Below are 47,961 nucleotides of genomic sequence, written 5' to 3' on the forward strand. Positions count from 1 at the left end.
ACATATAACCATATGAATACTAAACAAGCTAGCAGTATTCCGTATATTATAGCTACACTAATACCTCTATTTAGCTTAAACTTATTTTGTAAAAAAGTCATAGGTTTATTAAGTATATAAGCAATTAAGAAACCTATTATAAAAGGAGTTAACACACCTGAGATTATTGTAATATTAGTTTTTGTAAATGTTATAATGTGATCAAAATTTTTGTAAAGTATAACTCCTATAAAAAATACTACAATAGGAATTATATACCGTACCGAATTTGAAATTTCGTCAAGTAATTTTTTCATATGTCCCCCTAAAAATAAATTTTGAAAATTAATATTCTATGTAGTATAACATTTTTTTTATTAACTTTAAACCACAAAAATATAACAAAAGTTTAAATGTATTTTTATTTATTTGAAAGATATAGGCCAGTTATAGTAAAATTAAGAAGTAATATAAACAATTATGATAAGGGTTGAGGATATTGAATAGTACTTTAAATAAAAGGCAAAGTAAAATTATTGATATATTAAAAAATAGTAAACAACCTATAAGTAGTAAGGCATTAGCGGAAGATATAGGTTGTTCTACAAAGACAATTCAAGTAGAAGTTAAAAATATAAACTCTATAATGGATAGTGTAAAAATAGAATCCGCAAGAGGGGTAGGATATAACTTAGTTGGAGATATAGGTAGTTTAAAGGATATAAAAGATGAATCTATAAAGGATGATTTTGATAGAATTAGTTATATACTTAAGAAAATAATCTTACTCTATAATGGAGATACATTAAAAATAGAAAGTTTAGCGGATGAAATGTATGTTAGCCTATCGACTATAAAAAATGACTTAAAAGAAGTAAAAAAAATTCTTAAAATGTATAATTTAAAAGTAATATCAAAGCATAAACTAGGTATTGGAATAGATGGAGATAAAAATAACTTAATTAGATGTATAATAGAAAGCAGCTTAAAGTATGAAGATTTACATATTGAAGATTTTTTTAGTGAATTTGTAAGTCTAAATATGATATCAATCCGAAATGAAATTTTAAATAAGCTTGAAAATGAAAATATTATTTTTACTGATTATGAGTTTAATAACATGTTTAATTACATACTTTTGTATTTATCTTTAGAAAACAAGATTGATTATAAAGATTATATAGATAAATATATAATTACTTATAAAGAAAAGGTACAAAATAAAAATACTGAAAGTACTAAAAATAAGGTGCTAAACTCTATAGATAAGTTTATTAAAAACTTAAAGCTTGCAACATCTATTGATTTAAGTGATGATGATGTTTTTAAGGATTATCTATGCAGACATATAATTAACTTTTGTATAAAAAATGATTTGAATATAAACAATCAAAGCATTATATCTAATGATATTAAACTTAAGTATCCATTTGCATTTGAACTAGCTAATATAGCTAAAACTACATTAGAAGAAGATTTAAATATAGATATAAATGAAAATGAAGTAGCAAACATTGCTATTCATATAGGAGGAGCACTTCAAAGAAGCTCAAATAATGAAAATCATAAAGTTTTAAAAACTATAATAGTGTGTGCATCAGGTATAGGAACATCAATGCTTATAAAGGCTAGGTTAGAAGCAAAGTTTGAAAAACGACTTGAAGTTTTAAAAGTTATTCCATCATATTTAATACATTATGTAGGTGTTATGGATGTAGATTTTATAATAGCTACAGTTCCTGTAGAAGTTAAAAATATTCCAGTGATTAAAATATCACCTTTTTTAGATGATAAAGAGGTAACTATAATTGAAAAATTCCTAGATACGGGAAACATATATTATAATGTTAATTTATCAGATATATTTAGCGAAGACTTATTTTTTATAGATTTAGATTTTGATAATAAGTATGATGTAATAAGTTATATGTCAGATAAACTATTAGAAAACAATTATATAGATGAAGAAATGAAAAATTCTTATATAGAAAGAGAAAAAATTGCTACTACGGAAATCGGAAATATGGTAGCTATACCTCACGGAGCACATGGTAAGGTTTTTAAAAATGCTATAGCTATAGGTATTTTAAAAAGAAGTATACCTTGGGATGTTGGACAAGTAAGACTTGTTGTAATGTTGTCTCTTCAAAAAGAAAGTATATTAAACTATGAAGATTTATTTTCTAACATATATAAAAGAATAGATTCTATTGCCAAGGTAATAAGTATATGTGAATCTAAGAAGTATGAAAAATTTATATCTATGTTTAAATAAAAGTAAATATATCTATTTCGACAAATTTCTCTTTTGATTAAGAGAAATTTTTTGTCTTTTAGGAAAATGTATTCAAGGTTATTATAAGTATATAAGATAACACTAGCGAGGTGATAATATGATTTACACAGTAACACTTAATCCATCTATAGATTATGTAGTAAAACTAGATGATTTAAAAACTGGAGAAGTAAATAGAACAAATGAAGAATATGTATACCCAGGTGGTAAAGGAATAAATGTATCTTTAATATTAAATGAGCTTGGATATAATAACAAGGCATTAGGATTTGTAAGCGGATTTACAGGAGCATATATAAAAGATACTTTAAGACATAAAGGTTTAGAAGAAGATTTTATAAATTTAGAAAATGGATTTACAAGAATAAATGTAAAAGTAAAAAGTAGCAATGAAACTGAAATAAATGGACAAGGTCCAATAATTAATGAGATGGCTCTAAATGAATTATATACAAGGCTAGATAAGCTTGAGGAAAACGATGTATTGGTTTTGGCAGGAAGCATACCAAACACATTAGATTCTTCTCTTTATGAAAACATAATGAAGAGATTAGAAAATAAAAATATAAAAATTGTAGTAGATGCAACTAAAGATTTATTGATGAATGTTTTAAAACATAAACCATTTTTAATAAAACCAAATAACCATGAATTAGAAGATTTATTTAATGTTAAATTAGAAAATATTGATGACATAATAGTTTATGCAAATAAGTTAAAAGAAATGGGTGCTAAAAATGTATTAGTATCTATGGGAAAAGATGGTGCACTTTTAATTAGTGAAAATGGAGAGATTTTTATAAGCAATGTTGCAAATGGAGAAGTTAAAAATTCTGTAGGAGCAGGAGATTCTATGGTAGCAGGATTTATTGCGGGATATTTAGAATCGAACTCTTACGAAAAAGCACTACAATTAGGAGCAGCTAGTGGAGGTGCAACAGCATTTTCGAATGATTTAGCAAATAAAGAATATATATACAAATTAATAGATGAAATCAAAATTGAAAGGAGATAAATTTTATGAGAATAGTCGATTTAATAGACAAAAGATCTATAAGCCTTGCTTTAAAAGCAAAAAATAAAAAAGATGCAATAGATAAATTAGTAGATTTAGTAAATAACAGTGGAAATTTAAATGATAGATTAGAGTATAAAGATGCCATAATAGCTCGTGAAAATCAAAGCACAACAGGTATTGGAGAAGGAATAGCTATACCACATGCTAAAACTAAAGCAGTTAAACATGCGTGTTTAGCAGCAGCAGTTTGCAAAAACGGTATAGACTACGAATCTTTTGACGGAAGTTTGTCTCATTTATTCTTTATGATTGCAGCTCCAGAAGGTGCAAATAATACTCACCTAGAGGTATTATCTAGATTATCTACAATACTTATGGATGAAGAATTTAGATCAAAGTTAATAAATGCACAAAATGAAGATGAGTTTTTAAATTTAATAGATTATAAAGAAAAAGAAAAATTTCCAGAAGAAGAAAAAGAAGAAGTTTTAGAACAAAGAGAAGTTAAAAATTCAAAATATCCTCAAGTTTTAGCAGTTACAGCATGTCCAACAGGTATAGCTCATACTTTTATGGCAGCTGAAAGCTTAAATAAGCAAGCTGAAAAGATGGGAGTTAGTATAAAAGTGGAAACTAACGGCTCATCAGGGGCTAAGAATATTTTAACTAAAGAAGAAATTGAAAATGCAAATGCTATAATAGTTGCAGCTGATAAAAAAGTAGATATGGCAAGATTTAATGGCAAAAAAGTTATAATAACTAAAGTTGCTAATGGAATTCATAAAGCAGAGGAATTAATAACTAAAGCTGTAAATGGAGATGCTCCTATATATAATCATGGAGGAAATGTAGAATCATCAGAAGAAAAAGAGGATGAAACTGCATTTAGAAAAGTATATAAGCACTTAATGAATGGAGTATCTAATATGTTACCGTTTGTTGTAAGTGGTGGTATATTAATTGCACTAGCATTTTTATTAGATAAGTATGCTATAGATCCAGCAAACTTTGGATCAAATACACCAATTGCTGCATTCTTTAAATCTATAGGAGATGTTGCCTTTGGATTTATGTTACCTGTACTTGCAGGGTATATAGCATATAGTATAGCTGATAGACCGGCATTAGTTGTAGGTTTTGTTGGTGGAGCACTTGCAAATGCAGGTGGGTCAGGATTCTTAGGCGCGTTACTTGCAGGATTTTTAGCAGGATATTTAGTTGTTGGTCTTAAAAAAGTATTTAGTGTATTACCAGATTCATTAGATGGTATAAAACCTGTATTACTATATCCACTATTTGGGACACTTTTAATGGGAGTTATAATGACTTTTGTAATAGTACCTCCAGTTGCAGCATTAAATGCTGGGATAACTAATTTATTAAATGGACTTGGAACAAGTTCAAAGTTAGTTCTTGGATTAGTACTAGGCGGAATGATGGCTATAGACATGGGTGGACCTATAAACAAGGCAGCTTATGTATTTGGGGTAGCATCACTTCAATCAGGTCAATATGAGATAATGGCAGCGGTTATGGCAGGCGGAATGGTACCACCATTATCAATAGCTCTTGCTACAACTTTCTTTAAAAATAGATTTACAAAAGAGCAACAAGAATCAGGAAAAGTTAACTATGTAATGGGATTATCATTTATAACAGAAGGAGCTATACCATTTGCAGCGGCAGATCCTTTAAAAGTTATACCAGCTTGTGTTTTAGGATCAGCTACAGCAGGAGCTCTTAGTATGATGTTTAATGCAACACTTAGAGCACCTCATGGAGGAATCTTCGTAGTTCCAGTTGTAGGTCATCCTATAGCTTACTTAGGAGCTATAATAGCAGGATCTTTAGTAGGTATGTTTGCACTAGCATTATTAAAAAAACCTATAGAAAATTAGTATAAATTAGAATAATAATTAATAAAAATATAAGAATAGACTATGGAGAGCATTTTATCCATAGTCTATTTTGCGTTTGCCTTAAAAAAATAATTTTATATAAAATTATATTAAAAAGACCAAGTGTAACAAATTACGACAACATGGTTTTTGTATAATATTATCAATGAATTAATACGTGGAGGAAAAAATATGAAACAGAAAAAATCTATAGGAATAATTATAAGTAGTTTACTATGTGCATTCATGTTAACAGGATGTACAAATAGCAATCAAAGTGTAGATAAAAGAGTAAATATAAATAACAATGCAGAAAAATCACCTATAGAGGTTGACGATATAGAATTTGTTGGGTTAGAAATATCACAGCCAGATTCAATCGGTCAGAGATATATAAAAACAAAGGTAAAAAATAATTCAAACTTAACAATAACCAGTATAAGGGTTGAACTTAAAATAGGAGATAAAGAAACTACTTATATAGCATCAAACAAAACACTTAATCCAGGACAGACAAGTGATGATATAAAATGTTTTGGTCCAAAAAGTGGGGATATAAGTGATATAGAAGCTAAAAGTATAAATATTAAAGTAAACGAAGATGGTAAAATGGTGTTTGTAGACTATGATACAAAATTAGGCGAGTATAATGTTTTAGAAGCTAATATAGAAAAGGAAGAAGAGTAATTACTACTTCTTCCTAATATAGTAAATAACCATTAAAAATGCTCCGGTCATTGCATATATCATATCTTGCATAGTGTCTTTTAATCCACCAGCTTGAGTTGTCATATTAAAGAACTTGTCAAGTAAATATTCTACTATTTCGCAAAGTCCAGACACTCCTAATGAAAAGAAAAAAATGACTATGAAAAATAATATTTTGTCTATTAAAGTTGGGGTGTTATAGTATTTTAAAATATTCCAACCTATTTTTAAACTTATAAAACCTGACCAAAAATGAAGAAAGCTATCATAAGGTTTAAATATATCGTACATTCTATAACATGAACCTATTAAAAATGAAAAAAGTACAAATAGATTTCCGGCTACATACAATGGTGTATCTATTACGTAAAAGTTTTTCATGTAAGCTTTTGTAAGTATAAATAGTATGATTAAACATAAAAAACTAATAGAACTTTTCCCATACTCTTTAGTAAATAAAAAGTAACCTATAGAAAAAATGTATATAGCGTAAAGTAAATATCTAAATATTTTCAAACTATTTTTATTCATAAGCATACCTTCCTATATAAAAAATATTTATAACTAGTATGTGTACGTTATCTAAATTTATTACATATGTAAAACACATGAAATGTTAAATGAATGTTAAAAAATAAAAACATGTTACAGATCTGTTGCAAAAACAAAAAAAAAGTATATAATAATTTATATAAATAATTTAGTACTCCTTGAAGGGGAGTAGCTTTCGTTAAAAAACGATAATCAATCGCCAATTTCGGATTTAAAGATCCCGGTTGATTAGCAAGATAAACCTTGTTAGCGAGACCTTCAAGTAAACTTTATTTTGATTTTAAAATAGAGTTTGCTTGGAGGTCTTTATTATTTAAATAAATTAGGTGGAGGCAAATTATGTTTTACAAAAAAAGTATCGATGAAATATTAAGTCAATTAAACTCAAGTTTAAATGGTTTAAGTTCAGACAAAGCACATGACATACTATTAGAGCATGGATACAACGAGTTAAAAGAAAAAGAAAAAACTCCTACATGGAAGTTATTTTTAGAAACTTTTAAGGATCCACTAGTTATCATATTATTAATAGCGGCATTGGTTCAAGCGTTCTTAGGAGAAGCGGTAGAGTGTGGAATAATATTTGCGGTTTTAATTTTAAACTCTATATTATCTGTAGTTCAAACGAAAAAAGCAGAAGGATCTTTAGCAAGTCTTAAAAAATTATCAGTTCCAAATGCAAAAATTATAAGAGATGGTATAAAAGTTACAGTTCCATCAAGAAATGTAGTACCGGGGGATATAATAATTTTAGAAGCTGGTGATTATGTACCAGCAGATGGTAGAATTTTAGAATCTCAAAACTTAAAAGTTGTAGAGGGAATGCTTACAGGAGAAGCAGAACCTGTGTTAAAGCATGAAGAAGTAATAAGCGAAGATGTAGCATTAGGAGATCAAAAGAATATGGTCTTTAGCGGATCTATGGTAGTTTACGGTAGAGGGACATATTTAGTAACTCAAACTGCTATGGACACAGAAATGGGTAAAATTGCAGATTTACTAGAAAATGCAGAAAACAAGCAAACACCACTTCAGATAAAACTAGATGAGTTTAGTAAAAAATTAGGTGTAGGTATAGTAATATTAGCAGCTTTAATATTTGGAATAGAAGTATTTAGAGGTGGGGCAGTAGTAGATTCGTTTATGTTTGCAATAGCTATAGCAGTTGCAGCTATACCAGAGGCGTTATCTTCTATAGTAACTATAGTCTTAGCAGTTGGAACTAATAATATGGCAAAGAAACAAGCTATAGTTAGAAAATTACCAGCAGTTGAAACATTAGGATCAACAAGTGTTATATGTACAGATAAAACAGGAACATTAACTCAAAATAAGATGACAGTTGTAGATGACTTTACTTACAACCCAGAAAAAGCACTAGTAAATGATGAGTGTTTTGAAACAGCAGCAACAAAAGAATTAACTAAACAAAAGAGTTTCCTTATATTAAGCTCAGCACTTTGTAATGATTCAGATAAAACTAATGAAGGCGCTGAAATAGGGGATCCTACAGAAATAGCACTTATGAATTACACTAACAAAAGTGGATTTGATTATAAAGAAATAAGAGAAATAAATACTAGATTAAGTGAATTACCATTTGATAGTGATAGAAAACTTATGACTACTGTTAATAAGGTTGATGGAGAAGTAGTTATGTTTACAAAAGGGGCTCCGGATGTAATCTTTAATAGATGTAAGTATGCATTAGTAGGAGACGAAGTTGTAAAGGCTAGTGATGAGATAATTGATGAATACAAGAAAATGAACGAAGAGTTTTCTAATAAAGCATTAAGAGTTTTAGCATTTGCAACAAAGAGAGTAGAAAATGAAAGTTTTGTACCAACAATTGAAGATGAAAACAACTTAACTTTAATCGGACTTACTGCAATGATAGATCCTCCTAGAGAAGAAGTTTATGAAGCAGTAGAAAATGCTAGAAAATCTGGTATAAAAACTGTCATGATAACAGGAGATCACAAAACAACTGCAAAAGCAATAGCTGTAGATATCGGAATATTTGAAGATGGAGATATGGCTTTAACAGGTAGTGAATTAGATGCATTAACTGATGAAGAGTTAGATAGAGATTTAGATCATATATCAGTATATGCAAGAGTTTCACCAGAAAATAAAATAAGAATAGTAAAAGCATGGCAAAGAAAAGGAAGAGTTTGTGCAATGACAGGAGATGGAGTAAATGATGCTCCAGCTTTAAAACAAGCAGACATAGGTATAGGAATGGGAAGTGGAACAGAAGTTGCAAAAGATGCATCGGATATGGTTTTAGTAGACGATAACTTTGCAACAATAGTAAATGCTGTAGAAGTTGGTAGAACAGTTTATACAAATATTAAAAAATCTATAATGTATTTATTCTCAGGAAACTTAGCGGGAATAATAGCTATATTATTTGCAGTATTTGCAAACTTACCAAATCCATTTACTACAATACAATTATTATTTATAAACTTAGTAACAGATTCATTACCAGCAATAGCACTAGGTCTTGAAAAACCAGAAAAAGGAGTTATGAAGGATGCTCCTAGAGATCCAAATGAAAGTATCTTATCAAAAGGTTCTTTAGGATTTGTTGCAACTAGAGGGATTATAATAGGTGCTGTCACAATAGCTGCACAATTTATAGGAATGAAACATTCACCTGAATTAGGAGTATCAATGGCATTTGCAACTCTTACATTATCAAGAATAATGCAGACATTTGCATCAAGATCAAATACAGAAACAATATTTGAACTTGGAATTAAAAGTAATAAATATGTATTAGGTGCAGTTGGAGTTTGTTTAATAATGTTCTCTTTAACATTACTACCATTTATGAGAGAAATATTTACAATGCCAAGTAGCTTTAACTTCACAACTTTAATGACTTGTTTTGGTCTTTCAGTACTTGCAACTTTAGCAATGGAAGTTAGTAAAGTTATAAAAAGAAAATAAATTCATATACTTTATAAATAAAAAATTTGGAGGTATATATATGTATGAGTTTATAGTAATGACAATAACGACTCTTATATTAACTTCTCCAACCATTTTTATAAAGTATATAATAAACCATATGATGAGTATAATTAAATTTTATATTTGTTTAGAACAAATAATAAAATTACAATTAGAAGTTTAATAAAAAGAGTATCGAAAATTTCGATACTCTTTTTTACGCTTAAACAAATTATATCTAATAAAAAATTATGAATAATCTATGAAACTTAGTTATATCAATACACTGTGTTTTAGCGTGAAAAAGTTTTTGAGCAACGGACGAAGTCGTTGGCGACATGATCGAAGAGAATTTTTGAAACAACGTATTGCAAAAATAAATTAAACGTATATAATGTTTATATAAATATATATTAAAAAGAGATTATAGACCCCTAAGTGAATTTTAAAGAACATAAAATTTTGCTTGGGGTTTTTTTATATTTTAGCAAATTTAGCTAATAATTTTATTTAAATTAATGTAGGTGGAGGAAGTATATGTTTTATAAAAAAAGTGTAGAGGAGACTTTAAGCCAGGTAAATTCTAGCTTAAAAGGATTAAGCTCATCTAAAGCAAGTGAATTGCTAAAAAAGTATGGGCCAAATGAATTAAAAGAAAAATCCAAGGTGCCTATTTGGATGTTATTCCTAGAAACATTTAAAGATCCATTGGTTATTATTTTATTAATAGCAGCACTTGTGCAAATATTTTTAGGTGAAGGTATGGAATCTTTAATTATATTTGCAGTACTAATCTTAAATTCAATATTATCTGTAGTACAAACTAAAAAAGCAGAAAGTTCACTTCAAAGTTTAAAAAAACTATCAGTTCCAAATGCAAAAGTCATAAGAGATAATAAAAAAGTTACAGTTAATTCAAAAGATATAGTGCCAGGAGACATAATAATTTTAGAAGCTGGAGATTATGTTCCTGCTGATGGAAGAATTATAGAATCTCAAACGCTTAAAGTTGTAGAAGGAATGCTTACAGGAGAAGCAGAACCAGTTTTAAAACACAACAAACCAATATTAAAGGATGTAGCATTAGGGGATCAAAAAAATATGGTTTTTAGTGGCTCTATGGTCGTTTATGGAAGAGGGGAGTATGTAGTAACACAAACTTCTATGAATACTGAAATGGGAAAAATAGCAGATCTACTTGAAAATGCAGAAAGTAAGCAAACACCACTTCAAATAAAATTAGACGAGTTTAGTAAAAAACTTGGTGTAGGTATAGTAATATTAGCAGCTTTTATATTTTTAATAGATATATTAAGGGGAGCTAAACTAATTGATTCATTCATGTTTGCAGTTGCTATAGCAGTTGCTGCAATACCTGAAGCATTATCATCTATAGTAACGATTGTTCTTGCAGTTGGGACAAACGTTATGGCTAAAAAACAATCAATAGTCAGAAAACTACCAGCAGTTGAAACACTAGGATCAACAAGTGTAATATGTACAGATAAAACAGGAACTTTAACTCAAAACAAGATGACAGTTGTAGATACATATGTATACAATCCAGAAAGAGCATTAGCATACAATACTAGCTTAGAGGTTGCAGCAGCAAAAGCATTATCAAAACAAGATGAGCTTATAATAATGTGCTCAAGTTTATGTAATGATTCAGATATAACTAGTGAAGGTGTTGAAATAGGTGATCCAACAGAAATTGCTCTTATAAATTATGCAAATAAAAAAGGTTTTGATTATAAACAAATAAGAAATGAAAATATTAGGATAAGTGAATTACCGTTTGATAGTGAAAGAAAGAGAATGTCTACGGTACATAAGTTAGATGAAGATGTAGTTATGTTTACAAAAGGAGCTCCGGATGTAATATTTAGTAGATGTAAATATGCATTAGTAGGAGATGAAGTAGTTAAAGTAAATGATAAAATTTTAAATAGATACAAGCGTATGAATGAAGAATTTTCTAATAAAGCATTAAGAGTTTTAGCTTTTGCTAGCAAAAGTGTTAAAGATGAAGGTTTTATTCCAACACCAAATGATGAAGAAAATCTAACTTTAATAGGACTTACAGCAATGATAGATCCACCAAGAAAAGAAGTTTATCCAGCTGTTAAAAATGCTAAAAAATCTGGTATAAAAACTGTTATGATAACAGGGGATCATAAGACAACAGCAAAAGCTATTGCTAAAGATATAGGGCTGTTTACAAGTGGAGATATGGCATTAACAGGGCATGAATTAGATGCATTAACTGATGAAGAGTTAGATAAGGATTTAGAAAAAATATCAGTGTTTGCAAGGGTTTCACCAGAAAATAAAATAAGAATAGTAAAAGCATGGCAAAGAAAAGGAAAAGTTTGTGCAATGACAGGAGATGGAGTAAATGATGCTCCAGCTTTAAAACAAGCGGACATAGGTATAGGAATGGGAAGTGGAACAGAAGTAGCAAAAGATGCATCAGATATGATTTTAGTAGACGATAACTTTGCAACTATAGTAAATGCAATAGAAGTAGGGAGAACTGTTTATACAAATATTAAAAAATCTATAGCGTATTTATTCTCAGGAAATTTAGGAGGAATAATAGCTATATTATTTGCTGTAATTGCAGGATTACCAAATCCATTTACTACAATTCAGTTACTATTTATAAACCTTGTAACAGATTCATTGCCAGCGATAGCACTAGGACTTGAAGAGCCTGAAAAAGGTGTTATGGATAATCCGCCAAGAGATAAAGATGAAAAGATATTAACTAAAGATACAATTGGATTTGTTTTAACTAGAGGATATATTATTGGGGCAGTTACAATAATGGCTCAATTAATAGGGCTTAGATATTCTCATGAATTAGGTGTTGCAATGGCATTTTCAACACTTACACTTTCTAGAATAATGCAGACATTTGCTTCTAGATCTAATACTCAATCAATACTTGAATTAGGATTTACTAGCAATAAATATGTGTTAGGTGCAGTTTGTATTTGTTTGACAATGTTTATGTCAACGCAGCTTCCTTTTATGAGAGAAATATTCAATATTCCTTATAGCTTTAACTTTAATATACTATTAATTTGTTTTGGTCTTGCAGTTTTATCCACATGTTCTATGGAGATAAGTGAGTTTTTAAAAAGAAAATAAAAATGATTTTAAATAAAAATAAGGCTGAATAATAGAAGTTAAAATATCTATATTCGGCCATTTTATTTTTTGGCTATGTTATACAATTGTGTGATTAATATACAGAAAATAGGTTATAATATAGGTATTAACTATACTTCACCATATTATATAGAAAGGATTACTTATATTATGCAAAAAGTAGATATAAAAGCCATAGTTAAAAATTTGAATAAAGAAGAACTTAGAGATTTAATTTCTGTAGCACAAGGAGTTTTAAGTGCTTTATTTAGCTCTGATGAAATCAAGGATAATATTAAGGAAAGTAGATTTTCTAAGGGATATGAATGTCCTAAATGTCAATGTAAGGATGTTAATAAAAATGGAAAGACTAGAGGTAGACAAAGATATATTTGTAAAAGATGTCGTTGTTCTTTTGATGAGTTTACTATGTCTCCTTTCTCTAGCACTAACTTAGGATTAGATAAATGGCTTAAATACTGCGAATTAATGATATTAGGACTTTCTATAAGACAATGTGCAACTGAAATTGGAGTTGGAGTTAAAACATCTTTTTATATGAGACATAGGATTTTAGATGTTATTAATCTATCATTAAAAAATGATATGGTTGAAGGTATTGTAGAAGTAGACGAAGTTTTTATTCGAGAATCATATAAAGGTAATCATTCAAAGAGTACTACTTTTAAGATGCCTAGAGAACCTAGAAAAAGAGGTAAAGGAAAAAAAGATAAGAAAAAAAGAGGTATTTCTAATGACCAAATTTGCATTGAAACTGGTATTGACCGTAAAGGAAATATAGTAATGGGAGCAGTTTGTAATGGTAGAATTACAACTAATGATATCGTTAGATTTTTTGATGGAAAAATAGGAGAAGATGTTACTTTCGTAGTTGATAGCCACAAATCTTATTTTAGTATAAATAAAGACCTAAATGTTGAATTAAAACGAGTTCCTAGAGGTAAATCTATGCTAGATAGTGTTTACCATCTACAACATGTAAATTCTCTTCATAGTAGCTTTAAGAGATGGTTAATGCCCTTTAATGGCGTTTCTACTAAATATATTTCTAATTACTTGGCTTGGTTTAAATTCTTACAATTAAGCAAGAAGAACAAAAAGAATGATAGAATCAAGGATATGTTGGTTAATGTAGCAACTAAAGAAACTTGTATAACTATAAATACTATTAGGAATAGATATATTGAATTAGCTTAAAGCTAAGAAACCCTTAATAAGACGGTTTATTGATTGAAATATTATTTAACAAGTTATATAATACAAGTAATATAAGATAGTTCGCAATTGTTATATAAATTTGAAAGGGAGGAAGGCATGAAATCTAAATATGAGAAAAAATCATATATACAGGTAATATGTTTTGGTGCAATTATTGGTCTGATTACTGAGTTATTGAATTTTTATCCTAATGATGATTTGTGGGGTTGGAGTTCTATTGCAGGCTCTTTTGGATTTTGGATATTCTCAACAACGTTTGTGATTTACTTTAGTTCTTCTAATAAAAATGCAATGATAAATACCTTCTCATATTTATCGAGTATGTGTATCAGTTATTATTTGTTACAAAGTATCATTGATTTTTTTACCCCAAATGTAACAGTTGATAAGTTTCTCCAATGGAATCATCTATTCCACTGGATTGGTATAGCTGTTCTTTGCGGACTTGTAGCTTATGTCTTGTTCTATTGGAACAAAAAGACAGTTTGGGGTAGTGTGTTGTATGCACTTCCTGTTGCGGGTATGTTAGTTGATACGATTAACAACTGCATGAAGTTCTACTATTCGCATACAAATTTAGCAAACAGCATTTTGGGTATTATATTTCTTCTCATTATGTTCGTGGTGCTATTTAAGAAAGTAGATAAGAAAGGGATATTTGTGTTTGTCTTAATCGTTGTTGCGTTAATCGGCTTCATACTGTTCCCAACGACTTCTCAGAGTATTACAATGGAATCTACTATCACTTGCGAATTAGGCGGTGAAACTGAGGTGTTTTACATAAAAATGAGGGATGACGGTAAAATATTAGAAATTGAGGGTGATGAAACAGTTTATGAGGAAATAGATATTCATTCCTTAAAAACTATTCCAGAGGTAGTCCATGCATTGCAAGACTATTACGAGAGCAAAGGCGGAGCATGGAAGATGGAATAAATTCCAATATGCCGAACAGAGTAGGACTTTGGTCCTGCTTTTTTCGTGCCTGAAAATAAGCTCAAAACACCCTGAGGTTATTTCTGTTTGGGATTCAAAATGGAACAATTCTCAAAAAGTGCTTATATTACCGAGAAAATCGCCATCCCTCGAATTTAGAAAAAGTCATAAATTATGAGGAATAATATTAATTTATTTATCACATAATTGTCTAACATAGCCTATTTTTTTATATTAAAATAAATAGTATGTATTATTTATAGAAATTAAAATATAAATTGATATAATTATAGTTGAGAGTAGATTTTGAATAAGGGGGTATGTGATATGAGAGATAAAATTATAAAAAGCGTTGAAAATATTAAAGATGAAATGGTTAATTCAATTATTGAAAGTGTACAAATACCAAGTGTAATTGGTGAAGAAAGTAAACAGTATCCATTTGGAAAAGATATAGATGATGTACTAAACCATATGTTAGATTTGTGTGATAAATTAGGATTTAAAACTTATAAAGATAAAGAAGGATATTATGGCTATGCAGAAATAGGAGAAGGAGAAGAACTAGTAGGAATTTTAGGGCATTTAGATGTAGTTCCAGCTGGAGATTTAAGTGCATGGAATGTAGAACCTTTTAAGGGAACTATAATAGATGGTAAGCTTTATGGAAGAGGAACTCAAGATGATAAAGGACCTACTATTGCGGCTATATATGCAACAAAGGCAATAATAGATTCAGGCTTTAAATTAAATAAAAGAGTTAGATTTATTTTTGGAACAGATGAAGAAACTTTATGGAGAGACATGGCTAAGTACAATGAAAATAAAGAAGAGATACCTAGTTTTGGATTTACGCCAGATAGTGCATTTCCTTGTATAAATGCTGAAAAAGGATTATTACAATGTATATTATCATCAAATAAAGCATCAAAAGTAAACTTAAAAGCAGGAGATGCTTTTAATGCAGTTCCAAGTAAAGCTACATATAACAGTATAAATTTAGTTGAATTAGAAAGTGAATTAAAAAAATTAGGATTTGAATATAAGAAAGAAGAAAATGCTATAACAGTTGTAGGAAAAAGTGTACATTCGCAAAAATGTAATGAAGGTATAAATTCTATATCTAGGTTGTGTATAGGTCTTAAAAATATCGGAATAAACACTCCAGCTATAGATTTTATATCTGAAGTAATAAAAGAAGATGCACATGCAAATTGTATATTGCCAAATTGTGAAGATGTATCAGGTAAGTTAACTCTTAATTTAGGAAAAATTGATTTAAATGAATATGGTGAAAAAATTTACTTAGATGTTAGAATACCTGTTACAGTTGAAAAAGATGAATTTGTAAGTTCATTAAGAGAAAAAGCGAATAATTATGGATTAGATTATATTGAATATGATTGGCTTAAATCAATATACATACCTAGTGACCATTTTTTAATAAAAACCTTGAGAAAAGTATACGAACAAGAAACAAATTGTGATTCAACACCTATGGCATCTGGAGGAGCTACTTACGCAAGAGCTATAGATAACTGTGTTGCATTTGGAGCAATATTCCCTTGGGGCAAAAAGACAGAACACCAACCAAATGAATATGTTGAAATAAAAGATATAATAAAAGCTACTGAAATTTATGCGCTTACATTATATGAACTAACTAGATAATTTGATGTATAATAAATAAGGGACCTTTCTAGAAGTGAAAGGTTCCTTGTTTGTAATAAAAATAAAAAATAATTAATAATAGTTAAAAGGAAGGGGATGATTAGATGTTAAAAAATGGAGCAGTTGTGTTTTTTTCAGGAACAGGAAACTCTAAATACATAGCTAAGATTTTCAAACAAGAATTTGAAAAACTAAATATAAACTTGGATGTCATAAATATAGAAAAAGAAAGTGGATTAAAAAAAGAATATGATTTCTATGTGTTTGGAGGTCCTATACATGCAGAGATGTTACCAAGAATACTTACTGATTGGATAAATAAAAATATACCTAATGAGCCTAAAAAATGTATAGTATATCACACACTAGCAGGAGATAAACATAGTGAAGGTAGAGTTTATTTAGCAAAACTATTAAATAAAAAAGGGTTGGATGTAGTTATAAATACATCTATACAAATGCCTAATAACTATTATCATAAATTTTTCAAAAGAGATACAGATGAGGAGATAAAAAAAGTTTTAGATTTAGCACCAAACAAGGTAAAAGCTATTGTTAAAGATTTCATAAATGATAAAAGAAGTGATATAAATTATAAAAAAATAACTGTTGGAACAAAATTAGTTTATGATAGTTTTTTAGTTTACGCTAAAAAATATGCAAAAAGAAATTTTTCTGTAGATACAAGTAAATGCATAAATTGTAAGATATGCGAAAAAGAGTGTCCTACTAATAATATATCTATGAATGAAAAAAATATAGAATTTTATAACAAGTGTATAGGATGTGAAAAATGTATTCACAGATGTCCGACAAATGCTATTTTATTTAAAAATGAGCCTTTTATACCATATAAAATTGAAGATTATATATAAAAAGGAAAATGAAAGGAAAATTGCAAAATATTACAGAAATGGAACAAAAACGACAAAAATGTAGAAAAATATTGTAAAAATGTGTACTATAAATATCTAAAGGGTATAAAACCCTTATAAAAGATATTAGGTGGTGCAAAAATGAACAAGAAGATAAAAATAGTTATTTGTATGATGATTATTTTAATAATAGGATTAGGTGCTAAGTTTGTATATGGAGAAGCTGAAGATCCAATGCATAAGAATTTTAAGGATCATGTAGTTTTTTATCCTCAGCATCAAGATGATGAAACTCTATGGGGATCAAGTGCAATTATAGAAGCTATAAGAGAGTGTGGAGCAGATAATGTATATGTTGTATTAGTTTCAGATGGTTCAGGTGTAAATGTATTTAATCAACTTGAGCAATTTAAAGGGATAAGTAGAAAAGAAAAAGAAATTTTAAGAAATAATGAATTTAAGGCAGCATTAAATAGCTTAGGAGTTAAAAATAGTAATATAAGAATTTTAGCAGATGAAACAGAAAAAACAGGAACTCACTATGATTTAATGGAAAAAACTATATTAGATTTTGAAAATAAGTTTGGTAGTGTTACTCAAGTTTCACAGCATTATCAGTATGATAATCATCCAATGCATAGAAAAAATGGAGTGGTTTTAAAAAGACTTAGTGATGAAGGAAAAGTAAAAGATGCTAGATATTTTGTAAAACCAGCATATGTAAAAGATATACCAGAAGATCAAAGGGATATATACACAGCAAATAATGAAGAAGATAAAGCAAAAGTAAAAGGTGCTTTAGATGCATACAAAACAAAAAATGAAAAAGAACAACTTTATGGAATTGGATATATGTCAACTCATAAATATTTTGATCATTTATACAATGATCCTCAATATACATCAGTATTAAGTAGATACTAATAAAAAACTATCTAAAATTATTTAATTTTAGATAGTTTTTTTTATTAGTTTAATGTGGCAATTAAATAAGAAATGAATATTTATAAATAAGAGTGAAAAAATAAGTACACTTAGTAGTAAATCATAAATTTTTTAACAACGACACTAGGTGGTGGATAATATGAAAAAAACAAATATTAGAATAGGTGTTCTAATATTAATTATTTTTATAATTGGGCTTGGAGTTAAGTTTCAAGGGTTTAAAAGTGAAAAACTTGAACATAAGAAACTTGGTAGTCATGTAGTTTTTTATCCTCAACATCAAGATGATGAAGTGCTTTGGGGAGGAAGTGCAATACGTAAAGCTATAAATACTTGTGGAGAAGACAATGTATATATTGTATTAGTTTCAGATGGGTCAGGAGTTAATGCATTTGATCAAATGCCAGAATTTAAAGGTATAAATAGAAGAGAAAAGTGTTGTTTAAGAAATAATGAATTTAAATGTGCTTTAAAAAGTTTAGGAGTAAAAAGTAGCAATATAATAATTTTAGCTGATAAAACAAAAGAAGAGAAGCCACACTTCGATCTTATGGAAAATACGATATTAGATTTTGAAAATAAATTTGGCAGCGTTACTCATATAGCTCAACACTATAAATATGACAATCATCCAATGCACAGAAAAAACGGAGAAGTTTTAAAGAAACTTAGTGATGAAGGAAAAGTAAAAGATGCTAGATACTTCCTTAAACCTTCGTATGTTAAATATATTCCCCAAAGCCAAAGAGACGTGTACTTATCAGAAACTATAGAAGATAAAGCTAAAATAAAAGGTGCACTTAATTCATATAGAATAAGAAATGAAAAAGAAAAGCTTTATGGAATCGGATATATATCAGCTCACACGTACTTTGATCATTTATATAATGATCCTCAATATAAATCGGTGCTAAGCATTTACTAGAAAAGATGCATATAAGTAAATTTAAAAATTTACTTATATGCATCTTTTGATTTATACAAATTTGCAAAAGAAACAACTTTGTGTTAAAATTAAGTTGTTTCAAGAAAAAACTTGTCTGGGAATTCAAGTTGTTACTTTTGACATAAAAATATATCGGAGGTTGAGTATGAAAAAAAATAATATTGTATTTAATATATCTTTATTACTGACCAGTGTAGTTGTAATATTAGGCCTTGTATCGCCTACAATGTTTAAGAATATATCTAATAAAGGATTTAATATAGTGGTAAATAATTTTAACTGGGTATATCTAATTGTTATGTTAGCATTAGTTATATTTGCAGGTTTTTTAATTTTTAGTAAATATGGAAATATAAGATTAGGAAAAGATACGGATAGACCGGAATTTAGTAACTTATCTTGGTTTTCTATGCTATTTGGAGCAGGAATGGGAATAGGATTAGTATTTTTCGGAGCAGTAGAACCTATGAAGCATTTTGTAAATCCAATAGGTGTAGAATCAGGAAGCTTAGCTGCTACAAACTTTGCAATGCAACAATCGTTTATACACTGGGGAGTAACTCCATGGGCGGCTTATGCAATAATGGGATTATCATTAGCATATTTTCAATTTAGAAAAGATGCACCGGGGTTAATAAGTAGTGTATTTTTACCTATCTTAGGAGAAGAAGGGGTAAAGGGGCCTATAGGAAAAACTATAGATATTTTAGCTGTATTTACAACAGTAACAGGGATAGCTACATCTTTAGGTATGGGAACAATGCAAATTGCAGGTGGACTTGAATATATGTTTGGAATAAAAAATACTATATATTTACAAATAGTTATAATAGCAATAGCAACAGTTTTATATATTAAAAGTTCTACTAGTGGATTAGATAAAGGTATAAAATTATTATCAAACATAAACTTAGCTTTAGCGGCTTTATTATTATTCGGAGCAGCTATTATTGGACCTACTACAAACATGATTTCAAACTTTTCAAATGGAATGGGATTATATGTAGAACAATTTATATCTCAAAGTTTATATATGGATCCTAGTGGTGAATGGATTGCTCAGTGGAGAGTATTTTATTGGGCGATGTGGATAGCTTGGATACCTTTTGTAGGAATATTTATAGCAAGAATATCTAAAGGAAGAACTATAAGAGAATTTATAATTGGAGTAACTTTGGTACCAGCATTAGCATGTATAGTTTGGTTTTCTGTATTTGGGACATTAGGTACTAATTTAGGGTTAGACTTTGCAAAAGATGCAACTATGGTAACTGAAACGGCACTTTTTAAAGTGTTTTCAAATTATCAATTTGGAAATATACTATCATTAGTAGCTATGGTACTATTATGTACATTCTTTATATCATCAGCAGATTCAGCTACTTATGTACTTGGAATGTTTACATCTAATGGAGATTTAAATCCAAGTAATAAAAAGAAAATTACTTGGGGTATAATACAAGCTCTATTAGCTTTAGCATTATTAATGTCTGGAGGATTAGAAACATTACAAACTGTGTCTATAGTTTCTGCATTCCCGTTTGCTATAATAATGATAGTGAGTATAGTATCGATAACAAAAGCGTTAAAAACAGAATTTAAAGTAGAAAATGAAGTAAAAAAAGAATTTGTAAGTAAAAAGGAATATAATAAGCCTGTAGTTAAAATAAAAAAAGAAGCCTATTAAATATAAAAAGGAGTATCTTAAAATGATTATATAATCAGCTTAAGATACTCCTTTTTTGTAATTACTTTTCATAAAGAAACATAGGTACAGATGTATTGACGTGAGTATCTCCAATAACCATAAGTATATCATTTTCTAAAAATTCAATATAAGGTCCAGGAGATATTATAAGTTCTTCACCTCTTTTAATCGCAACAATAGTTCCACCAGTATTTTGCCAAAAGTTAGTTTGGCCTGGTGTTTGACCTATTAATTTACAATTAGATTTTATTAGAAACTCAAAAGGAACAAGCGGATTTATTGTAGATAGTCTACTAGAGTAGTCTACTATTTTATTCATAGTTTCTAGAATTTGAGATTCTAATTGACTTCTTGAACTAAGAAGTTCTGACAATTGTGATTTATATGAAGAAACATTTGTTATATTTTGATATTTTTTTAAAAAAGATTCAGCTTTACTGCGAGATAGGACAATAATTCCTTTACCTTTTATACTTTCAACAACTTTTAAATCTTCAAGTATTTTTACAGATCTTCTAATTGTTTCAGGAGATACATTGTATTTTCCAGCAAGTGCAGACCTTCCATGAAGAGTAGTCCCTTCAGCTATATAACCATTACATATATTATTTGCTATATCTATAGCAATTTTTTGATATATAGGCATAGTATACGATTTTTCCATGATTCCTCCAAAATTATATAAATATATTCTAACACTTAAATATTGTATACCTCATGTAAATGGATGTCTATAGACATTTTATATATATAAAATAATAATTTTTTATTGTTGGCATTTGACAATAATAAAAAGAGGTGTTAAGATTTAATTAGCAAATGCCAAAAATGAAAAGGAGTAAAATTTATGAAATTATCAGTTGCATGTGAAGGTAAGGCAGTGAGTGGACATTTTGGTCATTGTGAAGTATTTTATACTTGTGAAGTAGTAGTTGGAGCTCAAGAAAATTTTATAGATGCTATAGAAAAATATATAAATGTAAGTTTAAAATCAACAGGGTTTGTATGTACACGAAGTATACTGTAATGAGTAAAATAAAAGGGATTAATTATGGATTGTAATTTAGAATATTTAAAAAGGTTAATAAGCAAAAGTGGACATAAAGTAACACCCCAAAAGGTATTAATATTAGAAGTTATGATAAGTAGTAGACATCACTTAAGTGCAAAAGACATATATGACAAGTTAAAACAAAAAAATATAGGATTTGCTACTATTTATAGATCCTTGAATTTATTTATAGAATTAAACATAATAAAAAAGATAGATATAGACAATACAACTTATTATGAAATGAAGATTTTTAGCAAAAACCCATTTCATATACACTTTAAGTGTTCTAAATGTGATAGTATAATTGATATAAACAATAAAGATATAAATATTGATTATATTGCTATAATAAGAAAAGTTGAATTTGAAGAAAATTTCCAAATATATGATTCTGATATTATGTTTACAGGTATATGTGATAAATGCAAGGAGGATATTAAATGGCAAGACCAACAAAATTTAGACGGGTAGAATTTTTTCCCGAAGATACATATTTTACACCATTAGATAAGAAAGGGTGCAAAGTAGATGAAATAACTTTAAAGCTAGAAGAACTAGAGGCTATGAGACTTAAAGATATAGAAGATTTAAATCAAGAAGAGTGTGCTAAAAGAATGCAAGTATCTAGGCAAACTTTTCAAAATATAATAGATAGTGCTAGAAAAAAAGTTGCTATAGCATTAACTGATGGAAAAGCTATAAAAATTGATGGTGGTAACTATAGAGCAAGCTTTTGTAAGTTTAAGTGCTTTAATTGCGGAGAATTATATGAAATAAATTATGAACAAGATAAACATAAGTGTCCATCTTGCGGATCTGATGAGGTTATATGTAGCAAAAAAGCTGGAATTTGTAAAAAGTGGTGTGATAAGAATAAATAAAACTATCTCTATATATTGAGATAGTTCTATTTATATAAATCTAGTCGGCGGTGATTAAGAACAGGAAGCTCATTTCTGACTTTATCAACATAATCAAAATCTATATCACAAATAAAGAAGCCTTCTTTTTCATCTAACTTATTCACAATATCACCCCAAGGAGAAACAACCATAGAGTTTCCAAATGAAATGTATGCATCATCATAATTTCTAGCAGGAGCGCATCCTATTGTATAAACTTGGTTATCAACAGATCTAGCTTTAAACAATAATTCCCAATGACAAGGCCCTGTCTTCATATTAAAAGCAGCTGGTGTTATAATTGCTTTAGCACCTTCATTGACCATTGTTCTAAATATTTCAGGAAATCTTAAATCATAACAAATGCAAAGTCCAAATTTACCAAACTCAGTATTAAAAACAGTTACATTATTACCGGGGGTTATAGTTTTAGATTCATGCACAAATTTATCACCTAGTTGCATATCAAATAAATGAATTTTTCTATGCTTAGCTATCCTTACACCCTCTCTATTAAACACGTAAGACGTATTATAAATATTATTTTTCTTATCTAACTCCGGCATAGATCCAGCAACTAAATATATATTATTTTCTTTTGCTAAATTAGATAAATATGTAAAAGTATCTCCATTTTCATACTCTGCATATAAAGGAAACTTATGTGTTTCATAAGGGCAACAAAACATTTCAGGAAGTATAACCATATCAACAATATCTTTTGAAATTTCATTTAATATAGATTTTAGATTTTTAAGATTTGTAGATTTATTTTCATGTACACTCATTTGTACGATGGCTATTTTACATTTACTCATATGTGTTTAAACATCCTTTCATATATTCTATAATATTATCTTAATATAATTTTATATGATATGGCATCTTAATGATATAATATTAATTATATTTAAGTTAGGAAGGAGAATAAAACTATTGAATGATTTTTTAGTTAATATAAATTCAGATATAAAAAGGTGTGAAGAAACACTAAGCGATAATAATTACTTAGAAATTGTTATAGCTATAGAAGAACTTACAGATAAATATAAAGATAGTATTGATGATATAGAACTATCAAATGGTAGGGTATGGAATTTTACAAAAAAAGATCTTGAGGTTTTAATGAGAAATCTTGAACATAAAAGAGATGAAATATTAAATAAATATATAGATAAGTATATAAATGTAGATAAGTTAATAAGTAGTGTACAGGAAAATATAGAAAGCAATAGTAGTTTAAATAATGAAGAAAAATTTGAGGCAGTCAAAGCAATATATGAAATTAAAAAAATACATAGTGAAAATTTAAATAAATATCTGACTTGGGAGAAATTGAAAAAGTATATAAAGTGGAGTTTGACGCAAGATGAAACTATAGGAATGAGTATATTTAATTTAATTAATGTAATAATAAATAATAAAAAGGACAGTTAACTGTCCTTTTTATTTTATCTACACAGATAAGTATTTACATCCACTGATTGTATTAATCCTAAATTTGGAGGATTACCTATTGCAAATATAGTATATATTCTGTTAGCTTTAAGGTTTACTTTACTTGAAAGTGCAGTATCTCCATTTTCAGATAAAGCTACCTTTATGTCATACATACCAGCAGGTACTTTAATATAGTCAGTGTTCTCTTTAAAATTAAGATCCTCAAATAGAGTAGTGTTATTAGCAAGAATATTAACACTAGGTGCATCAGGAGATAGATGAACAACCCTAAGAGTGGCCTCCTTAGTTGAAGGCACTTCATTTATATCATCTTCTATTAATAGTAGTTCTATATTTTCTAAATTTCCAACGGCTGCTATAGTAAAAATTCTATCATCAGGAACATCCACCATTTTATTTATAACAACAGTTGATGAATCATTTGTAGGTGTTACTTGTATTGTATGCATTCCTTCTTCTAAATAAGAGTAATCAGAAAAATTAGTAAAAGACAAGTCCTCAACTACTAATTGCCCATCTATATAAACATCAACTTCTGGTGCATTAGGTGATGCATGAAGAACTCTTACAATAGAAGTTCCTTCTTGAGTTTTAAAACAATCCATTTATATAATTCCCCCTTTATAAAATTTACCTCACTTATATAGAGTATGAAAAAGTTTATATATTTGTTCTTATCACAAAAAATATTATAAAATTAAAAATAGTAGTTAGTATTATTATTATATGGGTATAATAATAATATAAGAAATTAATATAAAATGTATTAGGAGGATTTAAAATGTCAGAAAAAGTATGCTTATGCAAAGGAATAACAAAAGAAACTATAGTAGATGCAATGAAAAATGGGGCTAATACTGTTGAAGCAGTGAAGGATGCAACCGGAGCTACAACTGGATTTTGCCATGGTGGAAGATGTAAGGCTACTATTGAAAAATTAATAGAAGAAAATAAATAAAAAATGAAATTGAGATATCGTTTATTCCAAAATGTTTAGGGATAGACGGTATTTTTTTACTAAATTATAATAAAAAATATGATAGAAGTTAATTTTTTTGGGTATAAACTCTAGTAACTGTTTAATTGTCGAAATATGCAATTAAGTTAAAGTTAATTTAATATTTTACTTTATGAATCAAACAAACACTAAAGGAGATTTAATATGAAACACTTATTTACAGAAAAGGTAGTTCCAATAGAAGTAGACAACCCATCTATACAAATTGACTTTGATAAATGTATAAAATGTGGATTATGCAAAAGAGTATGTGAAAATGAAATTGGAGTTAATGGATATTTTGATTTAGAAAAGACTGGTGACATAGCTATATGTATAAACTGTGGTCAGTGTGTGCAAGCTTGTCCTAAAAAAGCCATAACTCAAGTTATTGATGTAGATAGAGTTAAAGAAGCTATAAATGATCCTGAAAAAATTGTTATATTCAGTACAGCTCCAGCTGTTAGAGTTGCACTTGGAGAAGAATTTAATTTAGAAGAAGGCGCTTATGTAGAAGATAAAATGGTTGATGCCTTAAGAAAATTAGGTGGAGACTATGTATTTGACGTAACATTTGGTGCAGATATGACTATAATGGAAGAGGCTAATGAGTTAGTAAGCCGTATAAAAAATGGAAAAGGTAAAACTCCACAATTTACAAGTTGCTGTCCATCATGGGTTAAATTTGCAGAAACTTTTTACCCAGAATTAATACCTAATTTATCAACAACAAAGAGTCCAATAGGGATACAAGGAGCTGTTATAAAAACTTACTTTGCACAAAAAGCTAATATAGACCCAGAAAAAATAGTAAATGTTACTATAACTCCTTGTACTGCTAAAAAATATGAAATTGATAGACCTGAGATGAATGCTTCAGCTAAGTACAATAAGTCTGAAAATATGCGAGATAATGATATAATATTAACAACTAAGGAACTTGCACAATTGTTAAGAGATGAAGAAATAGATTTTAATGCTTTAGAAGGATCTAAATTTGATAATATATTAGGTCTTGGTAGTGGAGCTGGTATAATCTTTGGTAATAGTGGAGGAGTTATGGAAGCTGCGGTCAGAACTGTATACAATATACTTACTGATGAGAATCCGCATAAAGAATTATTACATTTTAATCCAGTTAGAGGGCTTGAAGATGTAAAAGAAGCAACACTTACTATAGGAGATACTACTTTAAGATTAGCTGCTGTTCAAGGTACTGCAAATGTTAGAACTTTAATAGAAAAATTAAAATCAGGTGAAGTTGAATATGATTTTATAGAAGTTATGACTTGTAAAGGTGGATGTATCGGTGGAGCTGGTCAACCTAAAATGAAAGCTAGAATATCAAATGAAATGAGATTAAAACGTATAGAGGGATTATACGACAAAGATAAGCATATAGCTGTAAAATGTAGTTATGAAAATCCAGATGTAATAAATGTATATAAGGAATTCTTTAAGCAACCTTTATCACATTTATCACATGAACTTTTACACACTACTTTTGAATCTAAACATGATATGCTAGGATTAAAAGAAGATAACAATGTAAGTGATATAGGATAAGAGAGTCGTTGTAATATTACTTGTCTAAGTGCACATAAGTAATATTACAACTTTGCCTTATAAAATAGAAGAACAATAAAGTGAAAATTGTGGTATTATTTGGTTATAAGTAAAAATTTAATCAGATAATATCACAACATTATAAATAGTTTTAATATTAGAGGAATTGATGTTTAAATATAGTATTTAAGATAAAACACTCATCTTAAATATTATGTTTGGATATTGATTTTATAATAATTAAAATTGAGGTGAATTTATGGATGTTAAAGCGATTATAGAAAAACTATATGAAACTAATGATGCGACTAAAGAAGAATTATTGTATTTATTAGATAATATAGATAATGAATCAAAGAAGCTGCTAATGAAAAGAGCTCATGAAACTAGAATGAAATACTATGGAAATAAAGTTTACATGAGAGGTCTTATAGAGCTAACAAGTTTCTGTCAAAAAGATTGCCTATATTGCGGACTAAGAAGACACAACAAAAAAGCGCAAAGATATAGATTAAACTTAGATGAAGTGCTTGAATGTGTGCGAAAAGGTGATAAATTAGGGTATAAAACATTTGTATTACAAGGTGGAGAAGATGCATATTTTACAGATGAAAAAATTATAGAAATTATTAAGGCTATAAAAAGTGAATTTCCACATAATGCAATAACTTTATCATTAGGAGAAAGAAGCTATGAATCGTATAAAAAACTATATGATGCAGGTGCTGATAGATACCTATTAAGACATGAAAGTGCTAGTAAAGATCTATATGAAAGCATACATCCAGGAGAACCTTTTGAAAAACGTAGAAATTGTTTGAAGAGTTTAAAGGAAATAGGGTATCAATCTGGAGCAGGATTTATGGTTGGGATTCCAAATCAGACTAATTCAGATTTAGTAAATGATTTGAGATTTGTAAAAGAATTTGAACCAGCAATGTGTGGAATAGGACCTTTTATACCACATAAAGATACACCTCTTAAAGATTATGAACATGGCAGTTTAGAAACAACAGTTATATGTTTAAGTATAGTAAGATTATTACTACCAAATGTACTATTACCAGCAACTACTGCACTTTCTAGCATTGATAAACATGGTAGAGAAGAAGGATTAAAGGCTGGTGGAAATGTAATAATGCCAAATTTATCGCCTATGTCTGTAAGAGAAAAATACTCTTTATATGATAATAAAGCATATATATTAGATGAAGATGCAGAATATCGCGTTATGATAGAAAAAAAGATAAATGAAGCTGGATTTGAGATAGAAGTGAGTAGAGGAGATAATCCTGAATTTATTAAAGAATAAAGGAGATTGTATTATGTTTATAAATCATGAAGAAATATATAATATATTAGAAGAAACTAAAAATCCATCAAATGAAGAAATTAAAGACGTTTTAAGTAGAGCAAAAAAAAGAGAAGGATTATCATATAAAGATATAGCTATTTTATTACAAGCAGAAGATGAAAAAGATTTATCAGAAATATATTCTTTAGCAGGTGAGATAAAAAGAGATATATATGGGAAACGAATAGTTGTATTTGCACCTCTTTATGTAAGTGATTACTGTGTAAATAACTGCGTTTACTGTGGATATAGAAGAGACAATGAGTTCTGTAGAAGAAGATTAACTATGGATGAAGTTGCAGAAGAAGTTAGAATTTTAGAACAAATGGGACATAAAAGATTAGCACTTGAATTAGGGGAAGATCCAGTAAATGCTCCTATTGATTATGTTTTGGAATGTCTAGATACTATATATAAAACTCAAAATGCAAATGGGGAAATAAGAAGAGTTAATGTAAATATAGCAGCTACAACTGTAGAAAATTATAAAGCATTACATGAAAAAGGGATAGGAACATATATATTATTCCAAGAAACATATCATAAGCCGACTTATGATAATATGCACCCGAAATCATTAAAGGGGGATTATAACTATCATTTAACTTCATTTGATAGAGCTATGGAAGCAGGAATTGATGATGTAGGAGCAGGGGTACTATTTGGACTAGCAGATCCAAGATTTGAAGTCTTAGCACTTATGATGCATAATGCTCACTTAGAAGAAAAATTTGGAGTTGGATTCCACACAATATCAGTTCCAAGACTTCAAGAAGCAACAGGGGTTACTCTTGAAAATTACCCAAACTTATTAGATGATAATATGTTTAAAAAGATTGTTGCAATACTTAGAATAGCAGTACCATTTACAGGTCTTATATTATCAACTAGAGAAACTGCAGCTATGAGAAAAGAGTTATTACGTTATGGAGTTAGTCAAATTTCAGCAGGATCATCAACTGGAGTTGGAGGATATAAGGATAGAGAAGAAGGAAAAGAGAGTAAACAATTTAAAACAAACGATGAGAGAAGTCCAATAGAGATATTAAAAGAACTTTTAAGTGATGGATACATACCAAGCTACTGTACTGCTTGTTATAGAAAGGGAAGAACTGGAGATAGATTTATGCAACTTGCTAAATCAGGAAACATTAAATATGTTTGTGAGCCTAATGCATTAATGACATTGCTTGAATTTACATTAGATTATGGAGACAAAGAGCTATATGATAAAGCGCAAGCAATTATAAGCACGGAAGTAGAAAATATTGAAAGAGAAGATATAAAAGAAAGAACTAAAGAGAGTATGGAAAAAATGAAAAAAGGAGAAAGAGATTTCTACTTATAGGAGGTATATATGAACATTACTCCAAATGCAAATAGAAAACATATAGGAATATATGGAAACACTAATAGTGGAAAATCTTCACTTATGAATAAACTTTTAGGTCAAGAGGTATCATTAGTATCTAGTGTAGAAGGAACAACTACAGACCCAGTTCAAAAAGCTATGGAATTAATACCATTTGGGCCTATACTTTTGATAGATACAGCAGGACTTGAAGATAAAAGTGAACTTGGATCAGTTAGAATTAAAAAAAGCTATGAATATTTAAAAAGATTAGATTTTGCTATATATGTAGTAGATGGAAAGCATATAGATTTTGACACTTATAAAGTTTGGAAAAAAGAATCTACTAAATATAATGTAAAACATATAGTTGTTGTAAATAAAATAGATTTATTAACTGAAGAAGAAATAAGTATTATTAAAAAATTGTTCAATGCTGTTATTTTTACTTCTGTAAAAAACAATGAAGGTATAGAAACTTTAAAAGAAGAACTTATAAAAAACTTAGAGCAAGAAGAAGAGGATAAACCTATAGTTGGAGACTTACTTCCATATGGATCTAAAGTAGTTTTAGTAGTACCTATAGATTCTGAGGCTCCAAAGGGAAGGATAATTCTTCCTCAAGTTCAAGTTATAAGGGATTGTTTAGATCATGGTATAAAAACTTATGTAGTAAGAGATACAGAACTAAATGATGCTATTAATGAATTACATGATATAGATCTTGTTATAACAGATTCTCAAGCTTTTAAAGAAGTTGAATCCATAATTCCTAAAGAAATGAACTTAACTAGCTTTTCGATATTATTTGCAAGACAAAAAGGTGAGTTGAGTGAGTTTTTAGAAGGTACAAAAAAACTAGATACGTTAAAGCCAAACGATAAAGTTCTTATATGTGAAAGCTGTACACATAATGTATCTCATGAAGATATAGGAAGAGTAAAAATACCTAGAATGCTTAAAAAAATAGCTGGCGGAGATATTAATATAGAATATAAAGTTGGATATGATTTTGATGAAAGTATAGAAGAGTATGACCTAATAATTCATTGTGGAGCATGCATGGTAAATAGGAAGAGTGTAGTAAATAAAATAAATACTTGCAAAGAAAAAAATATACCTATAACTAATTATGGTATGGTTATAGCTTATTTTACCGGGATATTAGATAGATCTGTAAGTATATTTAAATAAAAAAATGGTGAGCTTATATAAAATAATGCTCACCATTTTTTACGCTTAAATATATTAATCTTGTATATACTGTCTAATTACACCATAAGAAGTTATTTTATTAAAATCTGGATATGTGGATATAAATCTTACAAAAATAGGTGTATTTTTAAGTATAGGTCTATTATTTAAAAATTCAATATCTCCATTAACAATTGAACTAATTGTTAGAGGCATTTTAGCTAAAAATTGGTCATATCTTTCTTTAGAAGTCGAAAAGTCATAATCACCAATAAAGGCAAATAAGTTCAGTTGATATATATCCTGAACGAACCAAAACCATTGACCATAGATTATATCAGTACTTACTGTACTAAGGTCAAGGTCTTCAAACTCAGGACCTATAATTACATCAATTACTTTAGAATTATCGTTGTGTTCTACTGTGTATTTTCTAAAGCGAATTGGTTCGGTACTTGTATAAGGTTCTCTGATTATAACATTAACATTTGCATAATTAAAATCAACCATTAAAATCACATCCTCAAATATTTATGTAATTTATTATATTTAGAAAGATAAAAAATGTGATAAAAGTATGAATATGAAAGGAAAAGATAAAAATTAATATATATTAAAAAATTAAAAATTATATATTAATACTTAATAATAATATACATACATATATAAGGTTAAGTAATATATTATTAGTGAATAAAAATTTTTAGCATATGGTTAGGAGGGATTAATATAGAATATGAAGTTATAGTTAAATATAACTCAGATGTAAAGCGACTAGAAAATGAATTAAATGTATTTATAGAAATTTTAAGCCCAACATACGCTATAATAACGTCAACTAGCCAAGCAGATTTAGATAGATTAATTGATTATCCTGAAATTGAATATATAGAAAAACCATTTATACTAGAAGCTCAAGATATACAAAGTTTTTCAAGTACAGGCATAACTTCATTTAAAAATAATAATAATTTAAATGGAGATGGTACCATTTTAGGAATCATAGATTCTGGTATAGATCACACTCTTCCAATATTTAAATTTGAAGATGGAAGATCAAAAATATTATATTATTGGGATCAGTCAATCGATGGGAAACCGCCTAATGGATTTAACCATGGAACTGTATATACATCTGAAAATATAAATGAAGCTCCTGTACAAACTACGAGCGTGCATGGAACTCACGTTGCAGGAATTGCAGCAAGTATTGCAAATAAAGCAAGTATAATTGCGGTTAGAGTTGGGAGGAGACAAGTAGATACATTTTCAAAAAGTACTGAATTTATGAGAGCTATAAAATTTATACTGGATATATCTTTAGAATTGAAAATGCCTGTTGCTATTAATATTAGTTATGGAAGTAATGAAGGATCTCATAAGGGATTATCATTATTTGAAAGATATATTGATGATATGAGTTTGTTTTGGAAAAACAATATAGTTGTAGCTGCAGGCAATAATGCATCAAAAGGAAGTCATAAAAGGATTCAATTAAAAAATGGAGAATCACAAGAGGTTGAGTTTGTTGTAGGTGAAAACGAAAAAATTTTGAATTTAAATATTTGGCCAAATTATGTGGATGAATTTTCTGTATTATTGAGAAATCCATCAAATAGAAATTCACAGGAGCTTTCTCAACAAAATCCCAACATAAATAATAGATTAGGAACAACTACTATAAATGGAGTGTTCTATGAAATACCACCCTATTCACTATTAAGAAGAGTTACAATACAAATGAGTTCTGCTCTTCAAATTACTCCGGGAATATGGACTCTAGTTTTTAGACCGAAAGATATAGTGGAAGGAACTATAGATATATATTTACCTACAGCTGAAGGGTTATCAAAGGATACTAGGTTTTTAGAGCCTAGTGAAATTTTAACAGTAACTGTACCAGGTACAGCAAGTCAAGTTATAACAGTGGGAAGTTTCAATTCTAGAACTGATGTAAGATCATCATTTTCTGGAGAAGGAGATTTTGCAAATGGAGTATATAAACCGGATGTACTTGCTCCAGGGGAGGATATACTTTCATACCTTCCAGGAGGAAGCATAGGCGCTTTAACAGGAACTAGCATGGCTACACCTCATGTAACAGGAGTATGTTGTCTTTTGATGCAATGGGGCATAGTAGAAGGTAATGACCCATTTTTATATTCTCAAAAAACTAAATCAATGATAAATAGGAGTGCAAAAAGGAGTGATAATAGAGTGTACCCAAATTCTTCTTATGGGTATGGGCTTTTGAATTTAAATAATTTAGATTTACAATATTTATCTAGAAGTTTAGATGAAAATGGAAACTATAGATTAGAAGATAATATATCAGAAGCTATATTAGTTACACATTCACCTGAATTTAATAGAGAAATAGCTAATTTTCCATATCCATATAGCTTAATTAATTTAAGTGAGACATACACATTAATGTTCTTTGACAGTTTAAAGAGAGAATATATAGAAGCTATATTAAGGTTCGCATCTGTATATATAATAGAAAATGTTGTACCTATAACTCCACTAGGACAAATAACTAGAGGAACTGAAAATGGGGTAACAGCTAAAGAAGATATAGGTGTTAACTTTTTTAAAACAAACCCAAATTTAACATTACTTGGATCGGGAACTTTAATAGGAATAATAGATACTGGTATAGATTATCTACATAAAGATTTCATTTACCCAGATGGTACGAGTAAAATAAGATATTTATGGGATCAAAGTAAAGATGGAAAACCTCCAAATGGATTTTTCATAGGAACTGAGTATACTAGAGAAGATATTAATAAAGCTATAAATGAAAATGACAGTAGCTTATCTCAAGATGAAGAAGGACACGGGACTATGATTAGCGGAATATGTGCAGGGCTTGGAAGTATAAAGAAAGAATATGAAGGTATTGCACCAGAAGCAGAGCTTGTGGTTGTTAAATTAGCTAAAGTGAATGGATTTTATACAAGTGCTATGTTAGAAACTGCAATTTCATATGTATATGAGATTGCAAAGAACACGCAAACTCCAACTATAATAAATGTATCTATGGGAAGTAATTTACTAGCTGGTTATGCAAGCAATACAAAACCTAAAAAAACATATTTTTCTAATGGAATATCTATAGTAGCGGCAGCAGGAAATGAAGGAAATACACAAACTCATATCTCAGGTCATATTAATAGATCAGGAGAGATAGTAGATATAGAATTAGAGATAGTAGAAGATGAAAAAAATCTAATCGTGGAAATTTGGATGAGTAGACCAGACAGGATAAATCTAATAGTTATATCTCCAAGTGGAGAGGAAAGTAAAATTGTTGATTTATCAAATTATGACGAGGTTAAAGGCATATTTGATTTAGAAAATACTCAATATCTTATAAGATATTCATATCCAACTAGCTACTCAGGGCAAGAACATACTACGGTAACATTAAAAAATGCTAAAAAAGGGATTTGGAAGTTAAGGTTAGAAGGAGCTTATATATCTAGTGGACTATATAATATATATTTACCGAATAGGGTTTTTTTAAATCCTGGAACTAAATTTAAAGAATCAAATCCAGCATACACTATAAATTATTTAGCTGTCAGAGATGATGTAATAACTATTGGGACGTATGATTCCACTAACAAAAGTATATGGCCAGCATCATCAAGAGGACCTAATATTACAGATACAATGAAGCCTGATGTAGTTGCTCCTGGAGTAAATATAATAGCTCCATATCCTAAAAATACATATGCTACTGTTACTGGAAGTTCGGCTGCTGGGGCACATGCTTCTGGAGTGGTATCACTATTTTACCAGTATACTATAGCTGAAGATTTTTACAGAAATAAAGGCTTTATGCAAAAAGTTAGGACTTATATGCAAGGTGGTGCAACTAGGCTTAAAAGTGTTGAATATCCAAATACTACGTCTGGATATGGTATTTTGGATTTTAGAGGTATGTTTGAGCAATTAAAGTAGGAGGGGTTATGTGATTGATGAAAAGTCTTTTTTTATACTTTATACTGGTGATATAAAAAAATCATTTGAAGAAAATAATATAGATAAATATGTAATTTTAAATGATGAATTAGCAGCTATATATGTTCCATTGGATTTTCAGGCAGAAATTCTTGATACTATTAGAAATATAGAATGGTGGCAAAAATCACAACCAATGACATCGCTAATAGAAGTAAATAACAATTTAAGTAATGGAGAATCGGTACTTTCAGCAGTTGGAGGTGATTATGTAGAAAGTAATCCATATTTAAATGTTTCAGGAGAAAATATTTTGGTTGCAGTAATAGATTCTGGAGTGGATTATTTACACAAAGATCTAATAGACGATAATAATAGCAGTAAAATATTATATTTATGGGATCAAGAAAATAATAGTAAAAAACCTCCAGAAGGAATGATATTTGGTAGTGAATTCAATAGAGAAGAAATAAATAAAGCTATACAAAATCAAGATAACAGTTTGAGTAAGGATAATATGGGAACAGGTACTATGGCTTGTGGAATCATAGCCGGTCAAGGGAATATAAACAGAGAATATAGAGGAATTGCAAGAGGTGTAGATTTAATAGTTGTAAAATTAAGAGAATATAAAGATGTATATTATAAAGGAAAAATAAGTTATGAAATGTCTGATTTTGTCGCGGCATTAACTTATGCTTTTAATATATCAATTAAAGAAAATAAGCCTTTAATAGTAAATTTTACAGTAGGAACAATAGCATCTATAAATATAGAAGCTGCTATAATTGAGAGTTATGGAATACTAGAGAAATCAGGTATTGTTTTGGTTAGTGGAGCTGGGAATGAAGGAAACACAGATATACACTTTGCTGGAACATTAAAAGATGTAGATTCATATAAAGATGTATTAATACAAAATGGGAATAATACCAATTTAGATATAGTAATAAGAGGCAAGGGACCAGATAAGTTTTATTTACAATTAATATCTCCATCAGGTGATATTAGCCAAATAATAAGATATGCACCAGATGATAGGATTTATAGAGGCAGATTTTATATAGAAAAAACATCTTATATTGTTTTAAATAAATTTCCTTGGTTAGAATCAGGAGACCAAAGAATTGAAATTAACTTAATGGATATAAAGCCTGGGATTTGGACCTTAAGGTTAAGCCCTGAATTTATTATCCATGGAGATTTTGATGTATATTTACCGAATAAAGCATTAATAGATAAAACTACTAGATTTACAGATTCAAAGTCTAACGCAACTATAACTAAATTAGGGCTTGCAAGTTCAGTTATAACTATTGGGACGTATAATGATAAAACTAATAGTTTATGGATAGGATCATCAAAGGGAAATTTAAGTGGAAGTAGAGTTAGACCGGATATAATAGCACCGGGTGTTGATATAATATCAACATTTAACTACAATGAATATAACACAGCTACTGGAACTGGAGTAAGTAGTTCAATTGTATGTGGAGCATTAGCACTTATAATGCAATATTTAGAAGAAGAGAGCAGAGTACCTAAACTATCTCTTTTTACAGAGCCTTTAAGAACTTATTTAATGATAGGCGCAACTAGACAAGAAATATACACATACCCAAATATTTCACAGGGTTATGGAATTTTTAATCTCAGAGATACTTTTAGACAAATTGCTAGGAATTTATAAAGAAAGGTGTATACGAGCGAACGTTCACCTTTCTTATTTTTATTGTAATAAAAAAATTTAGATAAAAGTAAAAAAAATGTGGAAAATGTTATCCTAGATGTGTTATAATCTGACAGGTCATAATAAATTTTTATAAAAAGGGAGAAAAAAGATGTTAAATGCAATTTTAGGATTACTAGCAGTTATAACAGCTGGGTTTTCAACAGTCTATGTAAAAGACTTTAAACAACATAGGGATAAAAGTAAAAATAAAATATTTAAGACAGGTATATTTATAGGATTTATAACTGACTTTTTAGATGCTATAGGGGTAGGATCTTTTGCAACAACTACAGGAATATTAAAGTTAAATAAACACATTAACATTCCAGACAAACTATTACCAGGAACGTTAAATGTTGCACATGCACTGCCTATGATAGTACAAGCTTTTATGTCGTTAAATTCGATAAGTGTTGATTTAGTTACATTAGTTAGTATGATTATAGCAGCGGTAGCAGGATCTTGGATTGGAGCTGGAATTATATCCAAATTACCAGAAAAAAAGGTACAATTAACTATGGGGGTAGCATTAGTTGGAACTGCTATACTGATAATACTAGGACAAGTTGGATTAATGCCAGCTGGAGGAGATGCTATGAGTCTTAGTGGATCAAAATTAGTTATAGGTATAGTAGGAAACTTTATTTTAGGAGCTCTTATGACAGCAGGTATAGGATTATATGCACCATGTATGGCAATGGTTGCATTACTTGGTATGAACCCTAAGGCTGCATTCCCTATAATGATGGGAGCCTGTGCATTTGTAGGACCAATAGCTAGTACAAAGTTTGTAAAAGAACAAGCTTATGAGAGAGAAATATCTATGGGGATAACTATAGGGGGAGTAGTTGGATCTATATTAGCATTGCTATTTGTTACAAATATGCCAGTATATTGGTTAAAATGGTTAGTAGTAGCTGTTGTAAGTTATACTGCTGTAACTATGTTTAAAGCAGGGCTTAGTAAAGATGAAACTTTAGAACTTGAACAAGTAAGTTAATATAAATTTGAATTTTAAAATCATAAAACTTAAGTAACTTAAGTTTTATGATTTTTTTATTTAAAAAATTAAAATAGTGGGTATTAGTTATATATATTAATAATATGAGCAGAATAATTAACAACAAACTTTAAGCAAGAAAGAGGAAAAACTATGAAAAGAGAAGACAAAGAACGTGTACCATTTGAAGGTAATTTATATGAAAATTTATTTATACCTAAAAAAACTCCATATGAAGATTTATTTACAGGTGGAGTGATAGAGGAACTATCAGATGATACTCCATATTCATTTGTGCACCCAAATAGTGATGAAGTAAAAGAATTATTACGAAAAAACAGGGGCGAAAAATAGATTATAAATTTATATAAATAGACAAAATTTAAAATAGGGGGATAAATAATTTATTTAAAGAGGCAGGCTGTTATGTAATAGTCTGTCTTTTATTGTCGAAATGATAGACCTCACTATGAAAACATGTTATAGTGTGTATTGATTAAAATTAGGGGAGAGAAATATGTTAGGAATTAGTAAAAGTAAAAAGTTTGAGGCTAGTAATAAATTAGCCACCATATTGACAATCGGCATATCAGCTTTTTTAGTTGTATTTTATATATTAAGTTTAATATACATATTCAAATATAATTTAATTTTGATGATAAAGCCAGAAGACTTTATAAGAATCTTTAATATAGTCTTAGCTTTTTTGGCTACAGTAAGTTGCATACTATGTTATAATAGTACAAAAAAAGAAGAGCTATTTATAGTTTCTCTGATGTATATGATATTTGTAATAGATATAACTTTAGGGGTATTTGATAATTTAACTTTACAAAATACTATTATAAGCATGAAGGGGTATATAGCTATATCTACTTCATTAATGAGAATATCTATAATTTTAATAGCAACATTACCTTTAAAAAAGGTAAGAAAGTTTATTATAGAAAATAAGATTTATTCTATATTGATAGTTGTTTTAAGTGCAACAATATTTGGATATTTAGAAAGCAAAAGTATTATATTTCCAATAAGGAAAGAAACAGATTTTTTTATTCTTTATAATCTTATGTTAATTTTTGTTTATAGTATAACCAGTACTATTTTATTCAAAAAGAGTATAAAAGAAAGAGACTATACATATTCCGTTATTGGAGCGAGTATATTGATGTTTTTAGTTAAGGCATTCTATGCTATAGTGGGAGCAAGAATACCTATAATAGAAATTAAATTTATATCAATATCAATATCATATATGGCTTTTATAGTACTTATAGTAGGCTTGTTCTTAGAAACAACTATAAGTATAAAGAAAAAGAAAGAATTAGAAGAAGAGAAAAAAATATTTTATAATCTTGTAGAAGAAAATAAAGCGAGCTGTATATTTATAAGTAATATGGATGGAAATATAATTTATTCTAATAAAAAAACAAAAAACTATTTCTTTGGAAATGATGATTATAAAAACTCTGCATTAACCCAAAGAATTGAACTTGTTATGTCTACTATAGATAAAGACATTATGAAAACTATAGAAGATAGTGTCAAAGAAGATGGATGCTGGAGTGGAAAAATTGAAATAAATGATGGTAGAAATATTATTGATTGTGGAATTCAAAAAATTATAGATTCAAGTTTAAAAGGAATTGATGAACATGGAGAAACTGCTAAATTAGTAGTTACATTTAATGATATAACCGAAGAACATAGAATGGAAAAATACATATCAGAATATGAAAAAATCAAAGATCATGAGAAGTTAAAAAATGAATTTTTTGCTAATATAAGTCATGAATTAAGAACTCCTTTAAATATATTTTATTCAACAACTCAATTGCTAGATGTTAAATCATATGATGATGAAGCTGATTTTAGAAAAGTCTATTCTACATATAGACAAAGTTTAAAGACTAATTGTCAGAGAATGTTAAGACTTATAAATAATATGGTTGACATAACCAAAATTGATGTTGGATACACAAAGCCAAATATGAAAAATTGTGATATAGTAAGGTTAATTGAAGAAATAACTATGTCAGTTGTAATATATGCTAAACAAAAGGGAATAAATATAGTCTTTGACACAGATGAAGAAGAAAATATTATAAAATGTGATCCAGAAATGATAGAAAGAGCAATTTTAAATTTAGTATCTAATGCTATAAAGTTTACAAAGCCAAATGGCAATATATTTGTGAATATACATATAAATAAGGAATGGGTTCAAATAATTGTAAAAGATGATGGTGTTGGAATACCTATACATATGCAAGATTTAATATTTGAAAGATTTGTACAAGCAGACAAATCTTTGACAAGAATGAATGAAGGAAGCGGAATTGGATTAAGTATTGTAAAAGCTATGGTTGAGCTAAACGAAGGTGAGATATACTTAGAAAGTGATGGAAAAAATGGAGCAGAATTTGAAATTTTATTACCTAATAAAAAGTTATTAGGAGATATTATTGAAGATGAGACAAAAGATTACAAGGTAGATGTTCAAAAGATTGAATTAGAACTTTCTGATATATATGAGTTATATTAAAATTTTGGTGAATATTGTTAAAATAAGGGGCTTAGTATATAATATTAAATATAAATTCTATTAACGGCTTTGAAAGGAAAGTATATGGGGAAAATTAGTTTATTTAATAAATTTAATATATTTGTATTACTTAATATGTTACTATTTGTATATTCAACATTAAATATAAATGCAAATAGTAATAATATAACATTTAATGATTTTAATATAGATCAAGGCATAAGCCAAACAACCATAGAATCTATTTTTCAAGATAGTAAAGGGTATGTGTGGTTAGGTACAAATGATGGATTAAATAAATTTAATGGATATGATTTTAAAGTTTATAATTATGAAGAAGATGAAAATAGTATTAGCAATAACTTTATAACAGATATAAATGAAGATAAAGATGAAAATATATGGATAGCTACTATAGATGGTGTAAATAAATTAGATCAAAAAAATGGAAAGTTTACAAATTATTTAAAGGAAAATAATTTGATTTCAAGTGGAAACGCAACGGATATACTAATTACAAAAGATAATAAAATATTAGTTACAACAGATGATGGATTAAACATATACAATTCTAAAAAAGACAGATTTGATAGAGTTTTGTCTAAAAAAAATGATTTAATAAGTCAGTTTATATATTGTATTGATGAAGATAAAGAAGGTAACTTTTGGTTAGGAACGAAGTTAGGAGTTAGTAAAATATCTAAAGATTTTAAAGTTATTAAAAATTTTAATATAGATAAGAATGATATGAGCAAAAACGAAATTTATAATGTTTTTTGTGATTATGAAGCTGGATATACATGGGTTGGAAGTGCAAACTCAGGTCTATACAAGGTAAATATTAAAACAAATGAAATAACCAACTATAAATGTGATCCTTTTGATGAAAATTCAATTCCTTGCTACTCAATTGGAGCAATAAAAAAAGATAGCAAAGGTAACTTGTGGATTGGAACATCTAAGGGACTTGCACTTTATAACGAGAAAGACGATAATTTTGAGGTATACACTCATAAAATATATGATAAAAATAGTTTAGTTAACAATGATGTTAAGAGTTTAATGGAAGACAGCAATGGTCTTATATGGGTAGGTACATATGCTGGTTTAAGTGTGTTTGATACTGAAAGTAAAATCAAACATTATAAGGCAGGCCAAGATAAAGATTATTTGTTGAGCGAAAATATAGTTCATGGTATATATGAAGATAGGGATGGGAATTTGTGGGTAGGTACAAATTCAAAAGGTGTAAACATAATAGATAAAAAAAGGAATAAATCTGTATATTTAAACACTAAAACAGAAAAAAAATTTATAAATGATTCTGTAAATGACATAACTGGAAAAGGAAATCAAATATATATAGCTACTGACGGAGGTCTTATAGAAGTAAACAAGTCTAACAATGAGATAAGTCATTATGGAGTAGTAGATGGATTAGTTAATGATAGAATAAAAGATATTTTGCTAGATAGCAAAGGTTACTTGTGGATGGGGACTGCAGATGGAGTTAGCATATTAGATACTAAAACAAAAAAATTTATAGATATAAATAAGTACATAAATAAGGGTCAAGATAAAAATAAATATGTAAGATCTATATTTGAAGATAGCGAAGGGAATTATTACTTAGGATTTTTAAGAGATGATGGTTTGTGTAAAATAGACCCTAAAAACAAAACTATAAAGATTTATAAAAATAATAAGCAAGATAAATATAGCTTAAGTAATAACTACATAAGATATATAAATGAAGACAGTCACGGAAATATTTGGATAGGAACTAGCTATGGATTAAACAAATTTGATAAAGAGACTGAAAAATTTGAAAGATATACTACTAAAGATGGTATAGCTAATAATACTATTTATGGTGTTTTAGTAGATGATGAAGATGATGTATGGATAAGTACTAATAAAGGAATATCAAAAATCAATAGTTTAAATAATAAAGTACAAAATTTTAGTGTAACAGATGGACTTCAAGGGAATGAATTTAATGGAAATGCAGCATACAAAAGTAAGAGTGGAGAACTTTTCTTTGGGGGCGTAAATGGGTTGAACTCATTTTTTCCAGAAAAAATTATAAAATCAGATAAAAAGCCTAAAATATTATTTGATACGTTTATTGTAAACAACAAGGAATATAACAATATAAATGAAATGAAATTTAGCGAGAGTACAGACACTATAACTATTAAATTTTTTACTCCAGATTACTCAAATTATAAAAATACAACATATGAATATAACTTAGATGGAAGTAGTGGAGATGCAGTTAGAACAAAAGATAATTATGTAACTTATAATGATTTACCTCCAGGTAAATATAGATTTAGAGTTAAAGCTATTGATACAAGTGGAAATGTAAGTGATGAAAATTATGTAACATTTACTATAAAACCTCCAATATGGTTAAGTTGGTATGCAGTAATTATATATATATTAATAGGACTTGGACTTATAGCTAATCACAATCGTAAGATGAAAAAATTAGATAAATTAGTTCAAAAGAAAACTTTAAGATTAAGAGAAGAGATGGAAAAAAATAATATTTTATTAAAAAGAAATATAAAATTAGAACAAAATAAGAATAGCTATTTTGTTAACTTATCTCATGAGCTTAGAACTCCTCTTAATGTAATAAGTAGTACTAATCAATTGATTTTAGGATTACTGAAAAAAGATGGACATATAAAAGAAGAAAATTTAAGTCATCATATAGATGTGTCGCAAAAAAACTGTAAAAGACTTTTAAATTTAATCAATAATATCGTAGATAGTGCTAAGTTGCAAAATGATATGTACATGGTAACTTTAGAAGAAACAGATATAGTCTATCTAGTTGAAGAAACAGCATTGACTTTAAAAGATTATGTAAGCACTAAGGGAATTGAACTAATTATTGACCCAGAAATAGAAGAAAAGCTTATAAGATGTGATAAATATGAAATTGAAAGATGTGTTGTTAACTTAGTAGGAAATGCGGCTAAATTTACACCAGAAGGTGGTAGTATAACTATAACTATAAAAGATTTAGAAGAAAAAGTTATGATAAGTGTTTTAGATACAGGTGTAGGAATAGAGGAAAAATATCATAAGCTTATATTTGATAGGTTTAACCAAGTTTTAGAGGAAAATAACAAGGTAAAGTGTGGAAGTGGATTAGGACTTACTATAACTAGTCAAATAGTTAAGTTACATAAAGGTGAAATATATGTTGAAAGTAAAATTGGTAAAGGGAGTAATTTTGTTATAATACTTCCTGTAAATCCTAATGAATACAATTCTAAAAGTGAAAATATATAAACTCTTAAAATGGTGAATATCAAAAGGTATTCGCCATTTTTGTAAAAAAAAGCAAAAAAATATTTACAAGTTTATGAAATTATGATATATTATTTACATAAGTTAATGAAATACGGAGAGGTGTCCGAGTGGTTTAAGGAGCTGGTCTTGAAAACCAGTGACTCCGAAAGGGGCCGTGGGTTCGAATCCCACCCTCTCCGCCAGTTTTAAAAGTACCTGAGCTTTAAGGTGCTTTTTTTGTATTTATAAAACTATATATTTGAATATTCTTTATTATAAAACATAAAATAATTAAAATTAAGAATGTAAGAGAGGTATATAGATATGAGAAAAAAAGAGAATAATGACACTAAGAAAAATATAGAAGAAGTAACAATGTACGAAAATATGAATTTTAATGATATAGATAGTTTAAGTGGAGATTTAGATAATACTCTTACAAATTTATTTTTATCTTTAAATTCGGATAACATTAAGAAGAAAACTAAAAAACATAAATAAAAATATATAAGACCTGTAAATGCAGGTCTTATATATTTTAAAATCGAAGGTAGGTGAAAGTATGAAAGTAAGTACAATTAAGACTATTATTTTAAATAACACAGAAAAAAATAGACATAACTCTGGAGTTGCAATTTACAAAAATAACTTAGTGAGTGAGAGCTATATAAAAAAAGAAAATGATAATATAAATTTTTATGCTGTAGTTGGGAATGAAATGTTTAATGAAAAAAATAATTCTTTAATAACTATAAGTGAAAAAACTAATAGAATAGTTTCAACTAGCTGTGATTGTAATGATTGGTTAAATAAAAGTATGGAAAGTAATACATTTGTCTGTAAGCATATAGTTGCAGCTATTTATAAGGGCATAGATGATATTACAAACAAGAAGAACAATATAAAAAGCACTCAAAATAAACTTAATAATGAAGTATCGTATGCTAGGGCTAAAGTAACATATAAGTTTGATTTGGATGAAGATAATAATTTGAGATTTTCTTTTAATATAGGAAATCTAAATAGAAAAAGATATAATGAGATATTTAGTGCATACAAAGAAAATAAACGCCTATATAGATTGAAAGAATCTATATACTTGGATTTACATAATAAAGATATACAGGAATTATTAGAACTTATTGATACGTTAGGAATTCCAGTTGAAGCGGATGATTTTAAAGTTGAAAATAGTAAACTTTTATATATAGATAATTATATAAAAGAAAATAAACTTAATTTTATATCAGGAAAAGAATACATAGATAAAATAATGTCTGGATTTAATGAAAAAATAAATTGTGAGATTTCGCAAAATATTAAAAATATATTAAGAGAATATCAATTAGAAGGTGTTAATTGGTTTAATAGTATTAGTAACTATAACTTTGGAGGGATTTTAGCGGATGAAATGGGTCTTGGAAAGACACTACAAACAATTACGTTTATTAGTAGTCAAAAAAATTCGAAGAATATAGTAGTAACACCTACATCACTTATACATAACTGGAAAAATGAAATTGATAAGTTTGCTTCAAATTTGAAGGTAGGAATAGCATATGGGGATAAAAAATCAAGAGAATTAATAATTGAAAATTATAGAGATTATGATGTAGTTCTAACTACTTATTCTACAATTAGGAATGATTTTGAAAAGTATAAAAACAAAAAATTTGACTATATGTTCATAGATGAAGCGCAAAATATAAAAAATCCAGATGCTATAGTAACTAAATCTATAAAGAGCATTAGCTCTAATGCTAAGTTTGCCTTAACAGGGACTCCTTTAGAAAATAACTTATTAGAACTTTGGTCTATATTTGATTTTATAATGCCTGGGTATTTATATGATAAAAAGGAGTTTCAAAATAAATTTGTAGACGGTGATATTAAAAAATTAAAAAAATTAATAAAACCTTTTATATTAAGAAGAACAAAAAAAGAAGTTGTAAAGGAATTACCAGACAAAATAGAAAAGAAATTTATTGTAGAATTAAATAAGGAACAAAAGAAAATATATGATATTTACAATAAAAATGTAATAGAAAAATTAGAAAATGTTAAATATGAAAATGATAAAATAACAATATTTTCATATTTAACTAAACTGAGACAATTATGTCTTCATCCTAAGACCTTACTAAAAGACTATACTGGTAAAAGTTCTAAAATTGATATTTGTATAGAAATTTTAAATGAAGCTATTTTAAATGGTAGAAAGGTATTATTATTTTCTCAGTTTACAAGTGTTTTAAGATTGATAGAAGAAGAACTTAAAAATAAGAATATAAAATCTATGTATTTAGATGGAAAAACTAATTCTAAAGATCGTATAAATTTAGTTAATGAATTTAATGAAAATAAAAATATTAATGTTTTTTTAATATCTTTAAAAGCTGGAGGAACAGGATTAAATTTAACTAGTGCTGATATGGTTATACATTTTGACCCATGGTGGAATTTAGCCGTAGAAAATCAAGCAAGTGATAGAGCTCATAGGATAGGTCAAAAAAATGTAGTTGAAGTGATAAAGTTAATATCAAAAGATACAATAGAGGAAAAGATTATTTTATTACAAGAAAATAAAAAGGATATGATTGATAATATTATTGACGATAGTTTATCTAATTCTACGAATTTAAAAGGATTAAGCAAAAAAGACTTAATAGAATTATTCAAATAGAAGTGATGTAACAAAAAGCCAAAAAACTACATATTATTGTATAAGTAGATAAAACTACTTACACAATAATATGGGAGATGTTTAAAAAATGGCAAAAAAGAAGGTAGAAGATAATATAAAAAAAGTAACAAAACCGGTAACAGATGTAGGTAAAGAAGTTTTAAATGGAGCTGGAAATATAGGGAAAGAAACTATAAATACAGGATTAAATGTAGGAAAAGATGTTTTAAATGGAGTTGGAAACATAGCTAAAGAAACTATAAATACAGGAGTAAATGTAGGTAAAAAAGTTAAAGATAACATTAAAGGAAAATAGATACACTAAAGGGAGTTTTATACTCCCTTTTATTGTGTAAATATTGGAATTAGCACGATATTACATAAAACGACAAAAGAATGAGTTATAATAATCAAGCACAATATAAATCAGAAAGGAGAATTAAAAGTGGGGAATAAAATGGAATTACTAAAAAGTTCTTATGAATTATTATTAGAGGCTGATGAGGTGTTAAGATCCAATTTTGATTATGAAAGTATTTTGGAAAATAGTTTTATAGATGAGGACCAAGAAGTTATTTTTACAAAAGATACATTTGGAAAATACATACAATATGATATTAGTGATTGTTATACTCCTTTAATAAAAGCTTTAAAAACTTATAGATGTAAGGAAATAAGTGATATTTATAAAGAGTTAAAAAAAATAAGTATAGAGGCAGAAATATTTTGCTAAATGATAAAAATAACTAAGGCTATAATGAATGTTATAAAGTCTTAGTTATTTTTGTTATTTAAAATAATGAATAGAGAAGTTATAGTTAAATATGATATAATAATTAGACATGAATATAAATAATATGATAAAAATTTATATAAAAATAAAAAATATTGAGGGTATTTGGTATGAGTAAAGTAACTATAAAAGAAGTTGCAAAAGAGGCAGGAGTTGCAACTTCTACCGTGTCTAGAGTTTTGTCTAATAATCCTAAAATCAGTGAAGAAACTAAAGCTAAAGTCAATGAAGCAGTAGAAAGGTTAAATTATAAACCCAATGCAATTGCAAGGAGTCTTGCAAATAACAAAACAAAAATATTGGGGGTAGTTTTACCAAGTGAAGCAGATGACTTACTTACAAATCCATTTTTTATAAATGCCATGAAGGGGATGAGTATTTATGCACAAAATAAAAACTATTATATTACATATGTGTTTGCAAAAGATGGTAAAAATGAGTTTGAAAGTATAAAAGAAATTACTAATACGAACTTAATTGAAGGAATTATACTTCTAAGAGTAAATGAAAATGATGAAAGCATTAAGTTTTTAAATACTATAGAATTTCCTTTTGTAGCAATCGGAAGGCCCGAAAAAACAGAAGATGTATTGTGGGTGGATAACGATAATTTTCAAGCTATGTATAATGTAGTGAATAGGCTTATTCAAAAAGGTCATAAAAAAATAGGATTTATAGGAGCTATAAAAACTTTAAATATGTCAAAAGACAGATTGAAAGGATATAAAATGGCTTTGGAAGTGAATGGATTAAATTATGATGAAGAGTTAGTTATACATAAACAATTTTTTAAAGAAAATACAGGATATGTTGGAGCTGAAGAATTGCTAAGTAAACACGAGGTTACAGCTATTGTAACTACAGATGATTTATTAGCATTTGGAGTGTCTCAGTTGCTAAATGAAAAAAGATTAGAAAAAATATCATTAGTTGGATTTAATAATATCCAACTTTCAAAATACCAGACACCACCATTAGCATCTGTAGACATAAATGCAGATGAGCTAGGATACTATGCTGCAAAACTGCTTATTGAAAAATTAGAAAATGAAGACATAGTAAATACCCACTACATAGTAAATACAGAGTTTATAGAAAGAGAATCTTTTAAATAAATTATATATAGAATGTTTAAGGTTGTCTTAAACTATTCTATATAT

39 protein-coding genes, 1 tRNA gene and 1 pseudogene are annotated in these 47,961 nt (G+C 28.1%); 35 read left to right on the forward strand and 6 right to left on the reverse strand.

Annotated elements, in window-relative coordinates; genetic code table 11:
• Positions 1–296, reverse strand: a pseudogene (locus RWY47_RS02895) (hypothetical protein); the annotation flags it as partial.
• 182 nt (positions 297–478) lie between these two features.
• Between RWY47_RS02895 and RWY47_RS02900 the strand changes: the two are divergent.
• From RWY47_RS02900 to RWY47_RS02915, 4 genes are all read left to right on the forward strand, one after another.
• Positions 479–2,254, forward strand: a complete 1,776-nt coding sequence (locus tag RWY47_RS02900; protein ID WP_224170333.1) for a BglG family transcription antiterminator — start codon at positions 479–481, stop codon at positions 2,252–2,254.
• Between the two features lie 118 nt (positions 2,255–2,372).
• A complete protein-coding gene (gene pfkB, locus RWY47_RS02905) occupies positions 2,373–3,290 on the forward strand; it encodes a 1-phosphofructokinase (RefSeq protein WP_224170332.1) in 918 nt (305 codons plus the stop codon).
• 5 nt (positions 3,291–3,295) lie between these two features.
• Complete coding sequence (locus RWY47_RS02910) at positions 3,296–5,191, forward strand: PTS fructose transporter subunit IIABC (protein WP_150842517.1); 1,896 nt, start codon at positions 3,296–3,298, stop codon at positions 5,189–5,191.
• A gap of 192 nt (positions 5,192–5,383) precedes the next feature.
• The gene (locus RWY47_RS02915; protein WP_150842518.1) at positions 5,384–5,878 is read left to right on the forward strand and encodes a hypothetical protein; all 495 of its coding nucleotides are present in this window, start codon (positions 5,384–5,386) and stop codon (positions 5,876–5,878) included.
• Between the two features lie 3 nt (positions 5,879–5,881).
• Here RWY47_RS02915 and RWY47_RS02920 read toward each other — a convergent pair whose 3' ends face one another.
• The gene (locus RWY47_RS02920) at positions 5,882–6,430 is read right to left on the reverse strand and encodes a hypothetical protein (RefSeq protein WP_224170331.1); all 549 of its coding nucleotides are present in this window, start codon (positions 6,428–6,430) and stop codon (positions 5,882–5,884) included.
• Positions 6,431–6,790: 360 nt separating this feature from the next.
• Here RWY47_RS02920 and RWY47_RS02925 point away from each other — a divergent pair, with 360 nt between their 5' ends.
• The 10 genes from RWY47_RS02925 to RWY47_RS02970 all read left to right on the forward strand — a co-directional run bounded on the left by RWY47_RS02925 (position 6,791) and on the right by RWY47_RS02970 (position 20,867).
• Positions 6,791–9,409, forward strand: coding sequence for a cation-translocating P-type ATPase (locus RWY47_RS02925; protein WP_207744970.1), 2,619 nt, complete (start codon positions 6,791–6,793; stop codon positions 9,407–9,409).
• Positions 9,410–9,449: 40 nt separating this feature from the next.
• Complete coding sequence (locus RWY47_RS02930) at positions 9,450–9,596, forward strand: hypothetical protein (protein WP_021429219.1); 147 nt, start codon at positions 9,450–9,452, stop codon at positions 9,594–9,596.
• A gap of 353 nt (positions 9,597–9,949) precedes the next feature.
• Entirely contained in the window at positions 9,950–12,568 is a 2,619-nt protein-coding gene (locus RWY47_RS02935) for a cation-translocating P-type ATPase (RefSeq protein ID WP_025161390.1), read from the forward strand.
• A 171-nt stretch (positions 12,569–12,739) separates the two neighbouring features.
• The gene (locus RWY47_RS02940) at positions 12,740–13,786 is read left to right on the forward strand and encodes an IS1595 family transposase (RefSeq protein ID WP_055304869.1); all 1,047 of its coding nucleotides are present in this window, start codon (positions 12,740–12,742) and stop codon (positions 13,784–13,786) included.
• Between the two features lie 117 nt (positions 13,787–13,903).
• Positions 13,904–14,743, forward strand: a complete 840-nt coding sequence (locus RWY47_RS02945; RefSeq protein WP_055304871.1) for a DUF6518 family protein — start codon at positions 13,904–13,906, stop codon at positions 14,741–14,743.
• A gap of 327 nt (positions 14,744–15,070) precedes the next feature.
• Positions 15,071–16,414 (forward strand): M20 family metallopeptidase, encoded by a 1,344-nt coding sequence (locus RWY47_RS02950; RefSeq protein WP_224171091.1) that lies wholly within the window; start codon positions 15,071–15,073, stop codon positions 16,412–16,414.
• A gap of 104 nt (positions 16,415–16,518) precedes the next feature.
• Positions 16,519–17,289, forward strand: a complete 771-nt coding sequence (locus tag RWY47_RS02955) for an EFR1 family ferrodoxin (RefSeq protein ID WP_224171090.1) — start codon at positions 16,519–16,521, stop codon at positions 17,287–17,289.
• A gap of 141 nt (positions 17,290–17,430) precedes the next feature.
• Positions 17,431–18,213, forward strand: a complete 783-nt coding sequence (locus RWY47_RS02960; RefSeq protein ID WP_021429133.1) for a PIG-L family deacetylase — start codon at positions 17,431–17,433, stop codon at positions 18,211–18,213.
• Positions 18,214–18,373: 160 nt separating this feature from the next.
• Positions 18,374–19,159 carry a PIG-L family deacetylase gene (locus RWY47_RS02965; RefSeq protein ID WP_224171089.1) on the forward strand — a complete coding sequence of 262 codons (786 nt, stop codon included), beginning with the start codon at positions 18,374–18,376 and terminating at the stop codon, positions 19,157–19,159.
• A gap of 166 nt (positions 19,160–19,325) precedes the next feature.
• Positions 19,326–20,867, forward strand: coding sequence for a BCCT family transporter (locus RWY47_RS02970; protein WP_207677533.1), 1,542 nt, complete (start codon positions 19,326–19,328; stop codon positions 20,865–20,867).
• Between the two features lie 61 nt (positions 20,868–20,928).
• On the opposite strand, the gene RWY47_RS02975 is transcribed toward RWY47_RS02970, so the two are convergent.
• Entirely contained in the window at positions 20,929–21,552 is a 624-nt protein-coding gene (locus RWY47_RS02975; protein ID WP_035113728.1) for a TrkA C-terminal domain-containing protein, read from the reverse strand.
• A gap of 183 nt (positions 21,553–21,735) precedes the next feature.
• Here RWY47_RS02975 and RWY47_RS02980 point away from each other — a divergent pair, with 183 nt between their 5' ends.
• Genes RWY47_RS02980 through RWY47_RS02990 form a run of 3 tightly spaced genes read left to right on the forward strand, consistent with a single transcriptional unit; the run spans position 21,736 to position 22,823 of the window.
• Positions 21,736–21,915, forward strand: a complete 180-nt coding sequence (locus RWY47_RS02980) for a hypothetical protein (RefSeq protein WP_168931805.1) — start codon at positions 21,736–21,738, stop codon at positions 21,913–21,915.
• 24 nt (positions 21,916–21,939) lie between these two features.
• Positions 21,940–22,413, forward strand: coding sequence for a Fur family transcriptional regulator (locus RWY47_RS02985; protein ID WP_168931802.1), 474 nt, complete (start codon positions 21,940–21,942; stop codon positions 22,411–22,413).
• Entirely contained in the window at positions 22,383–22,823 is a 441-nt protein-coding gene (locus tag RWY47_RS02990) for a DUF134 domain-containing protein (protein ID WP_150842526.1), read from the forward strand. Before RWY47_RS02985 ends, RWY47_RS02990 begins: the two co-directional genes overlap by 31 nt.
• 26 nt (positions 22,824–22,849) lie before the next feature.
• Here RWY47_RS02990 and RWY47_RS02995 read toward each other — a convergent pair whose 3' ends face one another.
• A complete protein-coding gene (locus RWY47_RS02995; RefSeq protein ID WP_168931799.1) occupies positions 22,850–23,662 on the reverse strand; it encodes a carbon-nitrogen hydrolase family protein in 813 nt (270 codons plus the stop codon).
• A 118-nt stretch (positions 23,663–23,780) separates the two neighbouring features.
• Between RWY47_RS02995 and RWY47_RS03000 the strand changes: the two genes are divergently transcribed.
• Positions 23,781–24,281, forward strand: coding sequence for a hypothetical protein (locus RWY47_RS03000; protein ID WP_168931797.1), 501 nt, complete (start codon positions 23,781–23,783; stop codon positions 24,279–24,281).
• Positions 24,282–24,295: 14 nt separating this feature from the next.
• Here RWY47_RS03000 and RWY47_RS03005 read toward each other — a convergent pair whose 3' ends face one another.
• The gene (locus tag RWY47_RS03005; RefSeq protein WP_224171088.1) at positions 24,296–24,910 is read right to left on the reverse strand and encodes a DUF4397 domain-containing protein; all 615 of its coding nucleotides are present in this window, start codon (positions 24,908–24,910) and stop codon (positions 24,296–24,298) included.
• 176 nt (positions 24,911–25,086) lie between these two features.
• Between RWY47_RS03005 and RWY47_RS03010 the strand changes: the two genes are divergently transcribed.
• The 5 genes from RWY47_RS03010 to hydF all read left to right on the forward strand — a co-directional run bounded on the left by RWY47_RS03010 (position 25,087) and on the right by hydF (position 30,767).
• Positions 25,087–25,263 carry a (2Fe-2S)-binding protein gene (locus RWY47_RS03010; protein WP_224171087.1) on the forward strand — a complete coding sequence of 59 codons (177 nt, stop codon included), beginning with the start codon at positions 25,087–25,089 and terminating at the stop codon, positions 25,261–25,263.
• A gap of 204 nt (positions 25,264–25,467) precedes the next feature.
• Positions 25,468–26,868 (forward strand): [FeFe] hydrogenase, group A, encoded by a 1,401-nt coding sequence (locus RWY47_RS03015; protein WP_224171086.1) that lies wholly within the window; start codon positions 25,468–25,470, stop codon positions 26,866–26,868.
• A gap of 259 nt (positions 26,869–27,127) precedes the next feature.
• Positions 27,128–28,180, forward strand: a complete 1,053-nt coding sequence (gene hydE, locus RWY47_RS03020) for a [FeFe] hydrogenase H-cluster radical SAM maturase HydE (protein WP_206622138.1) — start codon at positions 27,128–27,130, stop codon at positions 28,178–28,180.
• Positions 28,181–28,193: 13 nt separating this feature from the next.
• Positions 28,194–29,570, forward strand: a complete 1,377-nt coding sequence (gene hydG, locus RWY47_RS03025) for a [FeFe] hydrogenase H-cluster radical SAM maturase HydG (protein ID WP_150842530.1) — start codon at positions 28,194–28,196, stop codon at positions 29,568–29,570.
• A 9-nt stretch (positions 29,571–29,579) separates the two neighbouring features.
• Positions 29,580–30,767 (forward strand): [FeFe] hydrogenase H-cluster maturation GTPase HydF, encoded by a 1,188-nt coding sequence (gene hydF / locus RWY47_RS03030; protein WP_150842531.1) that lies wholly within the window; start codon positions 29,580–29,582, stop codon positions 30,765–30,767.
• Positions 30,768–30,821: 54 nt separating this feature from the next.
• Here hydF and RWY47_RS03035 read toward each other — a convergent pair whose 3' ends face one another.
• Positions 30,822–31,277 (reverse strand): staygreen family protein, encoded by a 456-nt coding sequence (locus tag RWY47_RS03035; protein ID WP_168931789.1) that lies wholly within the window; start codon positions 31,275–31,277, stop codon positions 30,822–30,824.
• A gap of 219 nt (positions 31,278–31,496) precedes the next feature.
• Between RWY47_RS03035 and cspBA the strand changes: the two genes are divergently transcribed.
• The 12 genes from cspBA to RWY47_RS03095 all read left to right on the forward strand — a co-directional run bounded on the left by cspBA (position 31,497) and on the right by RWY47_RS03095 (position 47,916).
• Positions 31,497–34,739, forward strand: a complete 3,243-nt coding sequence (cspBA, locus tag RWY47_RS03040; RefSeq protein WP_316030232.1) for a bifunctional germination protease/germinant receptor pseudoprotease CspBA — start codon at positions 31,497–31,499, stop codon at positions 34,737–34,739.
• 10 nt (positions 34,740–34,749) lie between these two features.
• The gene (gene cspC, locus RWY47_RS03045; RefSeq protein ID WP_224171085.1) at positions 34,750–36,429 is read left to right on the forward strand and encodes a bile acid germinant receptor pseudoprotease CspC; all 1,680 of its coding nucleotides are present in this window, start codon (positions 34,750–34,752) and stop codon (positions 36,427–36,429) included.
• A gap of 151 nt (positions 36,430–36,580) precedes the next feature.
• Entirely contained in the window at positions 36,581–37,471 is an 891-nt protein-coding gene (locus RWY47_RS03050; RefSeq protein WP_035113698.1) for a sulfite exporter TauE/SafE family protein, read from the forward strand.
• A 153-nt stretch (positions 37,472–37,624) separates the two neighbouring features.
• The gene (locus RWY47_RS03055; RefSeq protein ID WP_053830997.1) at positions 37,625–37,825 is read left to right on the forward strand and encodes a hypothetical protein; all 201 of its coding nucleotides are present in this window, start codon (positions 37,625–37,627) and stop codon (positions 37,823–37,825) included.
• Between the two features lie 163 nt (positions 37,826–37,988).
• The gene (locus RWY47_RS03060; protein WP_150842534.1) at positions 37,989–40,016 is read left to right on the forward strand and encodes a sensor histidine kinase; all 2,028 of its coding nucleotides are present in this window, start codon (positions 37,989–37,991) and stop codon (positions 40,014–40,016) included.
• An 84-nt stretch (positions 40,017–40,100) separates the two neighbouring features.
• On the forward strand, positions 40,101–43,325 hold the full coding sequence (locus RWY47_RS03065) for a ligand-binding sensor domain-containing protein (protein WP_224171084.1): 3,225 nt from the start codon (positions 40,101–40,103) through the stop codon (positions 43,323–43,325).
• 114 nt (positions 43,326–43,439) lie between these two features.
• Positions 43,440–43,528: transfer RNA gene (locus RWY47_RS03070), tRNA-Ser, on the forward strand.
• 121 nt (positions 43,529–43,649) lie between these two features.
• Positions 43,650–43,826, forward strand: coding sequence for a hypothetical protein (locus RWY47_RS03075; protein ID WP_167402816.1), 177 nt, complete (start codon positions 43,650–43,652; stop codon positions 43,824–43,826).
• Between the two features lie 61 nt (positions 43,827–43,887).
• Entirely contained in the window at positions 43,888–46,008 is a 2,121-nt protein-coding gene (locus RWY47_RS03080) for a DEAD/DEAH box helicase (RefSeq protein ID WP_316030231.1), read from the forward strand.
• Between the two features lie 88 nt (positions 46,009–46,096).
• Complete coding sequence (locus RWY47_RS03085) at positions 46,097–46,324, forward strand: hypothetical protein (protein WP_206198392.1); 228 nt, start codon at positions 46,097–46,099, stop codon at positions 46,322–46,324.
• A gap of 129 nt (positions 46,325–46,453) precedes the next feature.
• Positions 46,454–46,741 carry a hypothetical protein gene (locus RWY47_RS03090; RefSeq protein ID WP_206622139.1) on the forward strand — a complete coding sequence of 96 codons (288 nt, stop codon included), beginning with the start codon at positions 46,454–46,456 and terminating at the stop codon, positions 46,739–46,741.
• Between the two features lie 170 nt (positions 46,742–46,911).
• A complete protein-coding gene (locus RWY47_RS03095) occupies positions 46,912–47,916 on the forward strand; it encodes a LacI family DNA-binding transcriptional regulator (RefSeq protein ID WP_150842536.1) in 1,005 nt (334 codons plus the stop codon).
• The last annotated feature ends 45 nt before the right edge of the window (positions 47,917–47,961 follow it).

Source organism: Paraclostridium sp. MRS3W1 (genome assembly GCF_032465715.1).
GTDB lineage: Bacteria > Bacillota > Clostridia > Peptostreptococcales > Peptostreptococcaceae > Paraclostridium > Paraclostridium dentum.

What these genes read in the sequence shown, in the direction of transcription:
- RWY47_RS03075 (WP_167402816.1), top strand. Translation starts at nt 43,650, where the DNA reads ATGAGAAAAAAAGAGAATAATGACACTAAGAAAAATATAGAAGAAGTA.
- pfkB (WP_224170332.1), top strand. Translation starts at nt 2,373, where the DNA reads ATGATTTACACAGTAACACTTAATCCATCTATAGATTATGTAGTAAAA.
- RWY47_RS02935 (WP_025161390.1), top strand. Translation starts at nt 9,950, where the DNA reads ATGTTTTATAAAAAAAGTGTAGAGGAGACTTTAAGCCAGGTAAATTCT.
- RWY47_RS03010 (WP_224171087.1), top strand. Translation starts at nt 25,087, where the DNA reads ATGTCAGAAAAAGTATGCTTATGCAAAGGAATAACAAAAGAAACTATA.
- RWY47_RS02940 (WP_055304869.1), top strand. Translation starts at nt 12,740, where the DNA reads ATGCAAAAAGTAGATATAAAAGCCATAGTTAAAAATTTGAATAAAGAA.
- RWY47_RS02950 (WP_224171091.1), top strand. Translation starts at nt 15,071, where the DNA reads ATGAGAGATAAAATTATAAAAAGCGTTGAAAATATTAAAGATGAAATG.
- RWY47_RS02955 (WP_224171090.1), top strand. Translation starts at nt 16,519, where the DNA reads ATGTTAAAAAATGGAGCAGTTGTGTTTTTTTCAGGAACAGGAAACTCT.
- RWY47_RS02930 (WP_021429219.1), top strand. Translation starts at nt 9,450, where the DNA reads ATGTATGAGTTTATAGTAATGACAATAACGACTCTTATATTAACTTCT.
- RWY47_RS03015 (WP_224171086.1), top strand. Translation starts at nt 25,468, where the DNA reads ATGAAACACTTATTTACAGAAAAGGTAGTTCCAATAGAAGTAGACAAC.
- RWY47_RS02980 (WP_168931805.1), top strand. Translation starts at nt 21,736, where the DNA reads ATGAAATTATCAGTTGCATGTGAAGGTAAGGCAGTGAGTGGACATTTT.
- RWY47_RS02945 (WP_055304871.1), top strand. Translation starts at nt 13,904, where the DNA reads ATGAAATCTAAATATGAGAAAAAATCATATATACAGGTAATATGTTTT.
- RWY47_RS03050 (WP_035113698.1), top strand. Translation starts at nt 36,581, where the DNA reads ATGTTAAATGCAATTTTAGGATTACTAGCAGTTATAACAGCTGGGTTT.
- RWY47_RS02995 (WP_168931799.1), bottom strand. Translation starts at nt 23,662, where the DNA reads ATGAGTAAATGTAAAATAGCCATCGTACAAATGAGTGTACATGAAAAT.
- RWY47_RS02990 (WP_150842526.1), top strand. Translation starts at nt 22,383, where the DNA reads ATGGCAAGACCAACAAAATTTAGACGGGTAGAATTTTTTCCCGAAGAT.
- RWY47_RS02960 (WP_021429133.1), top strand. Translation starts at nt 17,431, where the DNA reads ATGAACAAGAAGATAAAAATAGTTATTTGTATGATGATTATTTTAATA.
- RWY47_RS02910 (WP_150842517.1), top strand. Translation starts at nt 3,296, where the DNA reads ATGAGAATAGTCGATTTAATAGACAAAAGATCTATAAGCCTTGCTTTA.
- hydE (WP_206622138.1), top strand. Translation starts at nt 27,128, where the DNA reads ATGGATGTTAAAGCGATTATAGAAAAACTATATGAAACTAATGATGCG.
- RWY47_RS03080 (WP_316030231.1), top strand. Translation starts at nt 43,888, where the DNA reads ATGAAAGTAAGTACAATTAAGACTATTATTTTAAATAACACAGAAAAA.
- RWY47_RS03055 (WP_053830997.1), top strand. Translation starts at nt 37,625, where the DNA reads ATGAAAAGAGAAGACAAAGAACGTGTACCATTTGAAGGTAATTTATAT.
- RWY47_RS03085 (WP_206198392.1), top strand. Translation starts at nt 46,097, where the DNA reads ATGGCAAAAAAGAAGGTAGAAGATAATATAAAAAAAGTAACAAAACCG.
- RWY47_RS02970 (WP_207677533.1), top strand. Translation starts at nt 19,326, where the DNA reads ATGAAAAAAAATAATATTGTATTTAATATATCTTTATTACTGACCAGT.
- RWY47_RS02965 (WP_224171089.1), top strand. Translation starts at nt 18,374, where the DNA reads ATGAAAAAAACAAATATTAGAATAGGTGTTCTAATATTAATTATTTTT.
- RWY47_RS03095 (WP_150842536.1), top strand. Translation starts at nt 46,912, where the DNA reads ATGAGTAAAGTAACTATAAAAGAAGTTGCAAAAGAGGCAGGAGTTGCA.
- RWY47_RS03035 (WP_168931789.1), bottom strand. Translation starts at nt 31,277, where the DNA reads ATGGTTGATTTTAATTATGCAAATGTTAATGTTATAATCAGAGAACCT.
- RWY47_RS03060 (WP_150842534.1), top strand. Translation starts at nt 37,989, where the DNA reads ATGTTAGGAATTAGTAAAAGTAAAAAGTTTGAGGCTAGTAATAAATTA.
- hydG (WP_150842530.1), top strand. Translation starts at nt 28,194, where the DNA reads ATGTTTATAAATCATGAAGAAATATATAATATATTAGAAGAAACTAAA.
- RWY47_RS02920 (WP_224170331.1), bottom strand. Translation starts at nt 6,430, where the DNA reads ATGAATAAAAATAGTTTGAAAATATTTAGATATTTACTTTACGCTATA.
- RWY47_RS02975 (WP_035113728.1), bottom strand. Translation starts at nt 21,552, where the DNA reads ATGGAAAAATCGTATACTATGCCTATATATCAAAAAATTGCTATAGAT.
- RWY47_RS02925 (WP_207744970.1), top strand. Translation starts at nt 6,791, where the DNA reads ATGTTTTACAAAAAAAGTATCGATGAAATATTAAGTCAATTAAACTCA.
- RWY47_RS03065 (WP_224171084.1), top strand. Translation starts at nt 40,101, where the DNA reads ATGGGGAAAATTAGTTTATTTAATAAATTTAATATATTTGTATTACTT.
- hydF (WP_150842531.1), top strand. Translation starts at nt 29,580, where the DNA reads ATGAACATTACTCCAAATGCAAATAGAAAACATATAGGAATATATGGA.
- RWY47_RS03005 (WP_224171088.1), bottom strand. Translation starts at nt 24,910, where the DNA reads ATGGATTGTTTTAAAACTCAAGAAGGAACTTCTATTGTAAGAGTTCTT.
- RWY47_RS02915 (WP_150842518.1), top strand. Translation starts at nt 5,384, where the DNA reads ATGAAACAGAAAAAATCTATAGGAATAATTATAAGTAGTTTACTATGT.
- RWY47_RS02985 (WP_168931802.1), top strand. Translation starts at nt 21,940, where the DNA reads ATGGATTGTAATTTAGAATATTTAAAAAGGTTAATAAGCAAAAGTGGA.